Annotated in this window: 54 protein-coding genes, 2 tRNA genes, 1 other RNA gene, 2 pseudogenes and 1 riboswitch (2 of these 60 running past the window's edge); of the genes and pseudogenes, 13 read left to right on the forward strand and 46 right to left on the reverse strand. The window is 35.9% G+C overall.

Features of this window, described 5'->3' with window-relative positions:
• Window positions 1–473: the 5' portion of a thymidine kinase gene (locus tag JG29_RS05330; protein WP_045922932.1), read on the reverse strand. Its footprint begins 106 nt before the window's first position; 473 of the gene's 579 nt are visible here — the first part of the coding sequence; it begins with the start codon at window positions 471–473; its stop codon lies off the left edge, out of view.
• Between the two features lie 136 nt (window positions 474–609).
• Between JG29_RS05330 and JG29_RS05335 the strand changes: the two genes are divergently transcribed.
• Window positions 610–1,956 (forward strand): Mur ligase family protein, encoded by a 1,347-nt coding sequence (locus JG29_RS05335; RefSeq protein ID WP_045922933.1) that lies wholly within the window; start codon window positions 610–612, stop codon window positions 1,954–1,956.
• A gap of 366 nt (window positions 1,957–2,322) precedes the next feature.
• On the opposite strand, the gene JG29_RS05340 is transcribed toward JG29_RS05335, so the two are convergent.
• The 4 genes from JG29_RS05340 to JG29_RS08965 form a co-directional block, all read right to left on the reverse strand.
• A complete protein-coding gene (locus tag JG29_RS05340; RefSeq protein WP_045922934.1) occupies window positions 2,323–3,309 on the reverse strand; it encodes a serine hydrolase domain-containing protein in 987 nt (328 codons plus the stop codon).
• A gap of 6 nt (window positions 3,310–3,315) precedes the next feature.
• Window positions 3,316–5,160, reverse strand: a complete 1,845-nt coding sequence (locus JG29_RS05345) for an ABC transporter ATP-binding protein (protein ID WP_045922935.1) — start codon at window positions 5,158–5,160, stop codon at window positions 3,316–3,318.
• Entirely contained in the window at window positions 5,153–6,883 is a 1,731-nt protein-coding gene (locus JG29_RS05350; RefSeq protein WP_045922936.1) for an ABC transporter ATP-binding protein, read from the reverse strand. Before JG29_RS05350 ends, JG29_RS05345 begins: the two co-directional genes overlap by 8 nt.
• A 298-nt stretch (window positions 6,884–7,181) precedes the next feature.
• Complete coding sequence (locus tag JG29_RS08965; RefSeq protein WP_274602127.1) at window positions 7,182–7,307, reverse strand: hypothetical protein; 126 nt, start codon at window positions 7,305–7,307, stop codon at window positions 7,182–7,184.
• A gap of 291 nt (window positions 7,308–7,598) precedes the next feature.
• Here JG29_RS08965 and JG29_RS05355 point away from each other — a divergent pair, with 291 nt between their 5' ends.
• From JG29_RS05355 to JG29_RS05365, 3 genes are all read left to right on the forward strand, one after another.
• Window positions 7,599–8,258 (forward strand): CPBP family intramembrane glutamic endopeptidase, encoded by a 660-nt coding sequence (locus JG29_RS05355; RefSeq protein WP_045922937.1) that lies wholly within the window; start codon window positions 7,599–7,601, stop codon window positions 8,256–8,258.
• A 118-nt stretch (window positions 8,259–8,376) separates the two neighbouring features.
• Window positions 8,377–8,448, forward strand: a tRNA-Glu gene (locus JG29_RS05360).
• A 363-nt stretch (window positions 8,449–8,811) separates the two neighbouring features.
• On the forward strand, window positions 8,812–9,192 hold the full coding sequence (locus JG29_RS05365) for a hypothetical protein (protein ID WP_045922938.1): 381 nt from the start codon (window positions 8,812–8,814) through the stop codon (window positions 9,190–9,192).
• A 106-nt stretch (window positions 9,193–9,298) separates the two neighbouring features.
• Here JG29_RS05365 and yjeM read toward each other — a convergent pair whose 3' ends face one another.
• Together yjeM and JG29_RS05375 are read right to left on the reverse strand one after the other, a co-directional pair.
• Window positions 9,299–10,798 (reverse strand): glutamate/gamma-aminobutyrate family transporter YjeM, encoded by a 1,500-nt coding sequence (gene yjeM, locus JG29_RS05370; RefSeq protein ID WP_045922939.1) that lies wholly within the window; start codon window positions 10,796–10,798, stop codon window positions 9,299–9,301.
• A gap of 18 nt (window positions 10,799–10,816) precedes the next feature.
• Window positions 10,817–12,238, reverse strand: a complete 1,422-nt coding sequence (locus JG29_RS05375) for a C69 family dipeptidase (protein WP_045922940.1) — start codon at window positions 12,236–12,238, stop codon at window positions 10,817–10,819.
• Window positions 12,239–12,388: 150 nt separating this feature from the next.
• Here JG29_RS05375 and JG29_RS05380 point away from each other — a divergent pair.
• Window positions 12,389–12,461, forward strand: a tRNA-Gln gene (locus JG29_RS05380).
• A gap of 72 nt (window positions 12,462–12,533) precedes the next feature.
• On the opposite strand, the gene JG29_RS05385 is transcribed toward JG29_RS05380, so the two are convergent.
• Complete coding sequence (locus JG29_RS05385; protein ID WP_045922941.1) at window positions 12,534–13,097, reverse strand: TetR/AcrR family transcriptional regulator; 564 nt, start codon at window positions 13,095–13,097, stop codon at window positions 12,534–12,536.
• Between the two features lie 99 nt (window positions 13,098–13,196).
• Between JG29_RS05385 and JG29_RS05390 the strand changes: the two genes are divergently transcribed.
• Window positions 13,197–13,943: a sulfite exporter TauE/SafE family protein gene (locus JG29_RS05390; RefSeq protein WP_045922942.1), complete on the forward strand. Its 747-nt coding sequence runs from the start codon at window positions 13,197–13,199 to the stop codon at window positions 13,941–13,943.
• Between the two features lie 134 nt (window positions 13,944–14,077).
• On the opposite strand, the gene JG29_RS05395 is transcribed toward JG29_RS05390, so the two are convergent.
• The 4 genes from JG29_RS05395 to JG29_RS05410 all read right to left on the reverse strand — a co-directional run bounded on the left by JG29_RS05395 (window position 14,078) and on the right by JG29_RS05410 (window position 16,351).
• Window positions 14,078–14,566 (reverse strand): prolyl-tRNA synthetase associated domain-containing protein, encoded by a 489-nt coding sequence (locus tag JG29_RS05395; protein ID WP_045922943.1) that lies wholly within the window; start codon window positions 14,564–14,566, stop codon window positions 14,078–14,080.
• Window positions 14,567–14,897: 331 nt separating this feature from the next.
• The gene (locus JG29_RS05400; RefSeq protein ID WP_045922944.1) at window positions 14,898–15,383 is read right to left on the reverse strand and encodes a GNAT family N-acetyltransferase; all 486 of its coding nucleotides are present in this window, start codon (window positions 15,381–15,383) and stop codon (window positions 14,898–14,900) included.
• 14 nt (window positions 15,384–15,397) lie between these two features.
• Window positions 15,398–15,886 (reverse strand): GNAT family N-acetyltransferase, encoded by a 489-nt coding sequence (locus JG29_RS05405; RefSeq protein ID WP_045922945.1) that lies wholly within the window; start codon window positions 15,884–15,886, stop codon window positions 15,398–15,400.
• Window positions 15,887–16,150: 264 nt separating this feature from the next.
• A complete protein-coding gene (locus tag JG29_RS05410) occupies window positions 16,151–16,351 on the reverse strand; it encodes a PspC domain-containing protein (RefSeq protein WP_045922946.1) in 201 nt (66 codons plus the stop codon).
• A gap of 410 nt (window positions 16,352–16,761) precedes the next feature.
• Between JG29_RS05410 and JG29_RS05415 the strand changes: the two genes are divergently transcribed.
• Complete coding sequence (locus tag JG29_RS05415) at window positions 16,762–17,805, forward strand: PTS sugar transporter subunit IIC (protein WP_045922947.1); 1,044 nt, start codon at window positions 16,762–16,764, stop codon at window positions 17,803–17,805.
• 1,199 nt (window positions 17,806–19,004) lie between these two features.
• Here JG29_RS05415 and JG29_RS05420 read toward each other — a convergent pair.
• Genes JG29_RS05420 through lysA form a run of 7 tightly spaced genes read right to left on the reverse strand, consistent with a single transcriptional unit; the run spans window position 19,005 to window position 26,153 of the window.
• Entirely contained in the window at window positions 19,005–20,075 is a 1,071-nt protein-coding gene (locus JG29_RS05420) for an aspartate-semialdehyde dehydrogenase (RefSeq protein ID WP_045922948.1), read from the reverse strand.
• Window positions 20,072–21,262: an aminotransferase class I/II-fold pyridoxal phosphate-dependent enzyme gene (locus JG29_RS05425; protein WP_045922949.1), complete on the reverse strand. Its 1,191-nt coding sequence runs from the start codon at window positions 21,260–21,262 to the stop codon at window positions 20,072–20,074. Before JG29_RS05425 ends, JG29_RS05420 begins: the two co-directional genes overlap by 4 nt.
• 18 nt (window positions 21,263–21,280) lie before the next feature.
• Window positions 21,281–22,036 carry a 4-hydroxy-tetrahydrodipicolinate reductase gene (dapB, locus tag JG29_RS05430; RefSeq protein ID WP_045922950.1) on the reverse strand — a complete coding sequence of 252 codons (756 nt, stop codon included), beginning with the start codon at window positions 22,034–22,036 and terminating at the stop codon, window positions 21,281–21,283.
• The gene (dapA, locus tag JG29_RS05435) at window positions 22,036–22,959 is read right to left on the reverse strand and encodes a 4-hydroxy-tetrahydrodipicolinate synthase (RefSeq protein ID WP_045922951.1); all 924 of its coding nucleotides are present in this window, start codon (window positions 22,957–22,959) and stop codon (window positions 22,036–22,038) included. The genes dapB and dapA overlap by 1 nt, the downstream gene beginning before the upstream one ends.
• A 13-nt stretch (window positions 22,960–22,972) precedes the next feature.
• Window positions 22,973–24,118, reverse strand: a complete 1,146-nt coding sequence (locus JG29_RS05440; protein ID WP_045922952.1) for an N-acetyldiaminopimelate deacetylase — start codon at window positions 24,116–24,118, stop codon at window positions 22,973–22,975.
• Window positions 24,119–24,122: 4 nt separating this feature from the next.
• Window positions 24,123–24,833: a 2,3,4,5-tetrahydropyridine-2,6-dicarboxylate N-acetyltransferase gene (gene dapD / locus JG29_RS05445; RefSeq protein WP_045922953.1), complete on the reverse strand. Its 711-nt coding sequence runs from the start codon at window positions 24,831–24,833 to the stop codon at window positions 24,123–24,125.
• A 3-nt stretch (window positions 24,834–24,836) separates the two neighbouring features.
• On the reverse strand, window positions 24,837–26,153 hold the full coding sequence (gene lysA / locus JG29_RS05450; RefSeq protein WP_045922954.1) for a diaminopimelate decarboxylase: 1,317 nt from the start codon (window positions 26,151–26,153) through the stop codon (window positions 24,837–24,839).
• Between the two features lie 98 nt (window positions 26,154–26,251).
• Window positions 26,252–26,430, reverse strand: a riboswitch (Lysine riboswitch).
• A gap of 175 nt (window positions 26,431–26,605) precedes the next feature.
• Here lysA and JG29_RS05455 point away from each other — a divergent pair.
• The 3 genes from JG29_RS05455 to JG29_RS05465 all read left to right on the forward strand — a co-directional run bounded on the left by JG29_RS05455 (window position 26,606) and on the right by JG29_RS05465 (window position 31,635).
• Window positions 26,606–27,961, forward strand: coding sequence for an aspartate kinase (locus JG29_RS05455; protein ID WP_045922955.1), 1,356 nt, complete (start codon window positions 26,606–26,608; stop codon window positions 27,959–27,961).
• Between the two features lie 17 nt (window positions 27,962–27,978).
• A complete protein-coding gene (gene dapF / locus JG29_RS05460; protein WP_045922956.1) occupies window positions 27,979–28,956 on the forward strand; it encodes a diaminopimelate epimerase in 978 nt (325 codons plus the stop codon).
• A gap of 264 nt (window positions 28,957–29,220) precedes the next feature.
• Window positions 29,221–31,635 (forward strand): Xaa-Pro dipeptidyl-peptidase, encoded by a 2,415-nt coding sequence (locus JG29_RS05465; RefSeq protein WP_045922957.1) that lies wholly within the window; start codon window positions 29,221–29,223, stop codon window positions 31,633–31,635.
• 126 nt (window positions 31,636–31,761) lie between these two features.
• Here the strand turns inward: JG29_RS05465 and JG29_RS05470 are convergent, their stop codons facing one another.
• Both JG29_RS05470 and JG29_RS05475 read right to left on the reverse strand, forming a co-directional pair.
• Window positions 31,762–33,201, reverse strand: a complete 1,440-nt coding sequence (locus JG29_RS05470; RefSeq protein WP_045922958.1) for an APC family permease — start codon at window positions 33,199–33,201, stop codon at window positions 31,762–31,764.
• Between the two features lie 174 nt (window positions 33,202–33,375).
• Complete coding sequence (locus tag JG29_RS05475; protein WP_045922959.1) at window positions 33,376–33,864, reverse strand: GNAT family N-acetyltransferase; 489 nt, start codon at window positions 33,862–33,864, stop codon at window positions 33,376–33,378.
• 91 nt (window positions 33,865–33,955) lie between these two features.
• Here JG29_RS05475 and JG29_RS05480 point away from each other — a divergent pair, with 91 nt between their 5' ends.
• A complete protein-coding gene (locus JG29_RS05480) occupies window positions 33,956–34,888 on the forward strand; it encodes a glycosyltransferase family 2 protein (RefSeq protein WP_045922960.1) in 933 nt (310 codons plus the stop codon).
• Between the two features lie 51 nt (window positions 34,889–34,939).
• On the opposite strand, the gene JG29_RS05485 is transcribed toward JG29_RS05480, so the two are convergent.
• Window positions 34,940–36,280 carry a glucose-6-phosphate isomerase gene (locus tag JG29_RS05485; protein ID WP_045922961.1) on the reverse strand — a complete coding sequence of 447 codons (1,341 nt, stop codon included), beginning with the start codon at window positions 36,278–36,280 and terminating at the stop codon, window positions 34,940–34,942.
• 113 nt (window positions 36,281–36,393) lie between these two features.
• Complete coding sequence (locus tag JG29_RS05490; RefSeq protein ID WP_045922962.1) at window positions 36,394–36,996, reverse strand: VanZ family protein; 603 nt, start codon at window positions 36,994–36,996, stop codon at window positions 36,394–36,396.
• A 94-nt stretch (window positions 36,997–37,090) separates the two neighbouring features.
• Between JG29_RS05490 and JG29_RS05495 the strand changes: the two genes are divergently transcribed.
• Complete coding sequence (locus tag JG29_RS05495) at window positions 37,091–39,247, forward strand: LTA synthase family protein (RefSeq protein WP_052696341.1); 2,157 nt, start codon at window positions 37,091–37,093, stop codon at window positions 39,245–39,247.
• A gap of 34 nt (window positions 39,248–39,281) precedes the next feature.
• Here JG29_RS05495 and JG29_RS05500 read toward each other — a convergent pair whose 3' ends face one another.
• Genes JG29_RS05500 through JG29_RS05510 form a run of 3 tightly spaced genes read right to left on the reverse strand, consistent with a single transcriptional unit; the run spans window position 39,282 to window position 42,324 of the window.
• The gene (locus tag JG29_RS05500; protein WP_045922964.1) at window positions 39,282–40,754 is read right to left on the reverse strand and encodes a sensor histidine kinase; all 1,473 of its coding nucleotides are present in this window, start codon (window positions 40,752–40,754) and stop codon (window positions 39,282–39,284) included.
• Window positions 40,751–41,476: a response regulator transcription factor gene (locus JG29_RS05505; protein ID WP_045922965.1), complete on the reverse strand. Its 726-nt coding sequence runs from the start codon at window positions 41,474–41,476 to the stop codon at window positions 40,751–40,753. Before JG29_RS05505 ends, JG29_RS05500 begins: the two co-directional genes overlap by 4 nt.
• 20 nt (window positions 41,477–41,496) lie before the next feature.
• The gene (locus JG29_RS05510) at window positions 41,497–42,324 is read right to left on the reverse strand and encodes a Cof-type HAD-IIB family hydrolase (RefSeq protein WP_045922966.1); all 828 of its coding nucleotides are present in this window, start codon (window positions 42,322–42,324) and stop codon (window positions 41,497–41,499) included.
• Window positions 42,325–42,467: 143 nt separating this feature from the next.
• Between JG29_RS05510 and JG29_RS05515 the strand changes: the two genes are divergently transcribed.
• A complete protein-coding gene (locus JG29_RS05515; RefSeq protein ID WP_045922967.1) occupies window positions 42,468–42,944 on the forward strand; it encodes a nucleoside 2-deoxyribosyltransferase in 477 nt (158 codons plus the stop codon).
• An 81-nt stretch (window positions 42,945–43,025) separates the two neighbouring features.
• Here JG29_RS05515 and JG29_RS05520 read toward each other — a convergent pair whose 3' ends face one another.
• From JG29_RS05520 to glmS, 20 genes and pseudogenes are all read right to left on the reverse strand, one after another.
• Complete coding sequence (locus JG29_RS05520) at window positions 43,026–43,223, reverse strand: hypothetical protein (protein WP_045922968.1); 198 nt, start codon at window positions 43,221–43,223, stop codon at window positions 43,026–43,028.
• A 16-nt stretch (window positions 43,224–43,239) separates the two neighbouring features.
• Window positions 43,240–43,593: pseudogene (locus JG29_RS08900) on the reverse strand (C40 family peptidase); the annotation flags it as partial.
• A 520-nt stretch (window positions 43,594–44,113) separates the two neighbouring features.
• Entirely contained in the window at window positions 44,114–45,478 is a 1,365-nt protein-coding gene (locus tag JG29_RS05530) for an SLAP domain-containing protein (protein WP_045922969.1), read from the reverse strand.
• 208 nt (window positions 45,479–45,686) lie between these two features.
• Window positions 45,687–46,592, reverse strand: a complete 906-nt coding sequence (locus JG29_RS05535) for a hypothetical protein (RefSeq protein WP_045922970.1) — start codon at window positions 46,590–46,592, stop codon at window positions 45,687–45,689.
• On the reverse strand, window positions 46,576–47,442 hold the full coding sequence (locus tag JG29_RS05540) for an ABC transporter ATP-binding protein (protein ID WP_052696319.1): 867 nt from the start codon (window positions 47,440–47,442) through the stop codon (window positions 46,576–46,578). The genes JG29_RS05535 and JG29_RS05540 overlap by 17 nt, the downstream gene beginning before the upstream one ends.
• A 510-nt stretch (window positions 47,443–47,952) precedes the next feature.
• Window positions 47,953–48,320, reverse strand: a transfer-messenger RNA (tmRNA) gene (ssrA, locus tag JG29_RS08695).
• A gap of 113 nt (window positions 48,321–48,433) precedes the next feature.
• A complete protein-coding gene (locus JG29_RS05545) occupies window positions 48,434–49,624 on the reverse strand; it encodes an acetate/propionate family kinase (RefSeq protein WP_045922971.1) in 1,191 nt (396 codons plus the stop codon).
• Window position 49,625: 1 nt separating this feature from the next.
• Window positions 49,626–50,648, reverse strand: a complete 1,023-nt coding sequence (locus JG29_RS05550) for a class I SAM-dependent methyltransferase (RefSeq protein ID WP_045922972.1) — start codon at window positions 50,646–50,648, stop codon at window positions 49,626–49,628.
• A 53-nt stretch (window positions 50,649–50,701) separates the two neighbouring features.
• Complete coding sequence (locus tag JG29_RS08780; RefSeq protein ID WP_156961634.1) at window positions 50,702–50,872, reverse strand: hypothetical protein; 171 nt, start codon at window positions 50,870–50,872, stop codon at window positions 50,702–50,704.
• Window positions 50,859–51,215 (reverse strand): hypothetical protein, encoded by a 357-nt coding sequence (locus JG29_RS05555; protein WP_156961635.1) that lies wholly within the window; start codon window positions 51,213–51,215, stop codon window positions 50,859–50,861. The genes JG29_RS08780 and JG29_RS05555 overlap by 14 nt, the downstream gene beginning before the upstream one ends.
• Window positions 51,216–51,255: 40 nt before the next feature.
• Entirely contained in the window at window positions 51,256–51,564 is a 309-nt protein-coding gene (locus tag JG29_RS05560; protein WP_045922974.1) for a hypothetical protein, read from the reverse strand.
• A complete protein-coding gene (locus JG29_RS05565; protein ID WP_156961636.1) occupies window positions 51,548–52,024 on the reverse strand; it encodes a type II secretion system protein in 477 nt (158 codons plus the stop codon). Before JG29_RS05565 ends, JG29_RS05560 begins: the two co-directional genes overlap by 17 nt.
• On the reverse strand, window positions 51,975–52,274 hold the full coding sequence (gene comGC, locus JG29_RS05570) for a competence type IV pilus major pilin ComGC (protein ID WP_045922976.1): 300 nt from the start codon (window positions 52,272–52,274) through the stop codon (window positions 51,975–51,977). Before comGC ends, JG29_RS05565 begins: the two co-directional genes overlap by 50 nt.
• A 2-nt stretch (window positions 52,275–52,276) precedes the next feature.
• The gene (locus JG29_RS05575) at window positions 52,277–53,278 is read right to left on the reverse strand and encodes a type II secretion system F family protein (RefSeq protein ID WP_045922977.1); all 1,002 of its coding nucleotides are present in this window, start codon (window positions 53,276–53,278) and stop codon (window positions 52,277–52,279) included.
• The gene (gene comGA, locus JG29_RS05580) at window positions 53,244–54,215 is read right to left on the reverse strand and encodes a competence type IV pilus ATPase ComGA (protein ID WP_045922978.1); all 972 of its coding nucleotides are present in this window, start codon (window positions 54,213–54,215) and stop codon (window positions 53,244–53,246) included. The genes JG29_RS05575 and comGA overlap by 35 nt, the downstream gene beginning before the upstream one ends.
• An 80-nt stretch (window positions 54,216–54,295) precedes the next feature.
• The gene (locus tag JG29_RS05585; protein WP_045922979.1) at window positions 54,296–55,027 is read right to left on the reverse strand and encodes a YebC/PmpR family DNA-binding transcriptional regulator; all 732 of its coding nucleotides are present in this window, start codon (window positions 55,025–55,027) and stop codon (window positions 54,296–54,298) included.
• A 77-nt stretch (window positions 55,028–55,104) separates the two neighbouring features.
• Entirely contained in the window at window positions 55,105–55,608 is a 504-nt protein-coding gene (locus tag JG29_RS05590; RefSeq protein WP_045922980.1) for a VanZ family protein, read from the reverse strand.
• Between the two features lie 94 nt (window positions 55,609–55,702).
• A complete protein-coding gene (locus JG29_RS08970) occupies window positions 55,703–55,825 on the reverse strand; it encodes a hypothetical protein (protein ID WP_255528558.1) in 123 nt (40 codons plus the stop codon).
• 26 nt (window positions 55,826–55,851) lie between these two features.
• Window positions 55,852–56,091 (reverse strand): annotated as a pseudogene (locus JG29_RS08700) (PTS sugar transporter subunit IIC); the annotation flags it as partial.
• A gap of 319 nt (window positions 56,092–56,410) precedes the next feature.
• Window positions 56,411–57,671 carry the 3' portion of a glutamine--fructose-6-phosphate transaminase (isomerizing) gene (gene glmS / locus JG29_RS05595; RefSeq protein WP_045922981.1) on the reverse strand. The gene runs 551 nt beyond the window's last position, so only the last 1,261 of its 1,812 coding nucleotides appear in the window; the start codon falls outside the window, past its right edge; it ends in the stop codon at window positions 56,411–56,413.

Here is a 57,671-nt window from a genome sequence, read left to right on the forward strand (position 1 = left end):
TTGGTAATTCTTAAATTCATAGTCGCCTTTTTGCGACAAAACCAGCAGATAGTTTTCATTTCTTCAATTTTATCAGCGTAAATTAATAAGGCCTCACTTCCAGCAAATAAATGATTTTGAGAATCATTTTTTAGACCAAATGCCATTACCGGAATTCCCAATTCGTCAACAACTGCAGCCGCCTGTTTGACTTGGTCAACAGTCAAAAACTGCGCTTCATCAATTAAAATGCAGGCAGCTTGCGGACATTGATTTTGAACCACAGTATAAATATTTGTATCAGCCTGTAGCGCCACCGCTTTTCTACTTAAGCCAATACGACTGGCAATCTGGCCCTGACCGTTACGCGTATCCAAACTACTAGTCATTAGTAATACTTGTTTGCCCTGCTCTTCATAATTATGGGCAACTTTGAGTACTTCAATGGATTTGCCGGCATTCATTGCGCCATAGCGAAAAAATAATTGCGCCAACTTTTAGGCCCCTTTCACATCATCACTGCTTTAATTATACTTAAATTTACATAAAGTTCCACAATTCTTCCATATAAAACTGTAAAGTAGTATAAAATATATGGTATTATTTCTCAGTAAAGAGAGGAAAGTTTTTATGAGCCTAAAATCAAAATTAGCTATCGGTTTGGGAAAGACTTCTTATCAAATCTTGCATAATGGCTTCCATCGCGGCAGCTCCTTACCGGGAAAACTGGCATATCGTTTAGATCCCAAAGTGTTACAAGATTTGAGCCAAGATTATAAGATCATTCTTGTGACCGGAACCAATGGCAAAACCTTAACCACAGCATTGATTACTAAAATTTTACAACAAAAGTATCATTATGTTTTAACTAATCCCACAGGCTCGAATATGATTCAAGGTATTACCTCAGCGTTTTTAGCACAATCCAGTCAACAGTCCCCGGCTAAAAAAATTGCAGTGCTGGAAGTTGATGAAGCTAATGTAGCCCCTATTTGTGAAGCTATGACGCCGAGTGTTTTTGTTTTAACTAATATTTTTCGAGACCAAATGGATCGTTATGGCGAAATTTATACTACGTTTGAAAAAATTGTAGCGGGCATTAAAAAAGCCCCGCAAGCCAAGCTCATTATCAACGCTGATGCTTCTATTTTTAATTCGATTGATCTGCCTAATCCAAAAATTTATTATGGTTTTAGTGATGATGGCCACCAAAATCAGGATCTCAGGGCCAAATTCAACGTTGATGGAATTTTATGCCCCCAGTGTCAGCATATCATGCACTATCATCTGATAACTTATGCAAATCTTGGCAGTTATTTCTGTCCTAACTGTCACTATGAACGGCCGCAGTTAGATTATCAAGTTACTGCAGTAGAACAATTATTGCCTAATCGTTCTACTTTTACAATTGATGGCAATACATTCTCTATTAATATTGGCGGAATGTATAATATTTATAATGCGCTAGCTGCCTATGCCACTGGTCGCACTTTAGGTGTTAGTGTGGCAGAAATTCACCAAGCTTTTCAAGCTGATGAACAGGTTTTCGGGCGCCAAGAGGTTATTTCTTTAGGAAACAAACAATTAACCATTATTTTAGTCAAAAATCCAGTAGGTTTAAATCAAGTTCTTGCTACTTTAGAAACTGATCCTGACAGTTATTGCCTCGGCTTTTTGTTAAATGCCAATTATGCTGATGGAATTGATACCAGTTGGATTTGGGATGGGGATTTTGAAGATTTGCCTTTTGAAAAAATCAACCCCATTATTACTGGTGGCGAACGCTGGCAAGATATCAATCTGCGCTTTAAAATTGCTGGAGTGTCCACTCAGCAGTTACAACACGCCACTGATTTAGACCAATTTATTAGTGCTTTAAAACAGCAGCCACAAACAAAAATTTATGTGCTTGCTACCTATACTGCGATGCTGCAATTACGCCAAAAACTTATTAATAGCGGTGATATAAAACAATAAGATAAATCAGACTATTTTAAAGCGGTGCATAGAAGCGCCGCTTTTTAACGTTAGGACGATTAAAAACCTGATTAACAAAGAAATAAAGTAATTTCTAAATCAAAAGCCTTCTATAAAAACTAGTCGCCGAATTTAAAGGATAACCGTCGCTTAGTAAAAAATTTTGCTAGCATTGTATTTATTATTGATACCAGACATTGGAAAAAATTCGCCCGATTGAAGGGTAAAATCGCATAAAGTTCACCCTCTAACTCCTCCAAAAAAGAAAACTTTATTCCTGATTGTAGATACTCAATAGACTATGATCATTATCAACCTAAAAATTCTCAGGATAAAAATTACCCTGAGAGACATTCTAATTAAAATTTAGCTTTGTAAAAACAATTCCATAATTGCATTGCGAGCACTTAAAAAACGTTGATTATTATTAAAAGGATGCACTCGATTACTTAAAACAATCAACGCCCGCTGCCGTTGACGGTCAATCGCTAGAAAATTACCAGTATAACCCGTATGATATAAGACAGCTTCACCTAGGCAATTCCAGCGTAAATCCCAACCAAAAGAACGGCCCGGCAATACCGGTGTAAAACTGTGAAATAATTTTTTAATAGTAGCATCCTGAATCGGAGCTTGGGTGATTGTCAATTGGCCCAGCATAAATTGACTAAAACGGATTACATCATTTAAACTCGCAAATAACCCTGCTGAACCACAATGGCAACCAAGCTGCTGGGCTTTGGGATCTTGTACAACTCCCTGCAGATTTTTTCCCGTTTTACTGCTGGTGATAACGCAATTATGGGGCTGGGGCTGAAACGTGGCAGTTGTTAAACCTAAAGGCTGCAAAACCACCTGCTCAATTACTGATTGTACTGGTTGATGGTAGATTTTTTCAATTATTAATCCTGCTAAAATAGGACCCGTATCGGTATATTTAATTACTTGATTAAAATTCGAAGTTACCGGCAGTTTCACCAAGGCTTTTATTAATTCTCTGCCACTTAGACAATCACGTTGCGGTATATATCCTTGAATACCGGAAGTATGGGTCATTAAATGACGTAACGTTACCCGTTTATCCGTAAACTCCGGTAAGTACTGACAAATGGCAGTTTCTGTACTCAAAACCCTTTGTTCAATCAGATGTAATAAAACCGTCGTTGTTCCGATAACTTTAGTTAAAGAAGCCAAATCATATAAAGGATTAGCTGGTAAAGCTGTTTCTTGCGGTAACCAGGTATTAAGCCCTACTTGCCGGCGCTCAAGATGATCAGCCGTTAAATAAGCAAAACTAATTCCCGGAACAACCTGCTGAGAAACTAACGCGTTTATTTTATCGATAAGATACATCTTTTATTAACCTAAATTTTTAATATTGCCACTAAATTGAGAATTATATAAATCAGCATAAAAACCTTTTTGTTCCAATAATTGCTGATGATTACCGGTTTCAATAATTGAACCATGATTCATTACAATAATCTTATCAGCATCTTGAATGGTAGACAAGCGATGGGCCACAACAAAGCTGGTACGACCTTGTAATAATCTCTGCATGGCGTGTTGAATTTGAAATTCAGTTCTAGTATCTACTGAAGAAGTTGCCTCATCCAAAATAAGAATCTCGGGGTTAGCTACAAATGCGCGGGCAATAGTCAATAATTGTCTTTGTCCTTGAGATATATTAGAGGCTGCTTCATTGAGAATGGTTTCATAGCCCTGCGGCAATTGTCGAACAAATTCATCCACATGAGCGGCTTGAGCGGCCCGCAAAATATCCGCTTTTGTAGCATTTTCCCGGCCATATTTTAAATTATCATAAATCGAACCTGTAAATAACCAAGTGTCTTGGAGCACCATTGCTAAATGCTGACGTAACTGGTCCCGACTGAAATTACGAATATCACGGCCCCGCAGTTTAATAGAACCACCTTTAATATCATAAAAACGTTCTAATAAGTTAATAATGGTCGTTTTACCCGCTCCAGTAGGACCCACAATTGCTACCATTTCTCCCGGATCAACTGCTAAAGAATAATCTTTAATTAAAAGCTCTTGATCAGCATAACCAAATTGAACATGATCAAAAGTAATTAATTTATCAGTTGGTTGATCGGCTATGTCGACATGAGTTGCCTCCATTGGCGGTTCATCTAAAACAGCAAAAATTCTTTCAGCAGAGGCTATCGTCGCTTGAATAGTATTAGCTAAATTGGCTAATTGAGTAATCGGCTGGGCAAATTGTTGCATATATTGTAAAAACGCCTGAATATTACCAATAGGCAGCCGATTATTTGCTACTTGAATACCGCCATAAATCGCAGCTACTACATAGCCTAAATTATTAACCAACGCCATCAAGGGCATCATAATTCCAGCTAACAGCTGAGCTTTAAAACCAGACTGATATAAGCGCTGATTTTCTTTTTCAAATTGCTGTAAGGCAATTTTCTCATGATTAAAAGCTTTAACTTCTAAATGACCAGCATAATTTTCCTCAACCTGGTTATTCAAAAGACCTAAAGATTTTTGTTGGGCGGCAAAGGCCTTTTGTGAATGAGGAGCAATAACCCCGGTTACAATTAAGCTTAAAGGGATCGTAATCAAGGCAATTAAAGTTAATTGCCAACTAATAGAAAACATCATCCATATAGTACCTATCAAGGTAACACAACTAGTAATCAACTGTGTTACACTTTGCTGTAAAGTAGCTGCTATATTATCCATATCATTAATGGCCCGCGACATAATATCACCGTTATTATGAGTGTCATAATAACTAATCGGTAAATACCGCATTTTTTGTTTTAAGTCTTTACGTAACTTATATACCGTCTGTTGAGAGATTCGGGTCATTAAAATTTGCTGCAAAAAACTAAAGACAGCCGCTATCAGGTAAAACGCTGCTATTAGTAATAAAATCTGCTCAATTCTACCAAAATTAATCGGGTATCTGCTAACATCCAATCCAGCCTTTTGGCGAGTAATACCTGTTACTACTCCCTTATAGATCTCGGTAGTGGCTTGTCCTAATACCTTGGGGGTGACAATCTGAAAAATAGTTGAGGCGATGGCCAAAAGAACCACGATCACCAAAGATAAAATATAACTGGACATGTAATGAATTAAACGTACTAAAGTACCCCAAAAATTCTTGGCTCTATTACTGTTCTGAAAATTATGTGGCCGATGACTAGTCATTGATTGCCGCCCCCTTAATTTGCGATTGCATAATTTCTTGATAAGTGGCATTAGAATCTTTTAACTGTTGATGTGTCCCACAGCCCACCATTTGCCCATGATCTAAAACAACGATCACTTGAGCATCTGCAATAGTGGAAATTCGTTGGCTCACAATTACTAAGACTTTCTGTTTTAAGCGCTCATCATTAAGCAAGGCCTTACGCAATAAAGCATCAGTTTTAAAATCTAAAGCAGAAAAAGAATCATCAAAAATATAAATCGAAGCATCCTTAACTAAAGCCCGGGCGATAGCTAATCTTTGTTTTTGCCCACCAGAAAAATTATCGCCTCCCTGCTCTACTTTAGTGTCTAATCCCTGCTCGCTTTTAATAAAATCAGCCGCCTGAGCAATTTCTAGAGCATGCCAAAGTTGTTCATCACTAGCGGTCAAATCTCCATATTTTAAATTATCCCGGATTGTTCCTTTAAATAACACTGCTTTTTGCGGAACCAATGCTACTTGATTATTAATTTCTTGCAGAGATAAATCTCGCACATCATGCCCATTTAGTCGCACTTTTCCCGACTGCACATCATAAACACGGGAGATTAAATTAACTAATGTCGTTTTACCAGAACCGGTCCCTCCAATAATCCCTACGGTTTGTCCTGCGTGCACTTGAAAACTTACATTCTTTACAGCTGGACTTTCTGCTCCCTGATAGCTGAAACTAACCTGAGAAAATTCTAAAGCAGCTGCAGATTGATCCAATTTTTTTTCTTGATTATTTTCTTTTAATTCACTTTTCATCTTTAAAATAGTATTAATTCTCGTTGCCGAGGCTTGGGCTCGAGGTACAAATACGAAGATCATTGACAACATCATGCAACTCATTAAAATTTGGATGGCATAGGTCATAAAGGCAATCAAATCACCCACTTCCATGCTTCTTTGTGCAATATATTTAGCTCCCAGCCAAGTAATACTAATATTCATACCGCTCATCACTAGAATTATTAAAGGATACATGGTTGCTATAATTGAAAAAGCTTTTTGTGCATTATGGGTATAGTCTTGATTAGCGGCATCAAAGCGCTTTTGCTCCCAATCATCACGCCGAAAGGCACGAATCACCCGCACTCCCGTTAAGCCTTCCCGAAACACAAGGTTTAAGCGGTCAATCTTTTTTTGCATCATCTTAAACAAAGGAACTGCAAAATACATGACTACGCCAACCACAAGAATTAAAACGGGCAAAATAAAAACAAATATTTCGGTCAGACGCTGATTTTTTTGATAGGCCATAAAACTGGCCCCAATCATCATAATAGGTGCCATAATCATCATTCGTAACATCATCAACGTGACATTTTGAATTTGCACAACATCGTTAGTAGTTCGGGTAATGAGTGAAGAAGTCCCAATTTGATCAAATTCATTATTAGACATATAGAGAACTTTACGATAAATATCATTACGCAAATTTTGCCCTAATTGTTGGGAAGCTTGAGAAGCCAATAAAACATTAAAAAAAGAAACTACCACAATAAAGATAGAAGCCCCTAACATTCTTATTCCCGCAATTATGATATAATGGGTGTCACCGCGAGTAATGCCTTTATTAACAATATCTGAGGTAATATTGGGAAGCGCCAAAGTTCCTAAAACCTGAAGTCCCATAAAAACAATTGCGCCTAAAACACTCCATAGTGAAATTCTTTTTTTCATCACACTGATCATTTTTTCACTTCCAATCAATTATGCCGCGATTCTTTTGCAGATTCTTAATATTTCTTATGGATATTGAAACTTTCTAATTATTATTCAAAACTATGTCAATTAATCCAGTATTAAGTAATTCCCGGTGGTCAATGAGTTGCTAATTAAATATAGCGCTGCGTGAAGCTTCAATAAATAGTTTGGTAAATCCACTTTCACTGGGATAAACAGCCATTTATGTAAGCTTCTGCTTTTGGTCTACACATGCCAAGCCACAAGGTTTTAAAACTTAATTATTAATTGGGAACTTATAATAGCACTAGGATGAATTTTCAGATTGTGCCAGTATTTGTAAAAATTCATTATTTTTAGATGTTAATTTTTTGATCCGTAACGCGCAATCTTCTTCACTTAAATTGAGGGCAACCTGGTAATTAATTTTCATTCTTAGTCCTGCTTTCTGCTAATAAGTATAATAAGCAAACCATATTTTACGGAAAAAAACTTTAAATGGTTGAATAAATGTCATTAATAGTTATTAATTCTGGTTAAAACTTACTTTTTAAGCCCCAAAAATTGGAGTATCTCCAGCTACGAAAGTAGAATTAGAAAGAACAGCAATTTCATCAATTATTAAGACACCATTTAAAGAATAAAGATGAAGACAACAATTAAAATCTTAAATTTATGATAATTATAAAAAACTATATTAATGCTCTTTATTAGGTAGACAACAATGAATTCTAAATCTCGAAATAACAATTATCTTAACATAATCTTCAAAATTTTAGTATTATTAACTTTATATCTTTTACAACAATTACCAGCCACCGTTTTAACTACTGCAGCAAGTGTTCCAACAGCTTTTGCACAAGTTAAACTTTCTGTACCTTTCATATTTTTAATAACAGCCTGCATTTCAATTGCCATCATGTTTTATTTACATCAACGAACTCAAAAATTCACAACCAAAAAACTTGATTGGCAAAGTGGAATCTGGATAGTCGGGGGTGCCATTTTTAATTACAGCATTAATATGCTTTTTTTGCCCCTAATGAAAACCAGCAATAATGCGAATGTGGCGGCCCAAAACCAACTAATGAAGCTGTTTCCTGTCCTATTTTTAATCTATGCTGTAATCATTGCCCCAATCAGTGAAGAAATCTTTTTCCGGGGTTATTTAATTAATTGGTTTTTTGCGGATAATCTTTATTTGGGAGCAGTTGTCAGTGCTATTATTTTTGGTGCTTTACACATTTCTCAAGATCCTGCTTATTTTCTTTCTAAAGCTATTTTGGGTTTAACCATGGGGATTGTTTATTTAAAAACTAAAAATATTAAAGCCAATATTATTTTACATGTAATTAATAATATTTCTGCCTTCTTTATTGGCTAAATTGGTTATCTTTCCATCAAACTATTTTGGACAAAGAATTTCAGCAAATAATTTTGCGAAAAAGCCAAAGAAACTATTGACGATCGTGGCAAATTTCGGTATTATATTTGTTGTTCATTGCCCGTTGGTCAAATGGTTAAGACGCCACCCTCTCAAGGTGGAGTTACGGGTTCAATTCCCGTACGGGCGATAATAATGGATAAATCAGTCTTTTAACAACAATTTGTATTGTGTATGTGTTGTAAGACGGTAAAAAACAAGCTGCCAATCAATTATGATTGGCAGCTTGTTTTTATTTTTAATATTATCCTCTATAAATAGGATTTACTAAATTCTTTTAGGTTTAATATTCCCCAAATGGAAGCTAATGATAATCGATTTGATTTGCCGTCAATGAAAAAATTTATGGGACCGTAATCAACAATATGTTAAATTAAACATAACAAAATATCAAAAATCCTATTTTAAAATAGATTCCGTTAACTAAAAAATAAAAACATTTTGAATTTCAAATTCTGTTATCTTTTTGTTACTTATTAAGAAGGAGGACACCATGCGAAAATTTAATACAGGTAATAATCCTCAAAATAAACAGCCAATAAATCAAAATTTACAAACTGATTATCTAGGATATTTTGAATCTGGTCAATTAAATGACTTAAACCAAAACAGAACTATAAATTATAAAAGAATATGGATTACTCCTTTAGATTATTTAATTATTATAATCGGGCTAATTGGTATAGCAGCTTCTATTTGGCCACCAATAATTTGTATATGCTTATTAATATTAAGAAATTTAGGTATAGTTAATCCAATAACTATCCGTATAAACGATAAGAAAATAAAAATAACTAAAGATGATTACGCTAGATTAGAACATAGAAAACCAATGTTAGAGCAAAAGCCAAATACTACCAAATACAATAAGTAAGTTTGCTATTCAAATGAGTAAGGGCCTCTCAATTTACTTTCACAATTAATAATAATTATCTAAAGTTAATAAAAAATCCAACTTTAACAGTTGGATTTTTATTAACTTATTTTTGTTCACGATGTTCATAACGCCAATACAATACAAAAGCTACCAGCGTAAAGAAAATAGGCCCGGCGACTGTCCAAAAAGCATCAAAATATTGCCGTTCTAATACTGGTTGAATGAAAGTAAATAAAATAGCTAATGCTACTACTAAAAAGGCAATGCAACTGACCCAATTAGCCGTAGTTTGTTTTTTGTAAAAGACATAAGGACGTTCCAAGTTGGTTTTTGCTTTAAAAAATGGAAACGCAGCAATTAAATATAAATAAGGCACCGAAGTCGAGACATTGCCCATCAATGTTAAAATATTGTAAAACTGTGCTGCACTAGAACCGCCAAACGAAACTCCAATAATAATTATGGCTACTACAAGCGCTTGAATCCACATCGCACAAGCAGGAATATGATGACGATTTAACTTAGTTACCCGCTGCGGCCAAAAATCCCGAGGAGTACCTAAAATAAATGACTTCAAGGGAGAATAAACTAACACAAAATAGGAACCCAGATACATCACAAAATTATCAAAACCGACAAACCGGGCAAACCATTCACCCATTACTAACGAAATACTAGTACTTAAATGTAATGACTTACCCAAGGTATAACCTAAATTATCCATTAATACATAACCGACATTACCTAAATTAACTCGGGAATTATTCAGTACATGTTGCCAATTAGCACTAATACCCCAAAATAAAATCGAAATAGCATACATAATAGCAATAGCTAAAGTTGCAATTAAAATTCCCTTGGGAAAGGTTCGTTGGGGATCTTTCAAGGAATCCGTTACTCCACCTAAAGACTCTAAGCCGCCATAAGCAAAAATTGCATAAACCACAAACGATAACATTCCTAATACAGAAGCAAAACTAGCATTGGGCGATTGTATAAAAGAACGTACCCCAGTAATCGGCTGCTGTAACTGAAATTTATTCAAAATTAAAATAATTAAACTAACCAAAAAAAAGAAACCATTTAGTAAGACCATGATAAAACCACCTAAAGTGGAAATCTTACTAATCCAACTCATTCCATGGCAGGCGAGCAGGGTTACCAACAAAATAAACAAAACTCCTAAGAGACCAATTACTTGCGTAGAGGTCAGACCAGCTAAATGCCAGCTAGGAGTTTTGTCACTGCCTTGAAACAATACGGAAAGAGGAATCCAAACTCGTGAAGCTGTAGAAACAAGCCATAATTCCCAAGAAGTCAGCCAAATAAAAGTTCCATAAAAGGCAAACTTAGGTCCAACTGACCCTTCCAACCAAGAATAAATTCCACCTTCAGCACTGTGAAAAGTGGAACCATATTCGGCAAACATTAATCCTGATGGTAAAAAGAAAAAAATGGCGGCAAAAACATACCAGATGATACTGGCATATCCCATTTGTAAATAAGCGATAGTGCCATTATTAAAACCATAAATGGTGGTAAAAATCATCATTACTAAACTCAAAATACCAATCGTAGTACGACTACTTTTTTCACTACTCAAAACCTAAATTGCTCCCTTTTATAAATTTAAATCTGTTTGAAAATTAAGCAACGAAAAATCAGTCGAAGCAGTGATTAAGCGTGCAATTAATTTTCGATATTCTTGTGCCGCATATTCGGCATTTTGGCAAGAAGATTTTGTTAAAAATGCCTCTAATTTCTGAACGTTAGAATATTCTTGGGCTTGGCGATCAATCTGCTGAACTTGATGTGCCAAGTAAACGTTAATTTTCTTTTGGGTATCACTTAGTAACTGGCCCAATTCTGAATAATGGCCATCCACTAAAATACCTGCCAATTTGTACAACCAATAAGCTGACTGATTGTCATAGGGTAAGCCGCCTTCTTGATAAAATTTGGGTGTTTGATTAATGCCCAAATAAAAAGGAACATAAACACTTTGTGCCGGCACTCCCATTGCTAACCAATGAATACAGGCAGCATCTCGCGGACCCTCAGGTCTAATCTGCAATAAATGCGATTCCTGAGTTTTTGCTAAACTGATTGGACGATAAATATGCGCCTGAGGCGTTTTTGATAAGGGATCATACGGTGTTTTTTGATAATGAGAAGAAAGATACATTTTGGCATCATCAATACTTAGTAAATGTTGCGGCTTCTTAACAAAAGCCAAATCTTCACTGGTCGGCAATTGTTCATTCGGACCAGAAAATTGTTGCTGGCCCCACCAGACCCGGGGAGTATTATAATGTTCATCCGCTTCACTTTTTGTGCCAAAAATCAAACGAAAATTGAAATGATCGGGTTCCGGATTTAAATGATGCTCCCAAACAAATTCTTTCAGATCATCCTTAAACATAAAATTATAATTATCTTCAAAATCGACTTCCTGAATAGCTACCTGATTAGCAACAAGCGCATAACAATCATCGGGAATTCTTTGAGCCAGCCATTGATGACCACAAACAATTTCCATGTACCAGGCTTCTTTTTGGTCCGCAAAGAGCACCCCATTAGATTCACAGGTACCAAACTTTTCTACCAGACCGCCTAATCTTTCAATACCTTCTCGAGCCGTTTTAATATAAGGCAAGATGCAAGTAACCATTGCTTCTTCTCCAATACCATCAACGACTAAAGGATCTGCTCCCAAAGCTAAGTTATTGGTGTAGATACTTTCAGTAGCACTCATCGCTACTCCATATTCGTTAAAACCAGCTTCCGCAAAAACACCTGACTGATCAGTCCATTCAGGCGTAGCAGTGTATTTGTATTGAACTCTAGGCAAAGTCAGCTGAAATTTATTGACCTTAGATTTAAAAATGGGCTCTTGTTGCCACTCTTGATGAGGATATACCATAAAATGTTTGGGTAATGATGCTCCCCCGTCCTCATTACGACCAATAATAATTGAGCCGTCAATTGTTGCTTGACGGCCAATTAAAATACTGGTGCACGAGTTTTTATTTGCTGGATGCATAATTTCACCTCATTAATAAAATATTTAATTGACCATATTTATTGTAGTAGTGAACAATAAGCGTCGCAAGCAGTAAAATATTATTTGATTTTCTAATTTATTCTTGACAGCTAGTTACCTTTTCAGTACAATATTAATTGTTCTTTTGATTGGGTATTCGCCAAACCGGTAAGGCAACGGACTCTGAATCCGTAATTTGTAGGTTCGAGCCCTACATACCCAATAAAACTTGAATTTTCTCAGCATCGACTTTAGGTCGGTGCTTTTTTTGTTGTCGATAATCTTTAAAAAAACGTTAGTTGGCATTTTTAATATTTTCTAAATTATTCTTTAACAGAGTTCGAAAACCACTTTCTGTTGGAATAGATTTATCGGCAAACCATCCTGTGCCCACATTAATGATATCGCCAATTAATAGATCTCGACCACAGCGACTAGCTAATATCTGCTTCTTACGATCGGTAAACTCGGTTGCAATCAGACAATCCAGTAACGCTTTTAAGTCGGCAAAGGCCAATTTTACATCTGGATATTTATCAGTACGCGGCATCTTTAAAATAAATTGGGCCAACAAAAAATGATCTAGAGCCAGTTTGCGCAGTTCCATGGCAAAAGCAATAATGGCATCCATCTTGGTTTGACCAAATAATTTTTGCTGCAAATGTTGTGTAATTTGCTTAATCGTCCAAGCTACTATTGCATAATTTAGGTCAATTTGATTGGAAAAATAGTTATATAATGCTTGGGATTGAGTACCTAAGTTACGGGCAATATTTGCAAAACTATTGTCCCTGTTGACTTCTATTAAATTAATACTTGTTTGAATAATTATTTCCTTAGACAAAATTTGACGGGGCATATTTAATCCTTTTAAAATTAATTTTATTGACACTTACATATTGTAATTTATAATTACACTATGTAAGTAAAAACAATACTCTCAAAGAAGGAATAACCTATGCAAAGCATAATATTAGGAATGATTGGCTTATTTATAGGTACTTTAGTAATTCTTTTTGGTGGCGGTGGTGCCGCAATTTACTTAGGAATTTTGACGGGTTTATTTAATCTAAGTGCAGCCAGTGCTTCATCGACTTCTTTAGTAACTGCTTTACCATCATTAATTATTGGCGCAGGGAGCTATTATCGTCAAGGTAAAATTAATACCAAAATTGGTAACCAAATGTTACAGGCTGCCATTCCAGCTGTGGTTTTGGGAGCCTTAGCAGCTCATATTATTCCGACTAATTTTTATAAATGGCTCATTGGAATAATTTTAATTCTGCTGGGAATTAATATGCTAATTCAAAAAAATAAGCACTCTACCACAACATATCGCCAGCCCCATGCCAGATTACAAGCCAGTTTGTTTGGTATTTTGGGCGGATTAATGGTTGGCGTAGCAGGTATGAGTGGCGGGGCAGTGATTCTTGCAGGCTTGTTTTTATTGGGCTTAAAAGATTTTCAAGCAACCGCCACTTCGACTTATGTTTTAACATTCATGACTATTACCGGTGCTTTATTTCATATAGCTGGTGGACAAGTAGATTGGGCAGCCGGATTGCCGTTAATGTTCGGGGCATTAGTAGGCGCCGTTATTGCCCCCAAGTTAGCACAATTACTAGCTAAAACCAAAGTTACTGCGTATATTAAGCCAGTTACGGGAATATTATTAATCCTTCTAGGTACGAAGTCTTTATTCTAAAATTTTTCTTATCACTAATTTTTACTTTGATCGGTGAATAATTCTTTGTTACAAAAGCATCTAGCTTAATTAATTAACACTATTCGCCTTTATGACCTTTTATAAAAATTCGAAAATTAATAATGCTTGTAAAATCACATCTGCACTATTTTAACCGGATTTCCTAAATTTTTGATTATTTTTAATAAATCAGCAGGTGCTAACCAGACAGTAGCTGTATTCGCGTTTGGATGCACTGCAATTAAAGGCTGCGCCAGAAAGTAGGAATCTAAATAAAAATTAACTTCATGTTCTTGATCATTTAAAAGACCTAGAGGCGTTACAGAACCCGGAGTTAAACCCAACTTTGCTGCTAAGTCCTGAGGTGAAGCGAAACTCAGCCGGCGTGTATTATTTTCTTGACGAATTTGCTTCAGATTTACCCTTTTATCGCCTTTAATTGCAAGTAGATAATAATTTCTTTTTTTATCATCTCTTAAAAATAAATTTTTAGCATCAGCCGCTGGATGCGGTAACTTAATCTGCTCTAATTCAGCCATATTATAGACTGCTTGATGTTCCCTTAATTCATAATTGACATGTAATTTATCCAGATACTGTAGCGTTTCTTGTCTATCCATCATTCACTTTTCACCTCTTCAGAGAAATTATCCCGTTTAAGTTGAACCTAGCAATAACAAATGGCTCGCTAATTTACCAAATTATTTTTCGACTCTCTGCTTTTTTAAAGCCAGCATTAATTTAATCTCAGTAAACAAGGTTCTACGATTGAAGCCTAAACTCCAATTCCGGTTTTAACTTATAATTATTCAATCGAAAGTTGGTAACGCTTGAAAACTTGGATATCAATAAGTAATTTGGGATCTTTTTATTTTAATCATGCTTAATTTTCTTGAATAAGCCGACTAAAGCTATATAAATTTTTAGTGTAGCACATTCCAATTCTCTCATTTACTAATAATTGCGGCCCCAAATATCAAGGCTTCGCTGAACACCATCTAAAATTGCAATATTGGGTAAATGGCCCCATTGTTCAAATTTATTACGCTTGAATAAATTGATACTGGCTAAATTATGACTAAAGATAAGCGCTACAACATTTTTAATCGCACGTTGGGGAAGTTGCGTTTCTAGAAATTGCAAGGCTTGCTGCCCGACCCCTTGATGTTGCACAGATTGATCGACATAAATACTAATTTCTGCGGTTGGAGCATAAGCGTCCCGCCCATAAAAGGGACGTAAACTGACCCAACCCCACATTTTTTGTTCATCCATAATTTTCCAAATGGAATAGCGTTCATTAAAACCCTCAAACCACTCCTGACGTTCTGCCACAGTCACAGGTTTTAAGTCTGCGGTAGCCAATCGGGTAGGAATACTTTGATTATAAATGTTTACTATTTGCGCTAAATCAGTTTTATTTGCTATCATAAACTGCATTTTCCTAGCTCCCTTTACAAATTTTTAACCATGTTGTACCACTTTTCATCTGCGTGTTGGGACGCCGACAATCCTTCATTAATATAACCATTCGCTTCATAAAAAGGAATTAAGGTTGCTAAACAAGTTAAAGTTATTGCCTGACGTTTTTGAGAGCGGGCTACTTGAGCTAATTGCGTAAGTAACTGCGTACCTATCTTATGACGCCGATAGGGCTGAGCAACCGCCAAACTCAAAACTGTTTGATAGTCATCACTTTTGTTATTAGATAAAGTATGCTGATATAATTCATCAGCTAAATAACGTTGCGAAAAAGTGGGGCCGACAATATAACCCAGTATTTCTTCCTGCTTGGCAGCTACAATAAAGGTCTCTGGAATGTTCTCAATTCTTTCTTTCATGGCTGCACGACTGGCTGCTTCTGCGGGCGAAAATCCTTGATTTTCAATTTTCATTATTGCTTCCCAATCTTTTGGCTGTACTTGGCGAAAATGAATCTTCATAAGAATTTTAAGTCCTTCTTTTATTACTAATATAGTTGAATTTTTACTAAAATAAGTGTCATCATCATGTTATATTGCTCAATACTGATTTATTTACTATTTAAATTTAAGTAACGACAGATGCTGCAGCAGTATAAACTAATTACCCTAATTCCTACCAATCTTTATTATCTTAAAAAATTCTCTTATTATTAATTTAAAAAGTGCTACATCAACATGCGGCACTTTTTCTGTAAATTTTCTTCATTTCTCTGAAGCAAAGTATTAACTGATATACTGATCAGGTTTTTCCATTAATAACCACAATACCAGATAAATTATCACTCCGGGAAAAGCAGGCGTAATTGTCAATAATAACCACAGTACGCGTAGAACATTGGCGTTCCAACCAAAATGCTCGGCAATTCCGCCTAAAACTCCAGCAATTTTATAATTAGTTCCGGAACGTTTCCAAGAAATATGCATTAAACTCACCTCTTTAGAATTAATTCTTATTGATTTTAAAACATGACAATTATAGTATTATTATAATTCATTTAAAACAATTCCTCAGCTCTTTACTTAATATCGACATTATTTTAACAATTTTAACTTGGGGTTGCTTTTTTTAATTAAATCCTTTATCATTATTTCTAAGATATTTATAAGGAGTTTTTAATAATGACTATTCAATTAAACTCACAGTTAAATATTGGTACTTATTACTTTGGGTATTTTCAGTCAAGCAATCTGAAATGCCTGAAGATTTTGATGTAAAATTTTAAGGCCGCACAGATTGCTTTCAACTGTGCGGCGCATGTGTAGATTGACTCCTTCTCTTGCCCTCACAGTTTATTGTGAGGCTTTTTTTATTAAATTAATGAGGTGAAAGATCTATGCAAATTTCTGGTAAAAAAATTATTATGAATACTTTAAATGGCCTTTCTACTGGAATCATCGTGGCCTTAGTTCCCGGAGCACTTTTAAATCAACTAATCAAAGCTTTGGTTCCCAGTTTTCCAGCATTATCCATTATTCTAACCATGACTAGTTTAGCTACAATTATGCTTCCTGTAGTCAGTGCCGCTTGTGTGGGCATGATTGGAAAGTTATCACCAATTCAAACTACTTCATTAGCTTTAGCAGCCGTTTGTGGAGCAGGCAATTTTCATTTCACTAAACAAGGATTTTCGGCCATGGGTTCAGGGGATGTTATTAATATTGCAGTAACCATCATGGTTGGTTATCTTTTAATCGAATTGTTAGGAGCAAAATTCAAAGCTTATACTGTTTTACTTTTGCCAACTCTCGTTTTACTCATTGGTGGCGGAATTGGTATGTTAACTTTCAAACCGGTACAGGCGATTACTACTTTCATTGGTATGATTATTGCACATCTAACTAATCTTCAACCTATACTGACAGGTGCCATAATGGGAGTTGCTTTTGCGCTGCTAATTGTTTCCCCGATTTCTTCTGTGGGGATTGCGACCGCTGTTGGTATTCATGGAATTGCTTCCGGATCCGCTAATTTGGGCATTACTGCTGCCAGCTTCGCGTTAGCTATTTATGGTTGGAAAGCTAATTCTTGGGGAACTTCTTTAGCTCATTTTCTCGGATCACCTAAAATGCAAATGGCTAATTTAATGACCAAACCCAAACTCTTATTACCGCTAATGATTAATGCAGCACTTATGGGTGGTATTGGCAGTATCTTTAACGTTGGTGGTTCTGCTACTAGTGCCGGCTTTGGCTTTTCCGGTTTAATCGGCCCGATTGCAGCCTTGAATAGTTGGGGAAGTAATACAAGTGGTCAAATTATTCTAGTAACAATCCTGTTTTTGATCGCCCCGATTATTTTAGGTTTATTGAGCAATTATATTTTTAATAACAAGTTACATTATTTTTCAGCACAAGATTTTGCTTTAAATTACGAGTAATACTCGGTAAAACCAAATTTAGCAATTACTTTTTTAGATAACAGTATTATCCTCCAAATTAGAGAAAGTCTAAATTATGAGCAGCTATAACCCGAAAACTCAGACAATTAATTTAGCTATGTGAGCATTGAGCCACATTTCTTGAAATAAATTTCCGTTAAGACCCTTTTTAAAAAAATTAAATCCTAGCACAGGGACTTTCTATAAACATTTTTACAATAAAAATGATTTCTTCATTGCTGTCGATATCCCAGTAAATTTATCAAGAGACCCTTTCCGTTTCAGCAAGCAAATTCTGATCCACAGATTGTCTCCTTTAAAATTGGGTTGATCTTTATTAAATACCCTATGTAACCTTATTTGATAAACCGTTTATTTTCAATCCTCATATCAATAGTATTTATCAGCAACCATACAATTTAGCAAGTAAGTTGGAATTATATGATTTAACCAAAAAATTATTGCCGACTTAATACCTGCAACCACTATGCAGTCCAGTTTTTTATCAAAATTTAATTATTTATTTAAGGTTACATCTGGTTCATTAAAAATCAGGTCACTTTGCCAAATAAAAATTTATTACAGGAAAACCTGCAACAATTTTAGATAAAAATTAGTCGGGCATCAATCAATTTTAATTAGCTATTATCATCCTTACGTTAACAGTTTTCATAACATCGAATTAAAAGCTCTGGAATAAAATTTATAACAGTATAGCAACCATATCAGTTTTTGGACCGCTATCAGAATTATTTCATTAAGACCCAATCCATGATCTGCTCGGGATATTATTTTTATTACTCCTATTTGGGGGAATGAAATTCCAGAAATGTTAAAAGATTGCATCAATAAAGTAAAAAAGAAGGAGATGGTTTCATCCACATTGTTACACGCAAAAGTATTAAGAGCATATTAACTAATATCAAACAAGGCATATGTCTTACCACCTCAACTTCACCTACCAGCTAATATTGTTTATGCTCAGGAAAGGACCACAAAAATTTTTTATGCGCCAGACTTATTAGCCCTTCTCATTGGCAAAATTGGGGAATATGAACCCTTCCACTCGCCAAAGTCATAAACGGTTTTTTTAGAATACTTCTATCCCCCAACAAAGATAAAGTTTTCAGCCATTTAGGATAAATCAACAAGACAATCTTCAACAAAAAACTTCGGTTTAATAAACCGAAGTTTTTTACTTAAGCTTTATTATTTGGGACTTGCACTAAATGATCGCGAACCAAACATTCTGCAATGGCTACTGTATTGCTAGCCGCACCTTTTAACAAATTATCGGCAACGACCCACATTTGAAAGGCACCATTATTTTCTTGATCAGGACGGATGCGGCCGACAAAAGTTTCTCTTTTACCAGCAGCAGTCAATGGCTGAGGGTAAAGCTGTTGTTGCGGATTATCTTGCAAAATTAAACCTGAGGTTTTGGCAATTTCCGCTTGAATTTCCGGAACAGATGCTCCTTTGTCTTCAACCACAAAGTAAACTGATTCTCCATGACCAATTTCAACAGGAACTCGGACACAGGTGGCAGTCACTTTAATTTTTGGAGAGTCCTGATCATTACATAAGATTTTCTTAGTTTCATGAATCATTTTCCATTCTTCATGGGTATAGCCATCATCTTCAAAAACATCAATTTGGGGTAAAAGATTAAAGGCTAAGGGATAATGTTTTACATCTGCTGCTGTTGGTAAAATATTGGCAGTGGGTTTCTGCTTATTTAATATTGCCTGAGCCTGCTGCAACATTTCATTCCAAGCCGATTGGCCGGCACCAGAAACAGCCTGATAAGTTGATACGATAATCTGTTCGATTCCCCAGCGTTGATAGACAGGATATAAAGCGGCAACCATCTGAATCGTAGAACAATTTGGGTTAGCAATAATACCATGATGATACTGGAGTTGCTGTTCATTGACTCCAGGAATTACTAATGGTACATCTTCTTCCATACGAAAGGCACTAGTATTATCAACACAAACCGCTCCTCGTTTAACTGCTTCAGGCAAAAGTTTTTTAGAAACACTTCCACCAGCAGAAGAAAGAACCAAATCTACACCAGTAAAGGAATCCGGCTGTGCTTCTTCTACAGTTACTTCTTGATTATTAAAAGTTAATTTTTTCCCAGCGGAACGCTTAGAAGCCAGTAATTTAACTTTTGCAACTGGTATTTGGGAATGCTCTAATTCACTGATTAGACGCTGACCCACGGCGCCAGTAGCTCCTAATATCGCAACCACATATTTCTTCATTTAACTACAACCTCCGCTGATAAAAATTTCTGTATTCGAGACATGGCTTTTCGCAAATCGGCGTCACTAGCGGCATATGAAAAACGAATATAACCTTCTCCTCCCGGGCCAAAAGATTTTCCCGGTGTGCCGCCGACTTTAGCTTTATGAGCTAAGTCCAGAGCAAATGCTTCATCATCATTTTTGTATTGGGCGGGAATTTTGGCAAACACGTAAAACGCTCCTTCACCGGGCATTGTTTGTAATCCCATTTCATTAAGTGCCTGGACAATATAATCGCGCCGCTTTTGATAAATATGTCGACTATCTACCGGATCCTGATCACCGTTCTCCAAGGCTTCTGCAGCTGCTGCTTGAGCAGGATTAGAAGGCGCGGTAATCATAAAAGCATGCATTTTAGCAATCAGATTAATTAACGTCTCCGGACCAGCCAGATAACCAATCCGATAACCAGTCATTGCATGAGACTTGGAAACTCCATTGACTAACAGAGTTCTTTCAGGCAAATAGCGCGCAATAGAAACATGTGGACAATCATAAGTTAATTCACTATAGATTTCATCAGAAATAACATACAGATGAGATTGTCGAATAATTGGTACCAATTGTTTTAAGACTTTTTCGGAGTATTCTCTACCCGTCGGATTAGTGGGATAATTGAGTAGGATTGCTTTTGCCTGCGGATGCTCTTGCAAAGTATTTTTTAAAGCTTGCGGTGTTAAGACAAAATCTGTACTTGCGGTATTAATTGCCACTAATTCAGCTTGCGTATATTGAATTAGTGGAAAATAAAGCGCATAAGAAGGTGTTGGTACAATAATCTGATCCCCTGGTTGAAATAAAGACAACGCAATTGCAGTTAAAGCTTCTGTCGCACCTACAGTGACAATAATTTCACTCTTGGGATCATAAGTAAGATTTTGTTTGCGTTGTAAATAATTACTAATTGCCTGCCGCAATTGTAGAGTCCCTCTTTGATCAGAGTAATGGGAATCATTAGCTAAAATACTCTGCACAGCTGCCTGTTTAACATGTTCGGGTGTATTTAAATCGGGTTCTCCCAAAGTTAATTTAATTAGATCAGGAATATCATCAATTCTTTGAGCAAAGGCTCTAATTCCTGAAGAAGGAATTTTTTCTAATGGTGTATGTGTAATTTGAGTTAAATCAGCAGCTAATTGAGGCATTTTGGACACTCCTTACAATTATAATATTTTTTCTAAACCAAAAACTAATTCTTGTAAATCCATAACCTTTTCCAAGGCCACTTGAACTCCCTGCATAAAAGAAGAACGGTCAAAAGAATCTTGTCTAATTGTCAAAGCTTCCCCCGGTCCACCAAAAAGCACCTGTTCATGAGCCACATATCCTGGTAAGCGCACAGAGTGGACAGCAATTCCGTCATAATCTGCGCCCCGAGCTTCAGTAGCCATATTTGTCTTAGCAGGATTTTTTTTTCGATTGGCCGCAATTAATCGGGCTGTTGTAATCGCAGTGGCGGATGGAGCATCAAGTTTATCAGCATGATGCATTTCAATAACTTCAGCATCCGGAAAATAATGCGCTGCTTCTTTAGCAAATTTCATTAATAATACAGCTGATAAACCGAAATTAGGAGCAATAATCCCACCTAATTGCTGTTGTTGCGCTATTGCTTGTAATTGTTGTACTTGTTCAGCAGATAGGCCGCTAGTGCCGACAATTGGCCGCATCTGATGCTCTAATGCAAATTTAACGTTGGCAAATACGGCTTGAGGTGTCGTAAAATCAATCCACACATCAGCAGCAAGATTAATATCTGCTAAATTATCAAAACGACTAACAGCAGCCGGCAACTTAGTATCTGCCGTGGCGTTCGGTGCTAAAATTGCAACCAGCTGGTAATCTGACTGTTTTTCTATCAACTGGACCGCTTTTCTGCCCATTGAACCAGTGGCACCAGCAATCAAAACTTTTTTCATTAATCTACTCCTAAATCTAATGATAAATGCTGTAATAAAGCTGTCTCCGGCAAACCTAAATGTAAAGCCAGCTGCCTTTTTTCGGCTTCATTTAAATCAACTATCGGCAAACGACAGCCACCAGCAGCTAACCCTTGTGCATTCAAAACTGCCTTTACCGGTGAAGGTGAAGGATACATAAATAATGCCTGCATTTTAGGCATCAATTGACGCTGCAGTTTACCAGCAGCAGCCAAATGACCCTGTTCCAATTCATCATACATTGTCCGCATTGCTTGACCATAGACGTGAGAAGCAACTGAAATTACTCCTTTTGCTCCCAATGCCTTGGCTGTGAGCGCCTGTAAATCTTCTCCAGTATAAACCAAAAAATTAGGTGCGGCATGCTCCACAATGTATTCCAAATCTTCCAAATCTGCACATTGCTTAACACCGGCAATTTGGGGATTATGAGATAAATCTACTAAAGTTTCTTTACTAATTTTAATTCCGGTTCTTCCAGGAATATTATAAATCATTAAAGGAATTTGTGATTGCTCTGCTACAGCTTCCAAGTGTGCCTTAATGCCACGTTGATTAGGTTTATTATAATACGGAGCTACTACCAAGGCTAGATCAACACCAGGAATTTGGCTGACTTCTCTTGTAAATTCGACAGTTTGGGCAGTGTTATTGCTCCCAGTACCGGCAATAACTGGCACACGACCATTAACCATTTGGGCAAATTTAGTATATAACTCAATCTTTTCATCATGAGTCATTGTGGCCGCTTCTCCAGTAGTACCGCCAATAACAAAACCCCGACTACCGGTTTTCATCAAGTGTTCAGTTAACTTTTCCAAACCAGGATAATCCACTTTACCTTCTTCATTGAAAGGTGTAATAATTGCCGTCATTAAATCAACTTGAGTAAAATCTATCATCATAATTCCTCCTTTATTGTTGCATATGTGCTTGTAAAAATCCTACTATAGCAGTAACACCCGCTCTTAAGGCACTTTCTTGCGGATTAAAGGTGGCCGAGTGCAACTGCGAACTATCATCAACTCCTAACCAAAACATTGTTCCCGGAATCTGGGCCAATAAGTAACCAAAATCCTCGCCCGTCATAGCCGGTTGCGTATTTTGATAGTTAACTTGCGAATTTTCCTTCATATAATTAATAAATTCTGCAGTTAAATGGGGATTATTTTCTACAGGCCAATAACCACCCTGATTGAGTTGAATCTTGACTTCAGCATTAAAACTTTTTGCAATACCAGCCGTCACCTCCCGCAAGCGCTGATCAATTCGTTCAATCATAGATTGGGATAAACCACGAATAGTTCCCTCTAAATGGGCATGACCAGCAATCGCATTCCGAATTGTTCCTGCTTCTAATTTGCCAATAGTGACCACACCACCGGCAATCGGATCAATACTGCGTGAAATAATAGTTTGAATTTGTTCAATTAAAGCTGCAGCTGCTACAATCATATCATTTGCCTGCTGCGGATAAGCTGCATGTCCATCTTGACCATATAAATCAATATTTACCTCGGTAGTACCAGCAAATAAAGTTCCTAGCCGACAACCGATGGTTCCGGCAGGCAAATCTGGAGTAACATGCAGAGCAAAAAATTCATCCGGACGCCATTTACCTGTAAAAACGTTTTGCTCATAAGCTAATTTACCACCATTTTTACTTTCTTCGGCCGGCTGAAAAAAGAATATCAAATTATCTTGAGGCTGACGCTCACTAAAATAACTTAAAATTCCTAAAGCCACCGTCATATGAAAGTCATGGCCACAAGCATGCATTTGTCCCGCATGCTGTGAAGCAAAAGGCAAATCCGTTTTTTCCTCAATCGGCAAGCCATCCATATCAGCCCGATAACCAATAGTTTTTTGAGGATTACTGCCTTGGACTCTGACTAATAAAGCTGTCGGTAATTGGGGAAAGGTCTGAATTTGCAGATATTGTTGCTTAAAATTTTGGATCACTTGTAACAAATATCGCTGTGTTTGATATTCTTCTAAAGCTAACTCCGGGATCCGATGGAGTTGACGTCGAATTTGAATAAGTTGTTGGGATGTTAGCATGAGCTCACAGCTTTCTTAAATCTTTTTCGATTTTTGTTTTGGCAGTTGTCTGCTGATCTAATTGTTTGATGACTTTTGCTGGAACTCCAGCAACGACAGTTTTGGCTGGAACATCTTGCGTAACTACCGCACCAGCAGCTACTACCGCCTGATCACCAACCTGTACTCCTTCTAAAACAACCGCATTGGCACCAATTAGAACATTTTCACCAATTCGAACAGGTTGTGCAGAAGCCGGCTCTACGACACCGGCAATTACAGCTCCAGCCCCAATATGACTATTAGCACCAATCACTGCCCGGCCGCCTAAAACAGCATTCATATCGATCATGGCTCCTGGTCCTATTTCTGCGCCAATATTGACAACTGCTCCCATCATAACAACCGCATTGGCACCAATACTAACTTGATCACGAATAATAGCACCCGGCTCAATTCTGGCAGAAATATTTTTTAGGTCTAGTAACGGTACTGCAGAATTGCGACTAATATTTTCAATATAATAGTCAGTAATTTTTGTTGCATTCTCCTTTAAAAAGGGCTCGACAATTTGCCAATCGCCAATTACCACGCCACTATGATTTCCCACAAAGGTCTTAATTTCTGCTGGCCAATTTAAAGCCGTTAATTCTCCTTTTAAATAAACTTTAACTGGTGTTTTCTTAGGCGCTTGGGCAATGAAATCAATAATCTCTGTAGCCGACATTTTCTTCATAAATTACTCCTCATTTTCTTGATAAAAACAATCATGACTAATTAAGTCATCATAAGTTTCTCGTTTAATCACTTCTTGCGCATGGCCGTTTTCCGCAAAAACCACCGCTGGACGAGGTACACGATTGTAATTAGAAGCCATACTATAGCCATAAGCTCCGGTAGAAAGAATAGCAACAATATCGCCGGGATAACTCTCTGGCAGAGAAGCTTTTTCAATCAAAATATCACCTGATTCACAATACCGACCCGCTAAATGCACCGTTTCTGTCGGCTGGGCTTGCGGGTCGCGAGCCAGCAAAGCTTGATACTCCGCTTGATAAAGCGCTGGTCTAATATTGTCCCCCATTCCACCATCTACTGCTATATAAGGCAAAAGATCGGGAACTTTTTTGTAAGAACCCGCAGTGTACAAACTATATCCCGCTGTTCCCACAATTGAACGTCCAGGTTCAATCCAAATTGCTGGTAGTTTCAGATTATACTGTTGGACACAATTTTGCACTTCTTGGACAATTTGTTCCACAAAAGTTTCTGGTTGTAATGCCTGATCATGATCAGTATAACGAATACCAAAACCGCCACCTAAATTTAAGACTGATGCTTGATACTGATATTTTTGATCCCATTGTTTTAACATTTGCATTAATTTTTGAACTTCTAATTTAAAGCCGGCGGTTTCCATAATTTGTGAACCAATATGAGCATGGACTCCAATTAATTTCATATTTTTATTAGCCAAAACTTGCTGTAAAGCTTCTTCGGCTTGTCCACAACGAACATCAAAGCCAAACTTACTATCTTCTTGACCAGTTTGGATATATTTATGAGTATGAGCACTCACCCCAGGAGTCACACGCAACATTACATTAATCTGAGTGTGAGTGTCTTCTAAAACCTGGGCTAATAACTTGATCTCATAAAAATTGTCCAAAATAATTACGCCCACTTGATTTTGTACGGCTAATAATAACTCTGATTTGGATTTATTATTGCCGTGAAAACTAACTTTACTCATAGGAAAGCCGGCACGTAATGCAGTATATAATTCTCCGCCGGAAACTACATCAAGATGCCCATTTAATTGATCAATTACTTGATAAATAGCAATCGAAGCAAAGGCTTTACTAGCATAGCTTATTGCATAGTCCACTTTTTGTTGGCTAAAGGCTTGCTTAAAGGATTGAAATTGCTGCCGGATATTGGCCACATCATAGACGACTAGCGGTGTCTGGAACCTAGCAGCCAAATCTAGGGCATCAACTCCACCAATTGTTAAGTGTCCTTGTTCGTTAACCTGATAAAAATCATTTTGGGACATTTATTAACCAACCTCCGTTGTTATTATTTATAAAAAGGGACTCTTTTGTTTGCGCACACAAAAGAGTCCCTCTAATATAAACTATTAACTGGTATCAATTTTGTCGATAGCGCTCCGCAAATTTAAATTTGCGACAGTCCGTAATCTCTTCAACTACGTCCCAGCTAATTAACTACTGCAATAATTAACGCTTCGGCAACTTCCCCTTTCACTAGCTTCTTCATTCTTGCAGAAATTCCACTAGTTACTTTTGTCGGTTGCGACCTCTTCGATTTATAAGAATCTTATTATTAATTAATCTTAATGTCAATACCTTTCAGAGTTTATTAATAAAAAAATTATCCTGTCGCTCCCAAACTGCTTTTTCTATTTTTAGGTTGCAGATTGAAATTAAAATGATAAAATTCAATACTAATTAAACTAAAATTTTCTTAATGATGAAAGGTTCTAACATGAAAGTTGTTAAATTTGGTGGTAGTTCCCTAGCCAATGGGGAACAGTTTCAAAAAGTTATTAATATTATTCGCAATGATCCTACACGCAAAGTAATAGTTACTTCGGCACCCGGTAAAAGGTTTCAAGATGATATCAAAGTTACCGATTTGCTGATTAAATATGCACAAAGTACTTTAAAACAAATAGATTGTACAGAAGTCATAGATCAGATTTGGGATCGTTACCAAATAATTGCCAATTATTTTCAAATTTCCCAAGATCTGCTACAGCCGTTATATCAAGAATTAATTAATCTTCCTAACCATTCATATAAGGATTCTGATTTTCTACTGGCGGCTTTTAAAGCTCATGGTGAAAAGATTAATGCCCAATTATTAGCACTGATTTTACAACAGCAGCAAGTTCCTGCACAATTTCTTGATCCTGCCACAGCTGGATTTATGGTCAGTGACAATGCCAATGATGCTCGGGTTTTGTCAGAAACTTATCAGAATTTATCAAAATGGCGTCAAACTCCCCAATTATTAATTGTTCCCGGATTTTACGGAATAACTAAAGCCGGTGATATTGCCACATTCTCTCGTGGCGGCTCCGATATTAGCGGCGCTATTTGGGCACGGGGATTGCAAGCTGAATTATACGAGAATTTCACTGATGTTAATGCCATTTATGCTGCTGATCCGCGGATTGTTCCGCAACCACACCCTATTAAAATCATGACCTATCGGGAATTAAGAGAATTGTCCTATGCTGGTTTTTCTGTGTTTCATGATGAAGCTTTACTACCGGCTATTGAAGGCCAGATTCTTATTAATGTCAAAAATACTAATCATCCGGATCTTCCGGGTACGATGATTGTGCCCGAAAAAAATTTTCAGCCCCAAGGTATTGTTACTGGGGTTGCTAGTTCTAATCATTTTGCAGCCTTATATTTACATCGTTATCTGTTAAACAAAGAAGTTGGTTTTACCCTTAAACTTCTGCAAGTATTTTATAAATTTAATATTTCCTATGAACATATGCCTTCAGGAATTGATGATCTTACGGTAATTTTTGATAAACGTCAGTTTACAGAAAGTATTCGTCAACAAATGTGCCAAGAAATTCAAAAAGTCTTACAGCCTGATAAACTGGAATGGATTGATGATTATGCCATTATCATGGTAGTGGGTGAAGGGATGCGTAATAAAATTGGCGTCATGAAAAATATTACAGTTCCTCTGGCCAATAAACACATTGCAATTCACATGATTAATCAAGGTGCTTCTCGAATTTCCATCATGCTGGGAACTAAAAAAGCTGACGCCACAGCGGCTGTGGCACAAATTTATCAGCAATTTTTTGACGAATAGTTAAAGGAGTAATTTTTATGGTACAGTTACAGAAAGTACATGGTTCACAAAATCAATTTTTTTTACTCGATCAAACGCAATTACAACAACCACTTTCTGAAAAAGAATTGGTTAACCTTGCTCAACAACTAACTAATCCAAAAATTGGGCCTTTAGGAGGAGCTGACGGTTTATTAGTAGTCAGTACCTCACAGCACCCACAAGTATTAGGACGAATGCGGGTGCTTAACGCTGATGGTTCTTGGGCCTCAATGTGCGGTAACGGTCTGCGTACTGTCGGCCGCTATCTTGCCGATAAATACCAACAGAAGACTTTTAAAGTGGAAACAGCACAAGCTGATCTGCAAGTCAGTTGTCAACCAGACTGGGCCCCCAATGTCAAAGCCATTAGTGTGGAAATTAGTCCGGTAAGTTTTGCGGCTCAAGATTTGCCCTTTGAAAATTTAGGAACAGAAAAATTGTTTAATCAAACCGTTTCTGTATTAGATTCTGATTTGAAATTTACGGCTGTAGCTGTGCCGAATCCTCATCTGATTAGTTTAGTATCTCCGGCTATTTTAAAAAGTAAGCTTTTAGAACAATTAGGTACCAAGTTAAATCAGCCCAATCCTTATTTCCCAGATGGCGTCAATGTGAGCTTTGCTCAAGTTATTGATTCTTCCCATCTTTTTGTTAAAACTTTTGAGCGGGGTGTCGGTTTTACTAATGCCTGCGGTACTGGCATGTCGGCAGCCAGTTTGGTTTTTGCTTTAACTCAACCGTCAGAACAAGTACTGGAAAAATTAATCACAGTTTCTAACCCTGGCGGCTTTGTTCAAACCAGAGTCCATAAAGTGGCCCAAGGCTATTGGATTGAGCTTATAGGTAATGCCACCATAACTCACTATCTTCAAACAACAGAATTGCAGTTACATCAAGCCCATCCAGATTTTTCAAAGTGGCAAGCAGTTGCAACTCCAGAAGATGCAGCTTATCAAGAATTTATCGCGCGGTAAACAGTAGCACTTATAAAAGCAGTAAACCCACTTTATCCGGTAAACTAGTAACATTATAGACACAAAACCTAGTCCAAATATAAGTAATGAATACTTTCACTGAAAAATTTATTTTCCTAAAAACTTTGATTATCTTTTTTAAGAACAATTAAGATTTGTTTTCAGTCCTGAACTTGGGATATTTAAGAGTTAGGTTCTTATTAATATTGGTGTCCCATAATATTTTTATTATAATAATTAATAACTAACTTTAAGGAGGCGGCAATGAAATTAAATCAGTTTGCAATTCAACCCACATCATTTCAACAAGAATTTACTGAATTACAGCGCATTAACTTTATTCAGGCTGACTTTTTAAATCAAAAACCGGCGCCAGCTTTACAATGGCTTTTACAAAAAAGTTTTCCTGAATTAACTACTTCTCAAGACCAACTACACCAGCTCTCCACTTTAATGGCCACTAGTAAACAAAATGCTTTAGGATACTTGCAACAAGGACAAGTAACAGCGACAGCATTTTATAACATCTTTTGGCAACTGCTCGGTTTTGAAGCAGGGCAAGATTTTTCCTTGGATGATCCTTTAGCCTTAGGTTCTCAAGTACACTATCCTATCTTCTCGCAGTCAAATCTTGACACTAAAGATCTTATTCACGGCTGGTATCAACTGCTGATCACTCACACTGTTCACGGACAAACTTTTTTAGACGAATTAGCTAATCGTGGCTATTTTCAAAAAATGATCCAAGATCCGCATACACCGCGGCCTTTAATTTTTAATGGTAAGGCTCAACCTGTTTATGATACTAGTAAATTAATCCATGAAGTAGTGTATGTAGAATCCAGTTTGGATAGTGATCATGATGGTCAAAGAGATTTATTAAAAACTGAAATCATTCGTCCCCAGGAATCAAATCAACAACCAGTTCCGGCACTCTATACGGCCTCACCTTATAATCAAGGTACTAATGATAAGGATGGGGAAGCACTGACGCATAATGTCAATGTTTTATTACAAGCTAAAAGCCCTAGTCCTAATACTGTTCACTCTGCACCGGTAAAAGAGGCTCAGATTCCTCAGCCGCGAAGTATCAAGGGAAATAGCCCAAAAGCTAGCGCCAGCATGGGTAATTATTTCAGCTATAGTTTAAATGATTATTTTTTAGCGCGCGGCTTTGCCGTTGTCTATGCCGCTGGAATTGGTACGAAAGATTCCCAAGGTTTTCGAACTTGCGGTGATAACCAAGAAACTGCCTCCACCACGGCTATTATTGAATGGTTAGCCGGTCAGCGAACAGCTTTCAGTGATCAGACACAGCAGCTTAGTATCACAGCGTCGTGGTGCAATCACCAAATTGCCATGACTGGCCGTTCTTATTTAGGAACCTTAGCGATTGCAGCTGCCACAACCGGTGTTGCCGGATTAAAAACGATCATTGCTGAAGCTGCCATTTCCAGCTGGTATGATTATTATCGCGAGAACGGTCTCGTAGTCGCGCCCCAGGGTTTTCCCGGAGAAGATGCGGATGTTTTAGCAATGGAAACTTTTTCTCGTAAAAAGCAAGCCGGTGATTATCACAAAATTGCATCGACCTGGCAGCAGCATTTACAAAAAATAGCTCAGGACCAAGATCGTTCTACCGGCAATTATAATGATTTTTGGGAACAGCGAAATTATCGGCATCATTTACAAAAAATCAAGGCTGATATTTTCTTAGTTCATGGACTTAATGATTGGAACGTTAAACCGAAAAACGCTTATAAATTCTGGCAAGCTTTGCAGAAACTTCCGGTAATTTCCAAACTCATATTACATCAAGGCCCTCATATTTATATTAATAATTTCCGGTCGTTGGATTTTACCGATATTATTAATTTATGGTTAACACACGAATTATATGATATAGATAATCAGGCTCAAAAAATTCTCCCTAAGGTTATTATTCAAGATAATGCCACTGCAGAAACTTGGAAAACGCAAAATACTTGGGGAGACGCTCATAATCAGTCACAAGTATTTTATTTCAACGAGAACTCCTTACAAAAAAAGCCGGCGCCGCAAGATTTGGCACCACAAAGCTACTGTGATTACCTACCCGCCGATAAATTTAACTATTATACGAAAAATTTAAACCAATGGCAGCAAGATTTAACTCAAAGTAATTCCGATTTAGCCACAACTCGTTTACTTTTTAAAGCCGCACCGCAACAAAAGCCTTTAATTATTGATGGTCGGCCAAAAGTTAAGTTGCGAATTGCCAGTGATCACCCTTACGGACTATTAAGTTGTCGTTTAATTGATTATGGGTTCTTCCGTCGCTTAGAAAAATTGCCGCAAGTGCTAGAAAATCAAGCATTTGATTTAAGCTGGCATTATCAAAAGGAAAATTTGCGCGAATACCAATTAGCTACAGATCCGACCAGCTTTCAGCTGATTTCTTTAGCACATCTTAATTTTCAAAATCGCACTGGTTTAACTCAAGTAACAACCGTTGTTCCGGGTAAATTCTATGATCTAACATTATTATTGCAGCCTACACACTATCAATTGTTGCCAGGTCATCAATTAGGATTAATTATTTATGCTACTGATATGGAAATGACCATTCGGGGCAACCAGAATATTAGTTACCAATTAGATTGTGCTCACTCAAAATTTCTAGTTCCGCTAATGAGTTAGATTATTTTGAATCTAGTTTTAGTAAAAAAGGATTGAGAAATAGTCTCAATCCCTTTTTTGATATTATAAAATTTTTTATCTTTTCACTTCATAAATGCTCAATGTCCTTAGGACAGTAAACAAAAATCAAACTCCATTATTCTTATTTAAATAAGAATGGCGTAAACCATAGAAAAAGTAAACTAATAAACCAAATAAGAACCAGCCACCCGCATATAATTTAGCAGCTTTACTTAAGCCATTAAAAACAATCAGAGAACCTAAAAAGCCCAAAAAAGGTAAAACCGGATATAAAGGCATCTTAAAGCCATCATTTACGATATCTTTACCTTCACGTCTTCGTAAGCCATAAATTCCTAAAGAAACAAACATAAAAGCAATTAAAGTTCCTGCAGAAATTAATTGTGACAATTCATCGAAAGGAAAAATTGATCCCACAATGATAGCAACAATGGTAATAACAACTAAAGCATGATTAGGTAAATTCTTATCATTAACTTGTCCCAACCATTTAGGTAAAAGGCCATCACGTCCAAAAGAATATATTAATCGAGAACCGGCTAACATCATTCCAATTAAGGCCGTAAACATCCCAATAACCGCAATGGCTTGAACAACCGAAGCAACAATGCCATGACCACTTTGTCTTAAGGCCCAGCCAACCGGTTCCGCATTATGAGCATATTCAGTATATTTAAACATTCCCACTAAAACTAAGGCAACAGCAACAAACAAGACCACCGCAATTAATAAGGAGCCTAAGATGCCTCGCGGCATAGTTTTTTGCGGTTCAACTGCTTCGGCTGAATTAGCAGCAATTGAATCAAAACCAATATAGGCTAGAAAAATCATAGAAACCCCGGCATAAATACCTTGCCAACCACCAAAAGCACTGCCATCAGGGTTTAGATGATATTTAGGAATAAACGGGACATAATTTTGTAAGCGGATGGCTGTAGCACCAACGATAATAAAAAGAATGATCGCTAAAACTTTAGCCACAACCAAAATATTTTCTACCCGGGCAGCCTCAGTAACACCACGTGAAAGTAAAAGCGCCACTAAAAGTATAACAATTGCAGAGACTAAATCAATAACTCCACCATTATTACCCAGAGGATTAGCTAAAGAATTAGGTAATTTTAAACCTAGGGGAGCAATTAAACCACGAAAATTAGCCGATAATCCTGATCCAACAAATGCTACCGCAATAAAATATTCAGCCAATAAAGCCCAACCGGCAACCCAACCAAAAAATTCTCCAAAAATAACATTAATCCAAGAATAAGCAGAACCAGCAAAGGGCATGGCTGAAGCCATCTCTGCATAGGCAAAGGCAACTAATCCGGCCACCACTGCCGCTCCAAGAAACGATAAAATAACTGCCGGGCCAGCATGTTCTGCCGCCACGGCTCCCGGTAAAGTAAAAATCGTTGTGGAAACAATGGTTCCTACCCCTAAAGATAAGAAATCTCTAACTCTTAAGGTGCGGACCAAATGAGCATCTTTAACTTCGTAAACGCTAGGATCTTCTTTTCGCAGCATCCGCTTTAATAATGTAGTCAAACTGCTGTACCCCCTGTTTCATAATATCTAGATGAGAAATTGATTAATATTCTCTAACAAAAACTAGTATTTGTCAATCTTTTCTGAATACTTTATCAAAGGTTGCTGCATAAAACAATATCATTACTAGAAATTACAATATCCAGACAATTATGCTTATTCTGAGGGAGCTTTTTAGTCACTATTTAAATCTTTTTTCATTACAATATCGGTCGGCACAAACCCTAATTTTTGATAAACATGTTGTGCCCGATAATTTTGTCCAAAAACATGTAATCCCAAACTTTGATAGCCCAATTTTTGAGCCACTTGAAAAACCAACTCTAGTCCTTTTTGACCGTAACCTTGATTTTGGTAATCCGGCAAAATAGAATAATCATAAATAAATAAATATGGTTGTTGTGGACGATCACTATCAATGACCTCGGCCAACCAAACATAACCATATAAATCTTGGGCTGCAGAGCATAAAACATAAAAATAATTGTGATAAGTATTTAAGCCGTCAGGCAATAACATCTGAAATTCTTCTGCTGCCTGTTGGCGAGCACTGGCAGCAGGCCAAGAATGATTGGCAATTTTTTGGTGAGCATATTCATTAATCTGCGAATTCATAAATTGTGGAAACTGGGCTGCTGTCATTTTTTGCAGTTGTAATTGCATAAGCTTTCCTACTTTCTTCTGTATTTAGGAACTAGTAATTTATAATAAATAAGGTTATGATTATTTTATCAAATAAAGAGGTTAGGACATAATGAGTCAAAAAGTAAGTATTATTGTACCCTGTCATAATGAGGAAGAAACGGTTGAACTTTTTTATCAAGCAATTCAGAAGACTTTTGCCCAACTGCCTAACTATCAACCCTCCATCTTATTTATTAATGATGGTTCCAATGATCAAACTCTTAAAAAATTACGTCAACTCAATCAGCGCACAGAAGTTGATAATCATTTTCTTTCTTTTTCGCGACAATTCGGTAAAGAAGCCGGAATCTACGCGGGCTTAAAAAATGTCGATGGTGATTTAGTCACGATTATGGATGCCGATTTACAAGATCCACCCCAAATGCTTGTCGAAATGATACATCTTTTAGAAACCACCGATTATGACTGTATTGGTACTGCCCGCACGGATCGGAGCGGTGAACCTAAATTACGCTCATTTTTTTCTAACCTATTCTATAAAATTATTAACCGAATTTCCGACACTCAAATCGTCCCGGGCGCGCGTGATTTTCGGTTGATGCGGCGTGATATGGTTAATGCTATTTTAGAAATGAGCGAATACAACCGATTTTCCAAGGGTATTTTTTCTTGGGTAGGTTTTAAAACTAAATATTTACCTTATAAAAATGTGGAACGGGTGGCCGGTCAGACTAGTTGGAATTTCTGGAGTTTATTTAAATACTCGATTGAAGGAATCACGGATTTTTCCACAGTTCCTTTGATCATCGCTGTTTGGTTAGGATTACTGGTTATGTTTATTGCTTTTGCCGGTTTAATTTTTATTGTAGTGCGGTCTTTAATCTATGGCAATCCTACTAAAGGCTGGTCGTCGACCATTTCCATTATTTTATTTTTGGGCGGGATGCAGCTGTTCTTTTTAGGTATTATCGGCAACTATATTGGAAAAATTTTTCTTGAAGTTAAAAAGCGGCCTATTTACATTATTAAAGAGCGAAAATAAAAATGAAGCTGAAACAATTATCCAGCTTCATTTTTTATTTTAATCTAAATTTTATAATCTTTTGTTCAATTCTTGACCTAATTCTTCATAGCCTGGACGTCCTAATAAGGCAAACATATTCTTTTTATAGGCTTCAACACCGGGTTGATTAAAAGGATTGATTCCATTCAGATAGCCGGAAATAGCAACCGCAATTTCAAAAAAGTAAATTAAATATCCCAAAGAATAAGCGTCTTGTTGCGGAATACGTACTGTCATTACAGGAACACCCCCATCAGTATGGGCCAATACGACTCCTTCATAAGCCCGCTTATTGACATAATCTAAAGATTTGCCTTCTAAATACTGTAAACCATCTAAATTATCAGCCGCTGTAGGAATTTGCAGGTCATGACGAGGATGATCAATCATAATCACCGTTTCTAACAGATTCCGGCGACCTTCTTGAATATATTGGCCCAAAGAGTGTAAATCCGTGGAAAAATTAGCAGAAGCCGGGAAAATACCCTTTTGATCTTTTCCTTCAGACTCGCCCATTAACTGCTTCCACCATTCACCAAAGTACTGCAAATTAGGCTCATAATTCTCTAATAACTCTGTCGTATAACCTTTGCGATATAAAATGTTGCGTAAAGCTGCATATTGATAAGCCTCATTTTGTTCCAAGTCAGCTTTACTATAAGCACTGCGTGCATCGGCGGCCCCTTGCATTAATTGATCAATATTAATTCCGGCAACAGCAATGGGTAATAAACCGACCGCAGACAAAACTGAAAAACGACCGCCAATATCATCGGGAACAACAAATTCTTCGTAACCTTCCGCATCAGCTTCTGTCTTTAAAGCTCCTTGAGCTCGATCAGTTGTAGCAAAAATTCGCTCTTTGGCTTGTTGTTCACCATATTTGGCAATCAATTTAGCCTTTAAAACTCGAAAAGCAATAGAAGGCTCAGTAGTTGTTCCTGATTTGGAAATAACATTAATACTGAAATCACGCTCCCCAATAACTTCCAATAGATCAGCCAAATAATTAGGACTGATAGAATTACCGCAAAAATAAATTTCCGGTACCGAACGCTCATTATGAATGTTATAAAAACTGCTGCTTAAAAAATCAATTGCAGCTCGAGCTCCGAGATAAGAGCCGCCAATACCAATTCCGATAAAAACTTCTGAATTAGCTTGAATTGTTTGAGCCGCTTTTTTAATGCGGGTAAATTCCTTTTTATCATATGCAACTGGTAAATCAATAAATCCGCGAAAATCGCGACCAGCACCAGTTCCTTGCCGGAGTTCTTGATCCGCTGCCGTAACCAGCGGCTGCATTTCTTGCAATTCATTTTCATGAACAAACTTTCCCAGTTTTGATGCATCAAATTTAATGTGTGCCATAGTTGCCTCCTCAGATATTAATTCCACCATTTTATTTTATCCTACCCTTTTATAAATTGTTAGTCTTATTTCCGAAATTTCCAGAAGCCATCCTTTCATTAACAAACCTTTTTTCAGAAAATTTGAAATAATTTTAATAAGAGATAGCCCACGAAGGCACCGATGGTATTAAAAATCACATCATCAATATCACTAATTCCGGTAAATAAAACAAATTGCAGGCTCTCAATCACTAAAGATAACAGCATTCCGGACAAGATAGTTTTGCCTAAACCGGGAGTCGGCTTTTTTACTAAAGGAAAGAAAATTCCCCACGGTATAAACCAAGCAATATTACCCCAAAAATTATAAAGAAAATCTAGAATAGACTTTCCCAAGGTTAGTTTTAAAGTTTGAACAAAGGGATGCCAATTGATTTCTGTCAACGACCGGTGCCAATAAAAGCGAAACTCCCAGGGAAAATAACCATGACGAAATACCGTTAAAAAAAATAACAGCAGCAGATAAATTACAAAGCCGCTAAGAAGCAGTTCATGAGACCAATTAGTTTTAGAGCGGCGGATTCGCAAATATCCAAAACGTAATAAACAAAATATTAGGAAATAAAAAATAGTTTTATCTAAACTATAAAAAAATAACCTAATTAGTGGAAAATGATTAATTCTGGTAGAATATAGGGCATAAATTTGCTGATAAATGGGATTTAAAAAAATCATTCAAAAACCTCTAGTGGCTATCTTGCCTCAGATAATGGTAGAATTAAATTTATATTAGCAGATATTTTATCTGGAGAGAAAATTATTTATCATGATGACAAAATTAACAAAGTTATTAAACCGGCGTTGGGGCTGGATTTTATTACTAGTTCTTTTTATTTGGATTAAAACAGTAATTGCTTATTATTGGGATTTCAATATGGGTGCCATGGACTTATTGCAGCATTTTTTATTAATCATTAACCCATGGGCTTCCACACTCTTACTTCTAAGTCTTTCTTTATATTTTAAAAAACCTTCCTTTACTTATTGGTCAGCGGCAGTAATTTATTTGTTAGAAACCATTTTACTTTATAGTAATATTTTATATTACCGTGAATTTAACGATTTTATTAGTTTTAACACTATTATGAGTGTCGGTAAAGTTTCGAAAGGTTTAGGCAGTAGCGCTGTAGCAATGGCTCAAGGCCATGATTGGGTTTATTTTATTGATATTGTCATTATTATAATTTTGCTATTAAGTAAAAAAATCAAAATCGATCAGCATTCCTACAGCCATCTTCAAGCTTTTACAGTAACCAGCATGGCTATTTTAGGAATTATTTTTAATCTCTTTTTAGCAGAATTAAGTCGGCCACAATTATTAGTAAGAACTTTTGACCGGACTTATATCGTGAAATACCTGGGTTTAAATTCTTTTTTGACCTATGACGGTTTAAAAACTGCACAGAATAATTCTTTGCGCTCAGGTGCCCAAGGTACCAGCATGGATCCTGTTTTACAGTTTGTCAATCAGCATTATGCAGCTCCAAATCCTCAATATCAAGGTGTGGCTAAAGGAAAAAATGTAATTATCATTCATTTAGAGAGTTTTCAACAATTTTTAATTGACAGTAAAGTGAAAGATCAAGAAGTGACACCCTTTTTGAACAGCCTTTATCACGATAATAATACGCTGTCTTTTGCCAACTTCTTCCATGAAGTTGGTCAGGGTAAAACCAGCGATGCTGAAACTATGCTGGAAACCAGTCTTTTTGGTTTGCCTGAAGGATCCTTTTTTACCAGCTTAGGCACCAACAACACCTTCCAAGCCGCACCAGCTATCTTAGATCAGCAACAAGGTTATACTAGTGCCGTTTTTCATGGGAATATTGGATCTTTTTGGAGTCGGGACACTGTTTATAAAAATATGGGCTATCACTACTTTTTTGACCAAAAGTATTACCAGCAAACTGCTGATAGTAATACCTATTGGGGCAGCAAAGATAAACTTTTATTTTCGGAAAGTGTCAAATATTTGGAACAATTACAGCAACCTTTTTATGCTAAATTCTTAACGGTTACGAATCATAATCCTTATGAGCTGGCTGACGATGATACCGAAGGTTTTGAAAAACCGGATACGAATAATACTATGGTCAATAATTATTTTGCCACTGCGCATTATTTAGATGAAGCTGTTCACGAATTTTTCGATTATTTAAAAGCCAGTGGTCTTTATGACAATTCCATAATTATTTTATATGGCGATCATTTCGGCCTTAATGAAGGCGATGAAACAGCTTTAGCTCCTTTATTAAATCGTGATCCCGAAACTTGGACTACATTTGATCATTTACAACTGCAACGCGTGCCGTTTATGATTCATATGCCTGGTTTAAAAGGCGGATTACAGAAACAATACGGGGGCGAGATTGATGTTTTACCTACTTTAATGCATTTATTAGGTGTGGACACTAAAGATTATATTTTTATGGGTACTGATTTATTATCACCACAACACGATCAAAATGTGGTCTTTCGCAATCGTAACTTTATTACTCCTAAATATACTGTCATTAACGGTAACAATGATCAATTAAAAATTTATCAAAACAGTAACGGCGAATTTTTAACTAATCCTGATCCACTACTCCAAAAACGACTCCAAAAAATCGCCCAAGAAAAGGTTCAAGAATTAGAATTATCCGATAATATCAACAAAACTAATCTCTTACGTTTTTACACCCCACAAAATTTTATTCCAGTTAATCCTAAAAATTATAATTATCAAAATCAATATCATCAATTATTAAAAATCCGTAATAACTTAGGCGAACATTCAACTAGTCTTTTCTCGCGCAATGGTAATAAATCAACTACAAATCTTTATAAGACTGATGCTCCCGAATTACAAAATAACGATAGTCCTCTCTATGAAATTCCGCAATTGAGTTCTAACACTAATAACACCAGAAACAAAAAACCCTAGTCTAATTCCGTAAGTAAATACTAATCATCTGTTTTTAATGAGTAGTTTTGTGCTGCTGAATGACTTTTTTATCATAAAAAAGCAAGGTAAAAGTAGTCCCGACATTAAGTTTACTTTGAACACTAATTTGACCATGATGCTGCTGCATTAATTGATGGACAATAGCCAGCCCGAGACCTGATTCACCATATTTGGTACTTTTTCGCGAAGGATCGGCTTTATAATATCTTTCCCAAATGTTTTGTACTTGATCTTGACTCATACCAATACCATTATCAGCGATACTAATCTGCGTGCCGGACACTTGATCATCATGTGCAGCTTTAATGGTAATCGTGCCATCTTTGGTAAATTGAATAGCATTTTGTGTAATATTAAAAATAATTTGAATAAACCGATCATAATCCGCATAAACTGTAGTTGTTTCACTAACATCTAATACTAATTGGTCATGAACAGCAGCCGCTTTTTTAGTCAATTGTGAAACAATATTCTCTAACGGCGCCTTCAGCGCAAAAACTCGCTGATTTAAAGGAATTTGATTGGTACGGATTTTTTCATAATCCAAATTTTCGTTAACTAAACGAATTAAACGTTTGGTTTCATTTCGCATCAATTGAATACTCTTAGACCTGGATTCTTTAGGAATTGCATCATAAGCCAGACCTTCCAATAAACCATTAATGGTTGTCAAAGGCGTCCGCATTTCGTGGGCGGCGTCAGCCATAAATTCTTTACGTCTTTGCTCTTGTCGTTCAATTTCCTGATTAGATTTTTGCAAGGAAGTAGCCATTTCATTAAAATCGGAAGCCAAATCATCAATTTCATCGTGTCCTTTTTGCTCAATCTGTACGGCAAAATCACCGGCCGCCACTTGTTTAGTCGCCCGCCGCAAGCGGTCAATGCGTTTCACCTGCCAATTGGCCAAAAACCAACTCATAATAACGGCAATAATTATTGAAACTAAAAAAGCCAAAATCAAATTATTTTTGATCGCATTCATATTAGTTTCAATCGCAGATACTTCAGCCCCTACCCATAAAACTGCTACCAACTTATCGTCTTTATCAAACCAGGGTTTAATAATATAAGTCATTTGATGCTTGCGAAAAAGCGGCGCTTGCTGATTAAGATGACTATTTCGTTCCCGAATAACCGTACCGGACTGCAGTATTTTCCAAGTATGTTTATCAAAAGAAGGCTCATTTGTTACCGATGGATATAGTTCATGGCCGCGTTTATCAAACATCACAAACATTACCTTGTTATTAGCCATGACTCGCTGCAGAGAAGCAAAAGTTTCTGGAGTGATGTTTTGAATATTACCTGTCTGTGGGTTAATCTTTAATGCCATTGTTTGCAAATTATCAGAATAACCTTCCAACTGCGTCCAGGTTTGTTGATAGGCCTGATTTTCACTATAATGATAAATTGCCAACGCAATGACACTTAAACAAGTAATAACAATTACTAAAAAACCCAGCATATATTGATAGATAAGTTTCATTTAGTCTGCACATCCGAATCATCAAATTTATAGCCAACACCCCAAACGGTCTGAATAATTTGCGGACCTACCTGTTCAATCTTATGCCGTAATTTCTTAATATGCGCATCTACTGTCCGTTCATCACCAAAATAATCATAGCCCCAAACTTGCTGTAATAATTGTTCTCTGGTAAATACTTGTTTCGGCTTACTAGAAAGCGCCTTGAGTAAATCGAACTCTTTCGGAGTTAAATCGGGGATTTCCTTATCTAATAAATAAGCCTCCCGCGTAGCCGAACTTAATTGGAAATTAGGGGTATTAATGTCAAATTTTTTCGTTTCCGCCGGCTGTTTGGGTGCTGCAGTTTCTTCTTTTAATCCCGAGCGGCGATACAAGGCTTTAATTCGGGCAATTAAAGTAATCGGACTAAAAGGCTTGGTGACATATTCATCAGCATATTCCAAACCCAATACTTGATCACTTTCAGAATCTCGCGCAGTTAACATAATAATTGGAACTGTTTTGGATTTTTCCCGGATTTCCTTAGCTACTTCCATTCCATCTTTACCGGGCAAATTCAAATCCAAAGTCACAATATCCCAGTCCTGCACTTGTTGATTAAACATCTCCAGGGCTTCATCGCCATCATAAGCAAAGGCTGCTTCCCACTGTTCTTTTTGAAAGAACATTGACATCATTTCTGAAACTGACCGATTATCTTCTACCATCAATAATTTCATTGTTGATCCTTCCCATCTTTTTAATTGTTGATTAAAATAAATTTTTTAATAACTTCTGCTACCGCATTATGATTATAATCATTAGAAGTTACATAATTAGCGTTATCTTTGATTTCCGTTGCGGCATTTTGGACGGCTACACCTAATCCCGACATCCGAATCATACTCAGGTCATTAGCACTGTCGCCAATGGCAATGATTTCTGCCGGTTTAATATTTAAAAATTGACTCAATTTTAATAGCCCTTGCCCCTTATTAACACCAGCCTGATTAAATTCCATATAGCGATTAGAAGAATAAGTTACAGCGGTTTTTTCCAAAATTGAAGCCGGAATTTGTGAATATAGATCGTCTAAGTTAGCCCGTTCTTTATCTTTATATAAGATTTTAATTAATGGTTGATCTTTTAAAAACATAATTGAAGGTTGACTAAAATCACAATAGCTAAACCCCATTTTATCTAAGTATTCTTTTTCATCCTTATCCATATTATAAACATAGATATCCGTTAACGTGTAAATATGCATAACGGCTTGATTTTTAACACCAATTTGGAATAGGATATTAATAGTTTGAAAGTCCATTAACTTTTTAGTTAAAATCCGCTCATCTTTATTTTCCGTAATCGCTGCTCCGTTAAAAGAAATAACATATTCTTGAGCAGCATCTTTTACATTCAGTTCCGTTAGCGTTCGCCGAATCAAGGTAAAGCCCCGTCCTGTAACCGGAACAAAGTGCACACCTAATTGGCGGGCAGCCGCAATAGCCTGTAAGGTCTTTAAACCTACATGCTTGTCATCGTTCAATAAGGTTTCATCTAAATCGCTCGCAATTAATTTGTATTTCATAATTTTCAAACTCCTGTGATCTTTATCTTGCTTAACTGTAACATGAATAGTTTAAAATTTAAAATCTACCCTTTTTACCGGGTATTATTGCGCCAAAATGGATCTATAGTTATAATAATAGTTAAAAATATTGGAGAATTATTATGACTGTTAAAAATATTCTTTACTTTGCTTGTTCCTGGTTTTCTCCTGCAGAAACCGAATTTATGAAAAAAGGTCAAGATGCTTTAAGTCAAAATCCAACCGTCGATTGGGATAATACTTTTCGCCCTTTGGATCACCAATATCAAAATATTGATGTCACTAAGCATCCGGAAAAAATGAAAGATCCAGAGTGGCAAGTAGGTACTTTTCGCAACGATTTATTAGGTATTGATCGAGCTGATATTGTCTGCGGAATGTTTCTTCCGCAAAAGCCTGATTCCGGTATGGCTTTTGAATACGGTTACGCCTACGCTAATCATAAACCTATTGTTTCAGTTATTCCCGATAATGTGGTTGCTCCAGAGATTAATCTAATGCTTATTCCAAGTGTCACCCATTATGTACATCTTAGTGACTTGGCTACTTTTAATTTTAATAACTTAGAATTTGATTTATTTCCCGCAACTGCTTATTAATCACATTTTAATAATTAACGTAACAAAAGGGCTTGGACATTTTTGTCCCAGCCCTAATTTGTCTAGCAGACAATTTATTATTTAGCGCGTTAAAATCACAAGCCCAAAAATCAAGAGAAAAATGCCACTAACTAGATTACTCCAAGCCAACAAACGCATTAATTGCTTGATGTTCACATTGTTTTCTTGAATACAATTTTTAAATTTATTCAAAGCGTAAATAATTTGTCCACCGCCAATAAAAAATAAAAAAATACTGATAATTATTTGTAAATGCAACTTCTAATCCTTATAACTAATTATTTAAACGTCTGCCAAAGGAAGGCGTAAACCAGTCTAAACGACCTATCTTAACATTTTGTCCGGGTTGAGGAGCATGAATATACTGACCGTTACCTAAATATAGCGCAACATGTTCGGCGGTGCCGACTCCACCCCAAAACAACAAATCGCCGGGTTGAATTTGTGATAGAGGAATATAAGTACCGCAAGTACTTTGTTGTTGTGACGTTCTTGGTAAAATCACGCCGTTTTCACGAGCAACATACTGGACCAAACCTGAGCAGTCAAAACCTCTAGGAGTAGTCCCTCCCCAAACATAAGGTACACCTAAATACTTCTGCGCAGTCTGAGTTAAATCAGTCGCTGAAAAATCAGCAGTATAAATCTCTAAATCTATTTGGGGAAAAATAATAGTAGTTGTTGTTACAGTTTTTCCGCCATTATTATTCTCTGCAGTCGGAGCTGCAGGTACGGGAGGTTGCAGCGCTGAAGAATCAACTAAAATGGGAACAGCGGTTTTAGGTGTTTGATCAACTACAGGTATTCCCGGATTTTCTTGGTGACTAACAATTATTGGCTGGGCCTGAACGACCTGAAACGTTCCCCCAAAAATAATTGCCCCCCAAATTAGCGCTAAGAGACTTAATAAATACTTTTTTAACTTCATTGTAATTCTCCCCCACAATTAATACTCTACCTAGTGTTTATAATATCATAAATTTTACTCAAAGAAACAATCTTCTTTTGATTAATTCAACTAAATATAAACATTATTTCATAATAATTATGATAATCTTTTTAAATTCAACATTACTATCTACTACATTAATGTTCCCATAATAAAAACGCCTTACTGTTATTCAGTAAGACGCTAAACTGTAAGATCATTATTTTATAACTGTTATACTGTCAGCGGGAACCCATTCGTTGGTAGAAATTCTATAATACTGTTCTCCCAGAAACATTGATTGATCATATTTCCAAGCTGTCGAATTAGATAAGATCCGCTTCGGATTAGCGACGAATTTATTTTGACTTGAGTCCCAATTATAAATTTGGGCACCATTTTGTTTGAAAACTTTGACAACTCCTAAATGATGAGTCAGCTTAGGCTCATACGTTACCTGACTAACAAGAACATAGGCATCTTTGCCAACTCTATAATATGCTTGTCCTTCTCCTTCAGGAATGTAGCATTTCAAATCAGTTTTCCATCTGGTTCCAGTACGTAGAACATTATTATCAGCCACTATCTCCCCTTGACTATTATACAATGGAACATAGCCCTTTTGGCCTGCATCCTTGATCGTAACAATACCATCGAGAGGCGTATCATAATTAGTTGTAGTATTTAAAGTACGTAAAAAGCTGACATAACGTTGATTATTATTATCAGTTTTAATAGGCAGTTCTTTATTATTCAGATTAACCTGCTGAACTTTTTGTGCCCAATCACCCTTTAAATAAATGTTAATTGCTTGTTTATAAATCTTATCAGCTTTAAAGCCTGTTGATAGTGGCGTACCTGTACTATTATCATAAATTGGCCCCAAGATTATTTGAAAATGATCATTATTAATATATTGATCATTATTATCTTTATAGTCAATTGCTACAGATTGTGGTGAATTATAAAAATTCACGTTGGCATCAGCTTTAACAAAACCATAGGTATCGCTTGCCAGGTTAACCTGTGTAATATTAGATGTTGGCACCAATTTAATTGTTTTAGAAAATATCTGGCGCCCACTATCGGGATTAAAAACCGTTATCTGTTCCATTACCGGCTCACCTTGTAATTTAAGTGCTTGTAAAGCTTGATTATTAAATTGGCCTCTATTATTAAAAAGTTTTACTTGAACTGGATAATTCATTACTTTAGAAATTTGAGCATCATTAATCGGGATATCTACCCCATTATTTTGAAACAACTTGGCAAAATCACTTTTAGCAGTGGCATTTAGCATACCGGAATTATCAGAAAAACTAATGTTAAAAATATCACTTAATTTTGAAGCATCAATATCTGTTGACATGGAATCTTTAATACTGGGAATATCTAAATATGCTTCCGTAGAAAAGCTATTAACCAAATCATTGACAAAAGAATTATCAATCAGTTGATAATGAGCCTCTTCCACATTAAAATCAGAGTTCGAATCACTCGCCTGCACATTAGTTACAGGCAGAGCTAATCCTAACAAGATAGCTGAACTAGCTAAACCGATTATAAATTTTTTCTGCAACTTCATATTAATACACCTCCTTATAACATATATTATAAGGTTTTTAAATTCGTTTACAATAAATGATACTGAGATTTTAAAAAATTATTCATAAAATTAAAACTTGCATCAAGGTAGTTTAGAATAACTATTGAAAAACCTTTCCATCAATATTATTTAAGTGCTTGTATAGCTTAGTTACTAAATTGATCTCTTTTATGAAAAAATTTGTTTTCTAATTTCTTTCAATAATTAGTTTAATAACTTCTTTCAAGGAAAACTTTTTTTCTGAAGATAAATAAAATTTATATATTTTGATATTTATAAAATACAAAACAATAATATAAAATACGCTAACTAATAAACATATTAAGTTGCCTGCGCTTAATCCTATCAGTGTATAATTGACGGCACCGAATAAAACTGATAAAAGCGGAAAGAACATTAATATAGAGCTTATTAATGTTAAATTCTTTACGCTAATAGGTAGAATTAAAATAAAAAAGGAAATTAATAACGGCGATAAAATTAATAATACATTTGTAGAAGATTCTTGAACATTATTGATCCGTCCCGCAAGTAACATTGTAAATAACACCAAAGTAATAAACTGAGCTACCAATAATAAAACAAACATTAACACCTCTTTAATATCCAACATAGTGATAATTTTTTGTAAATAGATAAAGAATTTGCCACGGTGAACATTTAAGCAATCCAACGTTAATATAACGGTCAAAAAGCACAAAAATAAATTTAGTATGGAAATTAAAGCTAATGTACCTGCAGAAATTAATTTGGCCAAAATATAATCTTTTTCATGAATAAGAGGAACTATTTGTTTGATTACATTTGAATCTTTATCTATAACAATATCCTGCATGATTCCTGAAATTGTATTAAATAAAACAAAAATAATTATGATACACATTATTTTGATTAAATTCATTTTACTTATTTGTATATTTGAAATTGATGAACTAAAAAAATTATTAATATCAAAACCCTTAATATGAAAATAAACTCCAATTCCGATTCCAAACACTATCATAAAAAATAGACCAAGGAGTAAAGAGGATTTCGTCATTAAAGTTCTAATAGAAATATTAGTATATGCTAGAAATTTAGATTGTCTTTTCAATGTTTGCTTCCCCATTTATCAATTTAAATATTTGTTCAAGACTTGGTTGACCGATTTTATAATCTTTAAAATCACTAATTAATTTATGAGAATTTTGAACAGTAAAACTATTATTATCAGCAAAAAATTGTAGTGAGTTCTTAGCTAATTTATTCTTTAACGCCTCTAATTCTTTACTGTTCATTACCGAAATCGTTCTATACCGATTTTTAATATCATTCAGTGTCCCACTTTCAACTATTTGACCATCTTTGATCACATAAATCATATTGGCAATTTCTTCAACATAATTCATCTGGTGACTTGAATACATTACGGTTGTGTTATTTTCATATAAATAATTAATTGCCTGAATAAATAAATCGGCATTTAAAGGATCAATCCCACTAAACGGCTCATCCAAGATCATATACTTAGGTAAACCAATAATACTTGCTATAAATTGTACCTTTTGTTGATTCCCCTTTGATAACTCAAATATCTTTTTATCAGACAATTCATTAATTTTAAAAAAAGATAGCCAAAATTTGATTCTTTCTGCTGCTGTTGGAGCATCTAAAAGATTAAGCAAAGCAAAATAAGATAAATTCTTTGCAACAGTTTCTTTTGTAAACAGTCCCCTGTTTTCGCTTAAATATCCGATATCATCTTTTATGTTTAAATTAGCCGGATAACTTATAGAATTATTTTGGAAAAATCCCAGTTGTAATATACTTTTAAAAACACTTGTTTTGCCCGCACCATTGAGGCCAATAATGCCTACTTTTTGATTGCTACTCCATTTTAAATTTATATTATTTAAAATTTTCTTATCTTCAATAACAGTTGTAAGATTATTTATAGAAATCATTCTTTCATCTTCTCTTCGTTCATATTTAACCACTTCTTTTACTTAATGTTATTCAAATATTTTTTGAACAAAAACTTAGTTGCTGCCTGCACTATCCAAAAAATCACTTTCGGTCTGCCTTGCTTAGAATTTTAATTAGTAAAAATTAAAGCTAAATAACTAGTATTTCTTGTCTTGTTTTTTAAATCTTTGAACAGAATAAAATCTGAAATCCTTTTCATTTGTATATAAATATTGTTTAATATCTTATTGCCTTCATTTTTCGTATCTACAAAGATCCACAACTAATTGCTTATATAACAAGATAATTAAGTTAGTCAAGTTAATATGTATCCATGAATTTCATCTAACGCCCCCTGTGATACATATTATAAAGTTTTTAACTACGTTTACAATAAATAATTTAAAAATTTAAAAAACCATTAATTAAATTAAGCACTGATTTGGCTAGCCGTAGGCAAAGAAAAAGCGCTGAGCACTAACGTAGCTCAACGCTTTAAATCAACTAATTAATGGAGATGAGGAGAATCGAACTCCTGTCCATACATACTGCCACACCAATATCTACATCCATAGCTGCACTATTTAAATTTCATTATTAAGAACGCCGTACAACCAGGCTCACCTTAATAACTATCCTGTTGATCTCTTTTTAATTGTTCAGGTGGCGCAATTAAACGTAGCTCAATTTTTTAAGACCCAATTTAACCCTTGAGCAAAGCTAAAAGGATCACACTAATAACTGTTTTTAAGCAGCTAAAGCGTAAGAATTGTTATTATTTTTTGCAGTTATAATTTAACTGTAACGTTTTTACGTAGACGTAACCTACGAGATGCAATCAGTGCTCAACTATATATGTCGAATCCATAACATCCCCTTATTAAGTAGATATTAGTATAGAATAAAGCCTAACAAATTGCAAGTAATTATTCTTATACTAAAAAGGTCTGATTGATACTAACATCAATCAGACCTTCTTTAAACGGTTAACTATTTTACTAGTCTTTCAAATTCGTGAACGATCATTAATTCTTCATCAGTAGGAACTACTAAAGCTGCAATTTTAGAATCAGCAGCAGAAATTTTTCTTATTCCTTTACCATTTTCGTTGGTATCTTGATCCACTTTCATTCCTAAAAAGCCAAAGTTATCCATAATAGCTTGTCTAATTGCAGGATTATTTTCACCCATACCTGCAGTAAAAATCATTACATCAATGCCATGCATTTCCGCGATATAAGCTCCTACATATTTCACAATTCGATTAATAAAGACATCAATCGCCAGTTGCGCATTGGGATTAGTATCTTTAACAGCAATTAAATCCCGCATATCTGGTGAAACACCTGATAACCCCTTAAGACCGGAATCATTATTTAAAATATCCAGCATTTCATGAATATCTGTAATTTGTAATTTTTCCATTAAAAATGATACTAAAGAAATATCAATATCCCCTGCTCTGGAGCTCATAGTTACACCGGCTACAGGGGTAAAGCCCATAGAAGTATCAAAAGAATGTCCGTCTTTAATCGCTGTAACTGAAACCCCGCTACCCATATGCATACTAACCATCCGTAATTTATCATAAGGCTTCTGCAAAAATTCAGCCGCTTTATGTGAAACATAGTCATGGCTAGTACCGTGGGCACCATAACGATGAGCTCCAAATTTTTCATCATATTCTCGTGGAATGGAATATACTTGATTCATTAGGGGAAGTTTTTTATGGAAAGTAGTATCGAATACAGCCACTTGCGGTACATTAGGCAACATCTGGGCAAAAGCTTCAATTCCCTTACGTTCTGCTGGATTATGCAAAGGGGCATATTCATCAATCCGGGATAATTCCTTTAAACTTTTTTCGTCTAATAAAACGGAATTATCAAAATAAGGTCCTCCGGAAACTACTCGATGACCAACCCCAGAAATTTCCTGAACATCAGCGATTACTTTTAAATCCTGTAATTGTTGAATCAGAATCTTGACTGCTTCAACATGGTTTTGAATAGGTATTTCTTGGGAATGCTTTTTTCCTTGATAAGTAATTTCAAAAACTGAATGATCTAGTCCTAAACGGTCCACCAAACCTTTAACAATTACTTCTTCTTTTGGTAACGCAAACAACTTAAATTTTAAAGTTGAACTACCAGAATTTACTACTAAAATCTTTCGTTGCATATCATTTCTCCCATACAAATGTTTTTTTAGTCCAATCTTGTAATTGGTCCTTGAATTTAATTATAGCACTGGTATCTTTCAAATCCGGAATTTGTCCCATTAATACTTCCTTAATTTGTTGGGCTCCAGCTCCATGGCGTTGCAGTACTAATAAAGACTTAGCTGCTTGCGGACTAGCAAATAAAGACTGCGGCAAACTCAAAACAGCCTGTAAATAAACTGCAGTTACCATCCAGTGTACCAAATTTTGCGCTTGTTTGGTTTCAAAAATCTGTGAAGGAACAATAAAAAGACCTATTCCGGCTGGATGTACATTCTGCATTGCTTGTTCCATGAGAAGATGATGTGCATAAGAATGTCCGGTCGCTGCTTTTGTTTGAAAATTGTTAGCATTTTCATCTAAGGGGTAATAGCCGACGGGTAAATCAGATAAGATCAGATCATACCCACTATGGAGCCAATGGGCTACTGCATCTTGATGATAAAGATCAATCTTATTTTGTAAAACTTCTCCTAAAGCAGAAGCAATTTCTAAAGAATGGTAATCGTTATCGATTCCGTGCATAGCCAGGCGCAAATGAGTACTTTTTTGCAATTCTCGATTGGCTTCAATTAACAAATTGCCAGTACCAATAGCCGCATCCATTGTTTCCAATTGCGGCTGAGGATAATGACGAAATATTTCCGCAATGACTAAAGCACTTAAAGTCCCAATAATATCCGGCGTCATTAATAAGTTCACATCTAAGTTATCAACTTTTTGTGCCTTAATAATCGTTAACTCAATTGCACGTTTAACATCCCATAGAGGATAATCACGCAACTCAAAATTCTGATATAATTTATCCAACTCCTGAGCCTGAGCGGCAGTAGGATAACCATCTTCTATATGGGTTTTTTGTTCTATTATATTAAATATATTTTCTGATAAGGCATCACGATAAGGAACATTCAAAAATTTCCGCAATTTTTCAGTCGTTTGATCAAGAAAAGCAAAAATTTTATCAATTTGTGTTTGCGCCATAGATCCATCTCCCAAAATAACAATTCTGCCTTTATATGTTAGCGGAAATAATTTTATTTATCAATGGATATAATCTTTTGGGTATAGATTTGCTCTAATTGACGGTAATTTTGTAATTCCTGCTGATAAAAATTCAGATAAGTCAAAATGACCAAACATTCAATATTCAACAATAAAACGGCCCAAATAGTGGCAAAGCCCAGATGTGTTCTATTGAAACTCAAGATAAAACTCCCACTTTCTCTGCCAACGATCAATGGCAGTAATCTTTAAAACCGGCTTTCTAACATTAAAACTCAATTGGCGTTGATTGAGCAGCAGCGGTACATGGCCCTCGTGTTCACCGGTTATTCGGAGCATATGATGATAAATTTGTAATTGATATTTTTTATGAGGAAATTTATAAGTACCAGCCGTTTCAAATAATACCCTCTTATCATCTGCTTGGAGCAATTTGGCTCCAGCAGTCATCTGCTCTAAGCGCAGCATTGCAATTTCCCAATTACTTTCGTTATAAAAAAGACGTTCTCTATTATTATGATAAGAGGTCAACAAAAAATCGATCATCGATAGAATTAAAATCAAAATTAGTAATGAGACTAAGATTTCACTCAGTAAAAAAGCGGAATGTTTTTTGAAGACGATCGTATTCCAAACGTTTCTTTTGCTGATAAACTTCAAGTTTTGCTCCTCGATCTTGAAAAGTATAGTGCTGATTTTTTAAGGTAAGTTCTTGAATATTAGGATGCTGAAGTTTTTGCCAGCAGGCTAATTTGAAAAAAGTTTGTTGCTGGACAGTACTTAGGTTTTGTTGAGTTGGAATAATACATAAAGGAATGATCATGACTGCCTGTAAAACTAGAAAAAAAGCCAACATATCATCTAATAATAAAACTGCTCTATGTTTTTTCTTCAATTAATTCTCCCCATTGCATCTGCACTTTAAAACGATATTCTTGATTAGTAGCTGCAGAAACAAAAATAATGGTTTGCGGTGTTACTTCACCACTTTTAATGCGAATAAAATTTCTGGAAAGTCGGCAATCCAGCTGACGGGGCAAATGTTGCTCATAAGAACGTGGCGGATCATTGGGATCAATGAATTTTAAACAGTGAGTTTGCTGATTAACACTAATAATCCGAACTTCATGGTATAAAAAAGAATCATTAAGCCAATTATGCCAATTACTTTGAAACGCTAATAATGCCAATTTTTCCTGTTGCAATTCTAATTGTTGATGATAATTTATCGTAGGTAGTAATAGCACAATGCAAACTATGGTTAAGGAAATGAGGCTTTCGATCAAGGTAAAGGCGGGGCAAAGCTTATTTATGCGGAGCAACGACATTGCCTGCTTCAATTTCATAACCGTCATCTATTGCCTTTTTAGCTTGAGCATCAGATAAATAATGTTCTTTTCTTAAAATTTCCCATGTGGGATGCTGTCCTTCATACATATCAACTTGGGTCTGGAGAGTGGTTCTAAAAGCATGATTAGTTTTATTTTCCGCTGATTTTTTTTGCTGATTAACATTGGGAATAATAATTAATAATAATAACGAAATAATGAACAGTACAATGACCATTTCAATTAATGTAAATGCTGAATGTTTCTTTTGAGCCATTTCTACATCCCTTTCATCATCGAATAAATCGGCAATAGAATGCTTAAATAAGTTCCTAAAATTAAACCGGCAACAATTAAGAAAAGTACTGGTTGAATTTGATTAATCAATTTCTGCAGTTGTTGTTGTAAATTCTGATATTTTATTTCGGCAATAGTTTGTAATTCTAGGGCAATTTGTTGATTACTATGTCCTAAATTCAAGGCAATATCTATTTCTGGAGGTAAAAAAGGATTAGTTTGAATGATCAGTGACAATGGTTGGCCTGCCAAAATTTGTGCTTCTATCTCTTGTGCCAGTTGCTGTTGAATAGACCCCACAGTAAGTTGTTTACTGGTTGCCAGAATTTCGTTTAACGACAAACCGCTTTTTAAAAAAGTAGCAATAGCAGATAAAATTAAGTAATGAAAATAATTACGATAAATCCTCCCCAGGAAAGGAATTTGCATTTGTTTTAAAGCCCGATTAATCTCGGAAGTGTGTCGCAAATAAATAATTGTACCTAATAATGCTAAAAAGATAATTATTGCTAAAATCCGTAAACATAACCAGTAATAGCTTGGTAAAGCTAAATGAGGCAGTTGCTGGGCCATTTCTATTCGTAAAAACAGCAATAAAAGGCCTAAACTAATTAATAAAAAACACGGATAAGCTAATAAATTCAGGATTTTTTGCAAATTCTTTTGTCTTATGAGTAAAGTAGCCGCATTTTCTCGTAAACATTTAATGAGATTACCATGGATTTCGGCAATCATAATTTGACTTAAGATAGTTTTAGTAAGTCCTGTATCAAATAAGGCTGCCGCTAAATTCTCTCCAATATTTAAACGTTGAATTATTCTCAATAGTAATTTATTTTCTTGTGGTAAAATCAGGCGCATGGATTCTAAAGAAGTTTCAATAGAAAATCCATTACTAAGTAATTTTGCTAAAGTTGCTAAAAAAATTGCTTGCCGTTTCGGATTTAATTTATCCAGCCTGGTATTGGTGATAGGTATTTTCATCCAGAAGCCCTTTTTCATAATCGCGCTGCAACATTCTTTGCCAGTCAGTATAATTATTTTGAGGAATTGTAATTGCCTGATTCAAATTCTCCGCCAGCAAAACATCACGATAAGGTTTAATAGCTCCAGTAGTCTGTAATATTAATCGTTGATAGACTACACAATTTAAAACGGAGTATAATTCCCGCTGACTCACACCTAACTCCATCATGCGACCAATTACAGCAAATTTATTGCGCGCATGAACTGTGGAGATAACTAAGTGACCGCTTAAAGCGGCTCGGATTGCCATTTGGCTGGTTTGCTCATCTCTTATCTCCCCCAAAATCAAGATATCGGGACGATGACGCAAAGAAGTTTTAATAAGATTAGCATAACTCATTTGAGCACGTTCATTAACTTGGACCTGAAGAAATTGCGGTTCGATAATTTCTACAGGATCTTCAATGGCCAATACAATTTTATTATTACTATATTTTTTAGTTAACTGATACATGGAGGTCGTTTTGCCAGAACCGGTCGGCCCGCTAAATAAAATTAATCCTCTTTGATTCATGATATCCTGCCATTGTTGCTCTTTTAGATCATTTGTAACTAAATTGCGCAAGGGATAAATCAAACGAATTACTAAAGATTCCTGATTAGCATAATCGCCTAAAGAAGACAAACGTAAGTTAATTTGTTGTTTTTGAAAACTAAATTTACGGGCCCCCACTTGGGGCCGACGATGCTCACTAATATCCATATCTGAAGTAAATTTCAGATAATTTATAACTCCAGCGGCAAAATTTTTATCTAAAATTTGATAATCATGAATTCCATCTATTTCTCGCATTTTAATCATTACCTGTTGTAAATGCGGCAAAAAGAAAATATCAGAAACTTCTCTTTGACAGGCAAATTGTAAAATTTTTTGCGTATAAATTTCTGGTTGCATATTCTCACCTCCTTTTCACTATTAAAATACCCAGAAAACAAAAAAAGATCCCGAATTTTTCGGGATCTTTTTAATTGCTTCTATTCGTCTTCCTCAGCTGCCGCTGTATAAACTTCAGAAACATCATCGTCATCTTCTAATTGATCAATCATATGTTCAAATTGTTCTTTTTTATCTTCTGGAACAGGTACTGTATTTTTCGGAATCATTGTTAAAGAAGCATTGGCTAATTGATAGCCCTTAGCTTCTAAGGCATCTCGAACAGCTGAAAACTCTTTAGGATCAGTATAAATTTCATAAGCGTCATCAGAAGTCCGTAAATCATCTGCGCCTGCTTCCATTAAATCTTCTAACATTTGATCTTCATCGGCATCTGTTGTGGAACGGTCAATCACAATATAACCTTTACGATCAAACAAATAAGAAACTGATCCAGCAGAACCCATGCTGCCGCCATTACGGGTAATAGCTACCCGCACAGAAGTAGCTGTTCGATTCTTATTATCAGTTAAAGCATTAACTAAAACTGCTACTCCACCAGGTGCATAACCTTCATAAGTTATTTCTTCATAATTAGCCCCGCCAGCACCGGAAGCTTTGTCAATCGCACGTTTAATATTGTCTTTAGGCATATTGGCAGCACGTGCTTTATCCATCACCAAACGAAGAGCTGCGTTATTCGCTGGGTCAGGATCACCACTCTTTGCTGCCATATAAATCTCGCGGGAAAGTTTTTGAAAAATTTTGCCTCGCTTTGCGTCTTGGGCATTTTTACGTCCTTGGATATTATGCCACTTAGAATGTCCTGACATCCGCTAACTCCTTCTTTCTCTGTTTAGTGTAAAAAACATAAAACCGTATATTATCATACCAGAATATTGCTTTTGCTTCAATCTTTTTTACTTAATTTTTGATAAACCAGTAAGATCAAGACTGTTATAATTATTCCACAACAAGCTCCGGCACTATCTAACATCACATCTTCCACCAATGGTGTTCGTCCAAAAGTCAGCATTTCATGAAATTCATCAAAACTGGCCCAGCCGGTAACTGTAAACCAAGCCACCCAAGGTGCGAGAAACCGATTGTGCATTTCATCTTTTAAAAACCAAAAAGTTACAATGCCTAATAAACCAAAAATACTAAAATGGGCCAATTTACGGATAAAAAATTCTACTAACTTAAAATAGCCAACAGCAGCAATGGATTCTTCTTTGCCCGCATAGATAAATTTGATATTACTTAAAGTGTCATATCCGGGTTGGCCAGCTAAATAATGTTTCAAAAAGGGAATCAAAGTTTGTTGCTGATAACTCATGGAAGAACTGAGGAAAAGTCCACCGATAATTAACACAATGAGCAGCAGGGCCAGCCACTGGAAACTTTTTTTCATTTATACTAACCTCATTAAATTCTTTACTAAGAGTAATTTTAATACTAAAAGTAAGCTTCCACCAAAAAAGATAGAATTAAAGATTGATCTTTCTTTATTCTATCTTTGCGGACAAATGTCGATTATGCGGTAATTTTTTAATAAATAAACTAAATTTTTTACTTTGATCTAATTTTTCAAAAATTTGTAAATATTTATCTAAAATAATAGCATCCATAAAAATGGTCACAGCTATCGGTTAAAAATAATTCCAATGGTCAACGGATCTAATTTATCATACCGCGCCAGTGAAGAGGCTATCCCAAAAGTGGCATAAAACGACAAAATACCAACAGTAAAACGAAAAGGTATATCTAATATTTATTGATAAGGGGCTAAAAAATGAGCCACAGCCGGAATGGGCATATTTGATAAGATTGTAAAAAAAGAACCTACAATTGTTAAAGGTAAAGTAGAAATAATCCCTTTCCTGATAGCAGCCATATGTCTTTGCTGTCCCAATTTATTAGCTACCAGTACAACTTTTTTCTCTAAAAATTGACAAAATTATTCATGATCTTTCTCCTTTTAGATCAGTCATAAGACACATGATATTGGGAAATTTCAGGTCTAACTACTAAAAAACAATTTCATCATCTTAGGAAAAGAATTATAAAAAGCTCACTTGGCTTCAATTTCAAAAGTCTTATTTTTATAAAAACAATATTAGTACAACTGCAAGAATTCTAGATTATAAAAACTACTTTTTCACTGTTAGCAAAACCAAGTCTCACCTAAAAATCGGTCTCCATTAATTAATAAACTATTCTACTGTCACACTTTTGGCTAAATTTCGCGGCTGGTCAACGTCGTTTCCACGTTCAACCGCTGTATAATATGCAAATAACTGGGCAGGAACTATCGCAACCAAAGGCATCAAGCGTTCATCTAAATCAGCTACAACTAATTGATCTCCTTCTTGAGCCAAACTTTGTTTACTGATAATTAAAGTATGTGCACCCCGACTTAAAACTTCTTTGACATTACTTCTCGTATGTGCCGCCGTACTTTGTTCTAAAATAAAGGCAACAACTGGTGTTTGTTCTTCAATTAAAGCAATTGTTCCATGTTTTAATTCTCCTGCAGCAAAACCTTCAGCATGCACATATGAAACTTCTTTTAATTTTAAAGCTGCCTCAATGGCAACAGCATAACCGTTCCCTCGGCCAATAAAGAAAGCCGCGTTTTGCTGAGCAAAATAATCATGACTTAATTGTTCCAAATAATCTTTTTGATCAACAATAGTTTGAATGGCATTAGCCGCAAGACCCAATTGCTGAGCGACATCTAACTCGCTGGCTGCTGCAATTTTCTTTCGTAAACCTAATTTTTGAGCCAGAATCGCCTGAACAGCAATTTGGGCAATATAAGCTTTAGTAGAAGCAACAGCAACCTCTGGGCCCGCACATAAAGGCAGACTGTATTCAGCTTCTCTTGCCAGAGTAGAATTGATAACATTAGTAATTGTTAACGTAGGATAATTTAAGTGCCGCACTTGATCTAACACCTGCCGACTATCAGCAGTTTCTCCACTTTGACTTAAGAAAATAAAAAACGGATGTGCAGAAAGTTTCGGCATATGATAACCAAATTCACTGGCTAATTGAACTTCCACAGGAATATCTGCTAATTCTTCAAATAATTGTCGCGCCACTAAACCGGCATGATAACTGGTACCTGCGGCTACAATATATAAGCGGTCTGCCTTTTGTAAATCGTCTAACAACTGTGGAGCCAGCTTATCTTGCTCTGAAGAATAATAGTACTCACTAATTCGCCGTAAGACAGCTGGTTGTTCATCAATTTCTTTGAGCATATAACTGTCGTAAGTTCCCTTAGAAAGATCATTAGCATCCATTTGCACTTGATAAGGCTGTCTTTGGACCGGCTGATTATCTAAAGTTGTTAGTTGCACATTATCCTTAGTAATTATTCCCATTTCGCCGTCATGAATCTCTAAAAAGGTATCAGTTTGATCCAAAAAGGCCAAAGCATCCGAACAAATCAAATTATAACCGGCTGCT

It is taken from the genome of Bombilactobacillus mellis (genome assembly GCF_000967245.1).
GTDB classification, from domain to species: Bacteria; Bacillota; Bacilli; order Lactobacillales; family Lactobacillaceae; genus Bombilactobacillus; species Bombilactobacillus mellis.

What these genes read in the sequence shown, in the direction of transcription:
- JG29_RS05335 (WP_045922933.1), top strand. Translation starts at nt 610, where the DNA reads ATGAGCCTAAAATCAAAATTAGCTATCGGTTTGGGAAAGACTTCTTAT.
- JG29_RS05340 (WP_045922934.1), bottom strand. Translation starts at nt 3,309, where the DNA reads ATGTATCTTATCGATAAAATAAACGCGTTAGTTTCTCAGCAGGTTGTT.
- JG29_RS05345 (WP_045922935.1), bottom strand. Translation starts at nt 5,160, where the DNA reads ATGACTAGTCATCGGCCACATAATTTTCAGAACAGTAATAGAGCCAAG.
- JG29_RS05350 (WP_045922936.1), bottom strand. Translation starts at nt 6,883, where the DNA reads ATGATCAGTGTGATGAAAAAAAGAATTTCACTATGGAGTGTTTTAGGC.
- JG29_RS08965 (WP_274602127.1), bottom strand. Translation starts at nt 7,307, where the DNA reads ATGAAAATTAATTACCAGGTTGCCCTCAATTTAAGTGAAGAAGATTGC.
- JG29_RS05355 (WP_045922937.1), top strand. Translation starts at nt 7,599, where the DNA reads ATGAATTCTAAATCTCGAAATAACAATTATCTTAACATAATCTTCAAA.
- JG29_RS05365 (WP_045922938.1), top strand. Translation starts at nt 8,812, where the DNA reads ATGCGAAAATTTAATACAGGTAATAATCCTCAAAATAAACAGCCAATA.
- JG29_RS05375 (WP_045922940.1), bottom strand. Translation starts at nt 12,238, where the DNA reads ATGCATCCAGCAAATAAAAACTCGTGCACCAGTATTTTAATTGGCCGT.
- JG29_RS05385 (WP_045922941.1), bottom strand. Translation starts at nt 13,097, where the DNA reads ATGCCCCGTCAAATTTTGTCTAAGGAAATAATTATTCAAACAAGTATT.
- JG29_RS05390 (WP_045922942.1), top strand. Translation starts at nt 13,197, where the DNA reads ATGCAAAGCATAATATTAGGAATGATTGGCTTATTTATAGGTACTTTA.
- JG29_RS05395 (WP_045922943.1), bottom strand. Translation starts at nt 14,566, where the DNA reads ATGATGGATAGACAAGAAACGCTACAGTATCTGGATAAATTACATGTC.
- JG29_RS05400 (WP_045922944.1), bottom strand. Translation starts at nt 15,383, where the DNA reads ATGCAGTTTATGATAGCAAATAAAACTGATTTAGCGCAAATAGTAAAC.
- JG29_RS05405 (WP_045922945.1), bottom strand. Translation starts at nt 15,886, where the DNA reads ATGAAGATTCATTTTCGCCAAGTACAGCCAAAAGATTGGGAAGCAATA.
- JG29_RS05410 (WP_045922946.1), bottom strand. Translation starts at nt 16,351, where the DNA reads ATGCATATTTCTTGGAAACGTTCCGGAACTAATTATAAAATTGCTGGA.
- JG29_RS05415 (WP_045922947.1), top strand. Translation starts at nt 16,762, where the DNA reads ATGCAAATTTCTGGTAAAAAAATTATTATGAATACTTTAAATGGCCTT.
- JG29_RS05420 (WP_045922948.1), bottom strand. Translation starts at nt 20,075, where the DNA reads ATGAAGAAATATGTGGTTGCGATATTAGGAGCTACTGGCGCCGTGGGT.
- JG29_RS05425 (WP_045922949.1), bottom strand. Translation starts at nt 21,262, where the DNA reads ATGCCTCAATTAGCTGCTGATTTAACTCAAATTACACATACACCATTA.
- dapB (WP_045922950.1), bottom strand. Translation starts at nt 22,036, where the DNA reads ATGAAAAAAGTTTTGATTGCTGGTGCCACTGGTTCAATGGGCAGAAAA.
- dapA (WP_045922951.1), bottom strand. Translation starts at nt 22,959, where the DNA reads ATGATAGATTTTACTCAAGTTGATTTAATGACGGCAATTATTACACCT.
- JG29_RS05440 (WP_045922952.1), bottom strand. Translation starts at nt 24,118, where the DNA reads ATGCTAACATCCCAACAACTTATTCAAATTCGACGTCAACTCCATCGG.
- dapD (WP_045922953.1), bottom strand. Translation starts at nt 24,833, where the DNA reads ATGAAGAAAATGTCGGCTACAGAGATTATTGATTTCATTGCCCAAGCG.
- lysA (WP_045922954.1), bottom strand. Translation starts at nt 26,153, where the DNA reads ATGTCCCAAAATGATTTTTATCAGGTTAACGAACAAGGACACTTAACA.
- JG29_RS05455 (WP_045922955.1), top strand. Translation starts at nt 26,606, where the DNA reads ATGAAAGTTGTTAAATTTGGTGGTAGTTCCCTAGCCAATGGGGAACAG.
- dapF (WP_045922956.1), top strand. Translation starts at nt 27,979, where the DNA reads ATGGTACAGTTACAGAAAGTACATGGTTCACAAAATCAATTTTTTTTA.
- JG29_RS05465 (WP_045922957.1), top strand. Translation starts at nt 29,221, where the DNA reads ATGAAATTAAATCAGTTTGCAATTCAACCCACATCATTTCAACAAGAA.
- JG29_RS05475 (WP_045922959.1), bottom strand. Translation starts at nt 33,864, where the DNA reads ATGCAATTACAACTGCAAAAAATGACAGCAGCCCAGTTTCCACAATTT.
- JG29_RS05480 (WP_045922960.1), top strand. Translation starts at nt 33,956, where the DNA reads ATGAGTCAAAAAGTAAGTATTATTGTACCCTGTCATAATGAGGAAGAA.
- JG29_RS05485 (WP_045922961.1), bottom strand. Translation starts at nt 36,280, where the DNA reads ATGGCACACATTAAATTTGATGCATCAAAACTGGGAAAGTTTGTTCAT.
- JG29_RS05490 (WP_045922962.1), bottom strand. Translation starts at nt 36,996, where the DNA reads ATGATTTTTTTAAATCCCATTTATCAGCAAATTTATGCCCTATATTCT.
- JG29_RS05495 (WP_052696341.1), top strand. Translation starts at nt 37,091, where the DNA reads ATGACAAAATTAACAAAGTTATTAAACCGGCGTTGGGGCTGGATTTTA.
- JG29_RS05500 (WP_045922964.1), bottom strand. Translation starts at nt 40,754, where the DNA reads ATGAAACTTATCTATCAATATATGCTGGGTTTTTTAGTAATTGTTATT.
- JG29_RS05505 (WP_045922965.1), bottom strand. Translation starts at nt 41,476, where the DNA reads ATGAAATTATTGATGGTAGAAGATAATCGGTCAGTTTCAGAAATGATG.
- JG29_RS05510 (WP_045922966.1), bottom strand. Translation starts at nt 42,324, where the DNA reads ATGAAATACAAATTAATTGCGAGCGATTTAGATGAAACCTTATTGAAC.
- JG29_RS05515 (WP_045922967.1), top strand. Translation starts at nt 42,468, where the DNA reads ATGACTGTTAAAAATATTCTTTACTTTGCTTGTTCCTGGTTTTCTCCT.
- JG29_RS05530 (WP_045922969.1), bottom strand. Translation starts at nt 45,478, where the DNA reads ATGAAGTTGCAGAAAAAATTTATAATCGGTTTAGCTAGTTCAGCTATC.
- JG29_RS05540 (WP_052696319.1), bottom strand. Translation starts at nt 47,442, where the DNA reads ATGATTTCTATAAATAATCTTACAACTGTTATTGAAGATAAGAAAATT.
- JG29_RS05545 (WP_045922971.1), bottom strand. Translation starts at nt 49,624, where the DNA reads ATGCAACGAAAGATTTTAGTAGTAAATTCTGGTAGTTCAACTTTAAAA.
- JG29_RS05550 (WP_045922972.1), bottom strand. Translation starts at nt 50,648, where the DNA reads ATGGCGCAAACACAAATTGATAAAATTTTTGCTTTTCTTGATCAAACG.
- JG29_RS05555 (WP_156961635.1), bottom strand. Translation starts at nt 51,215, where the DNA reads ATGATCGATTTTTTGTTGACCTCTTATCATAATAATAGAGAACGTCTT.
- JG29_RS05565 (WP_156961636.1), bottom strand. Translation starts at nt 52,024, where the DNA reads ATGACGGTTATGAAATTGAAGCAGGCAATGTCGTTGCTCCGCATAAAT.
- comGC (WP_045922976.1), bottom strand. Translation starts at nt 52,274, where the DNA reads ATGGCTCAAAAGAAACATTCAGCATTTACATTAATTGAAATGGTCATT.
- JG29_RS05575 (WP_045922977.1), bottom strand. Translation starts at nt 53,278, where the DNA reads ATGAAAATACCTATCACCAATACCAGGCTGGATAAATTAAATCCGAAA.
- comGA (WP_045922978.1), bottom strand. Translation starts at nt 54,215, where the DNA reads ATGCAACCAGAAATTTATACGCAAAAAATTTTACAATTTGCCTGTCAA.
- JG29_RS05585 (WP_045922979.1), bottom strand. Translation starts at nt 55,027, where the DNA reads ATGTCAGGACATTCTAAGTGGCATAATATCCAAGGACGTAAAAATGCC.
- JG29_RS05590 (WP_045922980.1), bottom strand. Translation starts at nt 55,608, where the DNA reads ATGAAAAAAAGTTTCCAGTGGCTGGCCCTGCTGCTCATTGTGTTAATT.
- JG29_RS08970 (WP_255528558.1), bottom strand. Translation starts at nt 55,825, where the DNA reads ATGGATGCTATTATTTTAGATAAATATTTACAAATTTTTGAAAAATTA.